Raw genomic sequence first — 46,608 nt, forward strand, 5'->3', positions numbered from 1 at the left:
GTTTGCTGTAAAAGTGAAAATGGACTTCTAACAGCATATTCGTGTTGTGAAATGAGAAGGGCGACCATGCGTCGCCCTTTTTTGTGGAAAATGGGAAGAGAGTTCGCTAGACCGCGACTTTTAAATACCCCTGTTCAATAGCCAGATGCACCAGCTCGGTATTAGTGTGGATCTGCAGTTTGCTTTTAAGCTGGGTCAGGGTATTGGAGATAGTCTTGCTTGATACGTTCAGAGCATTGGCTAATTGCGTGCGATCCAACCCTTTGGCTATGCCAATAAACACATCAAACTCGCGCTGGGTCAGCTGATCGCACACGGCTTCATTTTCCTGCATTTGATGCGTTGCTAATTGAATAGCCAGGCTGTGTTCAATATAGCGTTTGCCAGCGCGCACGGTTTTAATCGCATCGATCATGGTATCGGGGCTGCTGCGTTTACTTAAATACCCCATAGCGCCGGTTTGCATGGCGCGCTGAACCACCGAAGGTTCGTCAAACATACTGAAGAAAATGATCTTCAGCTCTGGCCAGCGTTTGGTAATTCTGCCTGCTAAAGTCAGTCCGCTGGAGGCTTCCAGATTGATGTCCAGAATCACCAGATCAACTGACTGCTGGCCCAGAATTTTAAGCGCCTGCTGCGCATTTTCGGCTTCGTCTACCTGGGTTTCGGGTAACATCATGGTCAGTAGTGCGCAGTAACCTTGTCTTACAACGGCGTGGTCATCAACGAGCAATATGTGCATGGTTCTGCTCCGGTTCTTTGGTAACAGGGATGCTCAGACTGAGGCTGGTGCCCTTGTCCGATGAATCAATAAGTAAACGGCCATTGGCCAACTTTGCCCTTTCTTGCATGGACTCAAGGCCGAGGCCCCGGTGATTACTGTCGGGTGTAAAGCCTGTGCCGTTATCCCTGATTGTCATCAGTAAATTACTTGCATCCGTGTTCAAATGAATATCAACCTGGTCGGCCTGTGCGTGTTTGGCTATGTTGTTCAGCGCTTCCTGAACAATGCGATAGACCTGAGTATCTCGCTCCAGGTTGGCTTCAAAGGGCGCGCAGTCTTCCTGCCAGCTAACGTTAACCGGATGAATGTCCTGCCACGACTGCACAACCTGATGAATAGAGCGCACCAGACCGAGACGGTGTAAAAATACCGGGTAGAGCTGCGACGTCACCTCTTTCATGCCCTGATGTACCGCGTTGCACTGCTGCTGAATCTGTTCACACGCCTTGGCTACAAACTCCGGGTGTTCGCGCTGTTGAGAAAGCATGTAGGTTTGCACAGTGATGCCGGTAATCAACTGACCCAGATTATCGTGTAATTCCCTGGCCAGACTCTGGCGCTCCTGTTCCTGAATGGCAGCAACGCGTTTGCGCAATGTAACCACCTGATTTTCCTTGCGCTGCAGGCTTTGAGTCAGGGAGTTGTAATGATCGATAAGGGTTTGAATTTCGGCGATATCGGTGGCGTCACCGCTGTACTGGTAGTTTCCCGTGGTCATGGAATCTAAACCGTCGCATAGCTTAGCCAAGGGGCGTAAGCGCGAATTGACCGCGTAGCGCAAGCTGAACAAGGTAACCAACAGCGCAACAAAAAAGATACTGAGTACCTGAATAACCGTAGTTGCAATTTCGTCTAATTCGGCATCGGCGTTAGCGGCAATCCACAGCGTCTCTCCCGACAATGCGTGCTGAACGGCTTGTGGCGGCATGGGTGTAAAAATATGATTGAACGACCAAGACGATTCTTGCGCCGAGTGTGGCGTGGGTGGTTCGCTGAGCAATACTAGATCGCGATTACTTTGTAACAGCAGTTTGAGGGTTTCCAGTGAGATATCACTAGCAGCCAGCGTTTGCGCTTGCGAAAACGCCGCCCGCCCTTCTTTTTGCACGTCAGCGCGGGCCTGCATGAACATTACTACCGACAGGACAGAAAATACCCCGGTAAAGATCATCACTACGGTCAGTGTAATGCGGTTAGAGGCCAGCATGGATTAGTAAACCTGTATTCTTAACATTCCAATAACATTATATCCTGTTGCCCTGCGCTTGCGTGGTTGTTGGGGTAGTACTTTGGTCAGGAAGGAGGGGGTACTTTAGTCGTATCTTCAGAAAATTAGCGCGGGTATGAATCGGTAATTTCTACTCGCTTTACTCACAGTACGAAAGTGCTACAGCCAGAATTGAACAAAAGATCAACAATATTTTTACCATTTATTAATAAATAACAAAGGGTGGTGAAATGAAACGGTTACAAACAATATTGTTGTTCGGGACGCTGTTGGCCGGATGTAGCTCTCTGTCTGCCTGGGCAGGAAGCTGGCAGACCAATCAATCGGTAGGCAACTTTACCAAGGTACATGTATATACGCCGGATACGGTGTCACCCGTTGGTCAGGGGCGAGCCTTACTGGTGGTGTTGCACGGTTGCACACAGTCGGTTGATGCCTATCTTACCGCGAACCTGGAGCCCGCTGCAGACGCTTACGGCATGGTGATAGCAGTGCCGGACGCGCTGAACAAAGCGGGCTTTAGTTGTTGGTCCTACTGGCAGGGAACCAAATCGCGTAATGCCGGCGACTATGCGAATTTGCTGTCGTTGGTATCAGCCATGACGGCTGACACCAGCAAAGGGATTGACCCTGATCAGGTCTATATTGCCGGGCTGTCATCTGGTGCGGCTTTTGCCAACACCACGGCATGTCTGGCGCCGGATGTATTCGCGGGAGTGGGGGTAAGTGCTGGACCCAGCATCGGCACCAGTTCCAGCGGTGCCATTGGCAGCTGTGAATATGCTGATGTAGCGACCCGATGCCAGCAATACGCGGGTAGCTACAGTGGATCGCTGAACGATCAAATTGCTTCTATTGCACATGGTGACGCCGATACAACGGTGGATCAATGCTACAACCGACAAAATGCCGAAGGGATGGCCGGGGCTTACAATGTAACGGAACTGCCGGGTAGCAACGTGATTGGCTCAGGTAGCCGCACTATGCAGGAGTTTCTGTGGCAGGACGGTCGTGTATCAATGGTGTGGCTGAACGGTGTCGATCACGCCTGGTCTGGCGGCGCGGGCGCAAGCGGATCCTACATTAACGGTAATGGCTACAACTATGCTATGTACCTGGGTCAGTATTTTGCTGATAACAATCAGCGAGTTGATCGCAATCAGGCCCCGGTAGTCAGTAATGTGTCAGCCACAGATACCGGCGGGCAGTTGCAGATCAGTGGCAATGCTGTTGATACAGATGGCAGTGTCAGTGCGGTTGAGGTGCTGATTGAAGACAATGCGCAAAACAATTATCAGTACACCACGTCAACACTGGCAAACGGTGATTTTAGTTTAACCACGGCCAGTCTGCCGGATGCGCTGTATGTTGTCACGGTGAGTGCTACAGATGATGCTGGTGCAACATCTGACGGTGTATCGGTTACTGCCAGGGTGGGGCCGCCACCACCGCCGACAGCGCCAACACTGAGCAATGTAGTGTCTGACGTGTCTGCACAGTGCGTAACCGTTAGTGGAGAGGTGTTCGACGAAAACGAAGATCTGACAAGCGTAAGCGCGAGCTTTGCTACCGGCAGTGTTACAGCAAACATCAATGGCATCGCGTTTAATGCGCAGGCGTGCGAACAACCGGGTGGCGAGCAAACCATTATCATCACAGCCACGGATGCAAGCGGATTATCGGCAACGGCGTCTGTTACTGTTACTGTGGATGCCGGTGTTACCGCAACCCTTAGCGAACATATTAATGCCGGTCGGCTGGACTACACCAACTACGCGAATTGCTACCTTGAGTACAGTGACAGTGCGTTTAAGTTAAACGAGTCTCCGGTAAGCGGTCAGCTGTGTCAGTGGCAGGATGACGATGCTTCCTGTGTCGGGCCTCAGCAGGCGTGCAGTGCCGGTGGCGATAACGGGTCAGGGGGTGACGGTGGCTCTGGTGGTGATGGCGGTGATGGTGGCAGTGGCAATACTTGCGCGGAATACACGACTGCCAATTATTATCATAAAGTGGGCGGTCGGGCTTACAGTACCGGTAATTACTGGGCGCCGGATTACTTTGCTCAGGGCACTAACGCACCGATGAGCGGCTCCACATGGGGCAGCAATACCTTGCATTCCAGTGATGGCAGCAATTGGTCATTAGGCAGTTGCCCGTAATCTGAGCTCTTAGCTACTACAACAAAAACACAGGCCGAATTGGGCCTGTGTTTTTATTTTACAGCGTTAGTGGTCACTGTGATTATTTGCGGCGACGGATCAGCACCAAGCCTGCCAGCCCAATCAGGCCTGCTAACCCCCAGCTTCCTGCATGATATTCCACAACGACTTCAGAGGTGACGGGTTGATCAAAGTCGGCACTTTCAAGGCTTTGATAAGAGAGATCTGCGTCACTGTATGCATCAATGGTGGCCACATGTAAGTCAGAATCTGCGTCAATCAGCTCAATCAAAATGTCATAGTCACCTGTTGGATACCCTGTCTCCAGTTCACTTTCCAGTAACACCGAGTCGTCGCTGCTTTCACCGAACAAGGTAAAAACTGAGGTAACGTGAAACGGCTCGTAAAAGTCATTTTTGCCCAGGTACACAATGGCGTAAACCGGGGCCTGATAGTAGGCCGTGTCGGCATCAAACTCCAGACTGAAACCATAAAAATAACCATCGTAATCACGGTCGCCATATAGCGTTACCCAGGCGTCGTAGAACCAATAGTCAATGTGATCTGTGGTGCGTAGCATTTCGCCAGTCTTGCCCTGTAAACTGCTGACGTCGACCTTTCTCTTGTGCTTTGGTGTTGTGGTCAGTGACGTCTGTAGGTCGGGTTGGTTGAACTGTTCTTTAACGTTTACTGTTGGCGTGTCGGCATACGATACACTCGACACGCTCAACGACAGTGCTAATGAAGCCAGTAATACTTTAAGCTGTGACTGTATTTTCATGGTGCATCCCTCTGAGTCATCTTGTTTACATGTGTAGTGTGCGCAGAGTTAGATGAACAAAAACTGAAGTGAAACTTAAGGAAAGATGTATGAAAGCGATGCGAAAGCACGGGCTAGCGGGCTTGGTTTGTTTCATTTTATCTACATGTGCATGGTCAGGCTTGGCAGAAAACCTGACTATTCAGCCGCTCTCGGACACCGTGTTTATGCATCAGTCGTCACGCGAGGTCGAGGGCTTCGGTGATGTGACGGGTAATGGGCTTATTGTGGTTGATGGTGCGAAGGCGTATTTAATTGATACGCCTTGGGATCGGGCGGACATTCAGGTGATTCATAACTGGCTGGACGCCCGTGCGTTATCGCTGTCTGGTGTCGTTGCAACTCATTCCCATGATGATGCCGGAGGTAACCTGGATGTCTTTCACCAACAACAGATCCCGACCTGGGCGCACGCGGTTACCAGTCAATTGTTAGAAGAGAAAGGGGAGGCGCCTGCAACCCATGCTTTTACAGAGTCTGTTACGGTACTCCCCGAAACGGTTGAACTGTTTTATCCAGGGCCAGGGCATACATTCGATAACATTGTAGTGTGGTTACCCAAACAAAAATTGCTGTTTGGCGGGTGTTTTGTTCGCGCGCTGGAGACTGATTCGATGGGCTACACCGCCGAAGGTGACGTGCAGCAATGGGGCGAGTCTGTGCAGCGGGTGCTGGCTCGTTATCCGAATATTCAAGGGGTTGTGCCCGGTCATGGTAAAGCGGGTACGGTTGAAATGCTCATAAAAACGCAGCGAATGGCGAGACAGGCGGCGGCTGAACAATAAAGCCTGTCTTGCAGAAGTGCAGGATAGGCAAAACGTACGACCAATAACATTGTGATGCCCGAGCAGGCCAGATAAGCTGAGTCAATAATAACGAAATAAAAAAGCTGATTTTCCTGCCTGAATTCAATCTTTTATCAGCTTTAATGTGTGCTTCTTTAAGTGTTGTCTGCGATGCCGCCTTTGGTGGTGTCGTGTCGCGTCTTTCCCAAATGCATCAGGACCTCAACTAAGATGGAGTCACTATGCAACGCAGACACTTTATGAAACAGGCTTTGGGCGCGGGACTAGCCAGCTCGCTCCTGAGCTGCACCAGTCAACGGCAGCCGGCAAGTTATCACCCGCCCTCTTCTCCAGTGACATTGCCTGTAAGCCTGCCGCCACTTGCCAGAGTCGAAGCGCGAAGCGATCGCATTGTTGCTATGAATGTCTGTACCCGTCCATTTCGGGCCATGGGGCCGCGTACTGATGTCGAGTCGATGGGCAATAAAACCGTGATCCACAACTATGGTCATGGTGGCAGTGGTTGGTCGTTGTCCTGGGGCGCCGCGGCGCTGGCAGAGCAGCAAATTCGGGCTGAAGTTAATACGCCTGTGGCAATAGTGGGTTGCGGTGCGATCGGGTTAACCACCGCGATTGCGTGTCAGCGCGCCGGATATCAGGTAACAATTTACGCAAAGGAACGCCCTCCCTACGTGCGCTCTAGTTACGCAACAGGAATCTGGTCGCCGGATTCCCGCATTGTGACACTGGAACATGCCGCCGACTATGCTCAGACCTGGCAATGGATGGCGCGCTTGTCGTATTTGCGATTTCAAACTCTACTTGGCTTGGCGGGAACGCCGGTCGAATGGACCACCATGTTCCGGCTGGCCGATAAGCCTTTTGACGATAAAGGCGGGCATAATATTCCCGGCGAACCGGCTTATCCCAGGTTTCAGCATCAACTGCTCAGCGATCTCACGCCAAAAGCCAGAGATGTGCCGGAACACCTTAACCCCTTTGCCACACCACACGTTCGCCAGTTTCCGCTGCTGATGTTTAATATCAGCGCTTATTCGCAATATTTACTGGATGTGTTTACGCGAAATGGTGGGGTTATTGTTAACAGAACCCTTTTGCATCAGGATGATTTTAAGCAATTTGATGAATCCATTATTGTTAATTGCACGGGGTATGGCGCGAAAGCTTTATTGAATGACGAGACAATCACACCGGTACGAGGCCAAACCTGCAAGTTGATGCCACAACCCGAGTTGCAATACGGACTGCAATATTTTGACCGGCATACATCATTTTATCCTCGCCGTGACGGGATCCTGGTACAAGCTGGCGCAGAGGGCGACTTTAATAATCCACAGGCCAGTATAGATCCGGCTGAGTCAGTGGCTGCGGTAAATGCCATTGCCGATATCATGCAGTCGATGCGCCGAGTTTAGACTTGTATTACAACAAGCCCACCAACGAGCATGTTGTTGGGGCTTGTTTGTAGAACTGCTTTTTGGTGTTTAGTTTGAGGATTGCGCTGCGCGCGCTTTCTCTATGCGATCTTTGAGCATAGGGTGTGAGCTTAGAATTTTATCCATTTCACTCTCCGGAGGCAGAGAGCTGGCCAGCGATTCCAGCGCGTCAGCAAAGTCTTCTGGTGTAAGGCCGGCAGCGCTGGCATGACGAAGCGCAAAGTCATCGGCTTCCGTTTCCAGCTTTTGCGAAAACTGATTGTTGATGAGGGTATTACTGGCCCCCATAAACGTTTCGAAAACACCGCTGACGTCACCAAAAAAATACGTGATCACCATGGTGGTTGCGATGGTTTCGGCGATCAGTCTCATAGAGTGTTGCTCGCTGACATGGCCAATTTCATGCAACAAAATAGCCGAGAGCTGCTTTTCGTTCTGTTCCACCAACTCCACTAATTGGTCGGTAAACACAATCGTGCCATTGGGCAGGGCAAACGCATTGGCTCCCATGGTGTCGGTATATCGGAACTGGGTATTGAAACCAGGCTGATCCAACTGTACTGCTTGATATACGGTTGCAAAGCGCTGGGTTAAACGCTGACGTACATCTTCGTCCAGTCTGGAGGGCTCCAACACGGTGGTATCCAGTGCAGACAGCGTATGCCGGGAGGCCACGTCTTTTAATGTGTAGGGCACATAAGAGGCAAACGTAATCGCCATGGCCGGTATAACAAATTTAAAGATGGCCACTAACATCAAGGGCGCTAACACCACGCTGGCAATAGCCCATCTGGCACTGTTTTCCAACGAAGACAGTGACCAGCCCGTTTGCTTTTTCTCATCCGAGCGGCGGTCAAGCCAATGATGAAGGTTGTCATCGGCCTGCACAGTAATAAGGTCGCCATTGCTCAGTGCAATATCACGGGGCAGGTTACCAACACGACTGTCAGTTCTGAAGGTGCCTTTTTCAAACACACCCAATAAGGTGCGTTCCGGCACAGAGTGCAACGTAAAGTGACCGTCCTCCAACACCAGTTCAACGTGCTGATGCGCTGTTGAACCGGCGGTGTAGAGCTTACCTGTGTATATCATAACGGGGATTAACCCAGTGATACATCGAGGTCGAAGGCACTGGCGACTTCTTCTGCGGTGGCAGTGCCGGTTTGTTCTTTAGACGCAACAACCGTATCAATACCGTCGAGAATATTTACCTGGGTATGCGCAGCCAAATAGCTCAGCGTGCGGGTTTTGACCCATGGCAGCGCCAGTCCCAGACTGAAAATTAACGCCAGCATGTTAGTGAGTTTCAGCAGGATAAAGCTACCTACCGTGACATCGGACTCAAACGTAGCGACGTTAGCCAGGCGGGTATTTTCATACATGTGATTACGGATCATGCCTGAGTAAATTGCGCTTGCTAAGGTAAACACAAAGAAATACAGAATGAAGGTGCCTAACATAATCGAAACACTGCCGGTCGGGTCGTTAGCTGTCTCTGAGCCACTGAAAACGGCGGTTGCGCCAACAAGGCCAATACCGATTAAGAAAGTGACAAACGACACGACACCTGCGGCCAGACCGGCAATAAAATAGGTTCCACCACTTAATTCTGCGCTGAAGGCCTTATCGCCGTAGGTGGTGTTATTCAAAATGAATTCGTCCATCTTTTTCAATGCCCACGGCATGGCCAGATAAAGCGTGAAAAGAGTCAGGAACGGGAACAACAGAAACACCAGAAACGCTTCGCCATAACGGCCCGTAAAACCAAAACGAACATTGCGATAGCTGGTCATTTTCATTGCAAACTGCAAGCCTTTGCAGATTAACCACGGTGACAACACTGCTACAACAAGCATCATGACCAGGCCCACGACCGGGCTGGTGGATACCGCCAGAATATAACCGACGAGTAGAATGGCGCTGATAATGCGCCCTTTTAAAATCTGTAAGGGTTCTGCCAGATAAGCAAAACGGTGGCCGTCAATTTCAAGATTGCCATAAAGATAACGGTTGGTACGCACCTTTGCCCATGCAGAATAAATTCCGAGGGTAACAATGGTCAGCAGTAAATTCACAATCCAGATAGAAAAGAACTCTTTACCGGTCCCATGGAAGTTCACGGCAGATTTTCGTAGGAATGTACCTTCCGTTTCCGCTTGAGCCTCGTCAGACACATGCTCAGCGTGACTGGCAATTAATTCGTCGAGCTGTTGTGCTCTTTCCGGATATAAGGACACATCAATTGTGGCGCGAGCGTCGCACAATTCCTGGTATGAATAGGCTGAATAATCGGGTGTGGTATCCACGTGACCTCCTGTCGGCTTGACCGTCCTCGTGACGGCTTTTTATTAGTAATGTGTCCCCTGACTGTTCGTATGCAGCCAAAGGTGAATGATTCTTTTTTAACTGTTTTTGTAAGGGAAAGCAACAGGCCTGAAGGACAGGCCTGGGAAATGAATTATTCTTCTTCGCCTAACTCTTCTGCGTCGTCGCCGATGTAGTAAGTACCCCAGCCATCGTAGTGGACCTGGTGTTTGTCGGCGATTTTTAACAGCGAATCGATATCGGCATCTAATTCTTCTCGCTTTAAAAAGCGTTCAGCAATAATGTCGAAACAGAATACGGTGCCGCCGTCGTCAAGGTAGACTTCTTCGGCGTCAGTTACCTCAAAACCCGCCTTGAACGCATCAACCGCGGCCTTTTCCAGGCGGTCAAAATTATTGCACGCCATGTGGTGTTCGATAGTGTACTTCGCATCGGCTTCGCTGCCGTCGCTGATAAGCGCATCAATGGTTTCCTGGTTAAATTCATACCATTCTGCGCGTTCGTCAAATTGTGTCATTGTGCTTCTGCCTTCTCACGTATAGTTATAGTCTATCGTGATTTTTCCATTTCGGCGACTTCGGCATTTAACTCTTCGAACTTTTTTTCCATGCGTTCATGGTAATAGGCCATCCAGCCTTTGGGGGACCGGGAATCGTCGAGTGGCTCCGGTGCTTCTACGTCAACCAGCACCACGCCATTGTTCCAGCGGTTCCAGCGAATTTTGTTGTGCATATTGCTGGCCGTTACCAGCATCAGTGGCGTGTTGGTTCCCTTCGCTAATCGAAACGCGCCAACCTTGAAAGGCAGAATGCCCCGGCCGTATGAACGTGTTCCTTCCGGGAAAAACCATATCGACAGATTCTTCTCAGTAATTTTTTTAGCGGTCAGCGTTAGTGTATCCATGGCTTTACTGGTGTTCTTGCGGTCGATGAGTATATTGCCGCTAAGCCAGTATATTTGGCCAAACACCGGAATCCACTTCAAACTCTTTTTACCAATGGTAACCACGCCGGGAATGGCCGCTTTGCAAATGGTAATAATGTCATAGGTGTTCTGGTGATTCGCGATCATGACATACGACAAATCGGTATCCAGATTTTCAGGGTAACGAACCACCACTTTCAGCCCGAAAATGCGTGACATCATGCTGTACCACTGGCCGGCGATATACACATTGTCACGGTGGAAAGGACGGATAACGCACCGCAACAAGACTACAATATTGATAAACAGAAAGGCGACCACTAACAGCAACGCCCGGATAATTGCTAACACTTAAACACCTATTGAAAAATTTGCGCCGGATTATAACGGCTTAGGTTGCATCATCATCTCCGATCAGTCAGTCTCAGCTCAACAAAAGCCACTGTTGTTATTGGGGACTCGTGCTATGCTTGATCAGAGTAACTATTGTAGCGACTATCGCACTGTATCGTAACGCCGCCAGACCTTTATACGCCCAAATGGTGATAAACGGGTTTGAATGGCTGAGTGAGTTGTTTTTACCATGCAAACTTTTATACCTGAAGAACTAGAACCCGAAATTCTGTCTGACCTGATTGAAGAGATCAATGAGCTGTACGAAGCCAGTGAGCAAACACTTATTGAGCTCGAGTTGAAGCCGGAAGACAATGAATTACAGCGTGCATTGTTTCGTTCCGTGCATACCATCAAAGGGGATCTGGGGCTGGTAAACTTCTCGCCTATTATTCCTTTACTGCAGCACGTAGAAGATTTGCTGGATTTTCTGCGTAAAGGGCAGGTGGACTACACCAGTATCATGAGCGATCTGGTGTTGCTGACCATGGATCGCGTGAAACAGTTTGTGGAAAGCGTCATTGCCGAAGGGCAGGCGCAATACGATGATGTGTTGTATCAACAACTGATCATGGCCATCAAGCGTATTACGCCAGACAACAAAGCGCAGCATGACAAGCTGTTAGGCGAGGCAGTGCTATTGCTTAATCCTGACCTTGATCAACCGGCTTACGGAGAAGATGAAGGTGAGCAAAGCGCTGAAGCAACCGCTGCGCCTGCGCCACAAAAAGCCACATTAGGTAAAACCGGGATCCCCAAAGATCTCAGCGCGGAAAAGCGCATGGATATCTTGTTTTTCCGCGAGATGATGCAAACCATTGAGCACCGCTCCAACTACTGGGCCGGTCGAGGCGATCGCATTGCGAAACTGGCGCTATATGTTAATGATGTCGCCGGTAATCCCATTGAAGAAGATCAACTCGCTGTCGCCTGTTATGTGCATGATTTTGGTATGGCGTTTATGCCGCTGAAATTACTGCACAAGAATGACCCCTACACCGACAATGAATTTAATTTGATGCGCTCGCACGTGTATAAAAGCTCGCGCTTGCTGGAGCATTTGGACCAGTGGGACATGGCTCGCAAAATTGTCATGCAGCACCATGAGCGGGTCGATGGCTCTGGCTATCCGCTGGGGTTAAAAGAAGATGATATCTGTGATGGCGCAAAACTACTGGCGATTCTGGATACCTTTGATGCGATGACGCACTCCCGTGCCCGTGCTGATAAACAAGCGATATCCAAGAAAAAAGCGGTGATTGAACTCAACCGACAGGCCGATGGCAAATTTAGCCAAACCTGGCTCCAGTATTTTAACAGGGCGATGGCCAAGGTACTGACCCGCTAGACTTGTAAGTTTATTCTGTGGAAACGAAAAAGAGGAAGCCTGGCTTCCTCTTTTTCGTTTGGCTTTGGTGTGTTACGCGTCGACACCCAGTTCTTTTAACTTGCGAGTGAGGGTGTTGCGCCCCCAACCCAGGCGTTTCGCCGCTTCTTGTTTGTGACCATGGGTGTGGTGTAATGCGCGCTCCAACATGATCTTCTCAAAGGTCAACATGGCGTCATTGAGGATATTGTGCTGACCTTCTTTGAGCTGACGATCCACAAAGGTAGCCAGTAGCTCAGTCCAGTCCCCACTTTGACCACTGCTTTTCTCGGTAACACCGCCGCTGTGAATTTCTGGGGGCAGGTCTGCAGGCAGAACTTCCTGACCAGTTGCCATGACCGTTAACCAGCGACACACGTTTTCCAGCTGACGTACGTTGCCGGGCCAGGGGAGTTGTGTCATGACCTTTTCTGTTTCTTTACTCAGAATTTTGCATTCCACATCGAGCTCTTTGGAAGCGCGGCGAAGGAAGTGTCTGGCCAGTAACGGAATATCTTCACGACGTTCATTGAGTGACGGAATATGAATGCGAATAACGTTCAGACGGTGAAATAAATCTTCACGGAATTTGCCGTCGGCAACGCGCTTTTCCAGATTTTGGTGCGTCGCCGCGATGATTCGCACGTCGACCGTAACAGACTGGTGTCCGCCAACCCGATAGAACTGACCATCGGCAAGTACCCGTAATAACCGGGTTTGCACATCTAATGGCATATCACCGATTTCGTCGAGGAACAGGGTGCCGCCGTTAGCTTGTTCGAAGCGCCCCTGACGTGCAGCCTGGGCACCGGTAAACGCACCTTTTTCGTGGCCGAATAGCTCGGATTCAACCAGATCGGCAGGGATCGCCGCCATGTTCAAGGCTATAAATGGGTTAGCTGCTCTGGGACTATGGCGATGCAGCGCATGGGCCACCAGTTCTTTACCCGTACCGGATTGGCCGTTGATCAGCACACTGATCGAAGAACGTGACAAACGTCCGATGGCGCGAAACACTTCCTGCATGGCAGGGGCTTCGCCAATAATTTCGGTGGCTGATTCGGCCTGAGGTACCTGGGTGGTTCGCGATTGCTCCCGCGCGTGAATTAACGCGCGTTCTACCAGTGTGACTGCTTCGTCTATATCAAACGGCTTCGGCAAATATTCGAATGCCCCGCTTTGATACGCGTTAACTGCACTGTCTAAGTCAGAATGCGCCGTCATAATAATTACGGGGATCATGGGGGCAATCTGGTGGACTTCATTGAGCAACGTCATGCCGTCCATTTGTGGCATGCGAATGTCAGATACGACGACTTCAGGATACTGGCCGGATTCCAGTTGTAACAATAGATCTTGGGGGTTCTCGAAACAGCAGCAGTCGATGTTGGCTACTTGTAATGCTTTTTGTAACACCCATCGAATAGAGCTATCGTCATCAACAATCCATACAGATTCAGTATTCATGATTACGACTCCTTCCTGTCGATCGGTAAAGATATAATAAATTCGGTGTGACCAGGACGGCTGTCGACTTCGATTTTTCCGTCGTGGTGATTAACCAGCGTTTGTGCAATGGACAAACCCAACCCTGAACCAGTGTCTTTACTGGTCACAAGTGGGTAAAACAGGGTGTCGCGGATGTCGGCAGGAATACCGGGTCCATTGTCGATAATTTTGATTTGCGCAGCCAGCGAATGGCGTTGGCCATGAATAGTTAGCTGACGTTCAATACGCGTCACCAGCCTGATATGCGGATTAGGTGTCTTCGAATCCCGAAGCGCCTGCACTGCGTTGCGAACAATATTGAGTACGGCTTGTTGCAGCATGTCAGGGTCGACTTTGACATCAGGGATACTGGGGTCGTAATCACGGGAGATCGCGATGGCCTGTGATGTGTCTGCTTTCATCAGACTACGGATCTTTTCCAGTGGACGGTGCAAGTTACACCACTCCAAGCGCGGTAGGGAATTCGGGCCCAGGAGTCTGTCTACCAGGTTGCGTAAACGGTCAGACTGCTCAATGATAAGCTGGGTGAATTCTTTTTCATCGGGTGATGACAGCGCTTTTTCCAGCAACTGCGCAGCGCCCCGAATACCGCCGAGTGGATTTTTGATTTCATGGGCGAGTCCGCGAATCAACTCACGCGCTGCAAAATGCTGGGCGTGCTGCTGATTTTCCCGTGAAATGCGTTTTTGCTGATCGATCTTTTTAACTTCGAACAACAGCCGGGGGCCATCGTCTGTGTTCAGATTCGTTACTGTTAAGTCGGCTGAAACGACGCGGTTGTCCCGAAAGTACAGTTTAACTTCGTTCTCGGTAAAGTCCTGACCACTGCGAAACGCGGCGCGTAGGCGTGCCTTATTGATGGTGTTGGGCACAAAGAAGTCGGCAATACTGTGACCGTATAGCTGTTTTGTACCGGTAGCAAAAAGTGCCTGACCGGCGTGGTTGGCGTAAACAATACGCAGGGAATTGTCGATAACCACAAGTACGGTGGTTACGCTATCCAGCAAATTGTTGGTATCAAACGGCGTGGCTTGCATGCCAGCTTTCTCCACTTGCACCATTATGGTGCTTCATTATTTCAGGCAAACTAAACCCGTGCAAGATATTCCCAATTAAAAGCTCGCTTGAACCTCATTGGTGCGCGTAATACGCGGGTTTGCTGTTAATTATTGTTAATAAGACGTGATGCCTGATGCAGGTAAAACGTTCGTGGAGTGGTAGATGCAAGAGTCTTGCCCGTATTGTCCTTATGGACAATATAAAATGAGTGTGCGCCACGGGGCAGATTATTCAGGGTAAACAAAGGCGTGGCTTGTTCGCTTTGCAGCTCGTCATTTAAGAAAAGCTGGTACTTGTCGCCTTGTTGCGTGTTGGTGACGCGCGCTGCAATTTGAAGGTTACCCGCATTGTTGCGCACGGTAGCCTGGTCTTCGGGTTGTAATATGGTTATTTCTGAAGGCTGGCGCTGGCGCTGGCGCTTAGCAGACGGGTTTGTCCTGGCTGTCGGTGTGGCGACGGGAGCCGGAGGGCTGACCATACGGTTATCAGGGCCGAGGGTAACGGGCTGACTATCCGGTTGTGGCGTATCGGTATAGGTCACCGAGCCGTCTTTATTGACAACTTTGTAGATCTGCTGGGCGGTGGCTAAGTGGCTGACGCCGCTTGCAATAACCGCACTCAATAGTATTAGTAAAATACGCATGCAGTTGATTGTAGGTGAATTCACATAAAAAAAAAGCCCGCAGTTGCGGGCTTTGGTATTTTATCTGATACGGTGCTTACACACTGTAGTACATGTCGAACTCAACTGGGTGAGTAGACATGTTCAGTTTAGTGACTTCTTCAGACTTCAGCTCGATGTAGGCATCGATCATATCGTCAGACATTACGCCACCTGCAGTCAGGAACTCACGGTCGTTGTCCAGTGCTTCCAGTGCTTGCTCCAGTGAGCTTGCAACAGTTGGGATTTCTGCTGCTTCTTCAGCTGGCAGGTCGTACAAGTCTTTATCCGCTGCATCACCAGGGTGGATCTTGTTCTTAATACCGTCAAGACCCGCCATCAGCATGGCAGTGAAGCCCAGGTATGGGTTTGCAGTTGGGTCAGGGAAACGTACTTCGATACGACGTGCTTTGTCGCTGGTTACGTAAGGAATACGGATTGAAGCTGAGCGGTTACGTGCAGAGTATGCCAGCATTACCGGTGCTTCGAAGCCAGGAACCAAACGCTTGTAAGAGTTAGTAGAAGCGTTAGTGAAAGCATTGATTGCACGCGCGTGCTTAATGATACCACCAATGTAGAACAGTGCTTCTTCAGACAGACCAGCGTACTTGTCACCTGCGAAGATGTTCTTGCCATCTTTGGCGATTGATTGGTGACAGTGCATACCAGAACCGTTGTCACCTACCAGAGGCTTAGGCATGAAAGTAGCAGACAAACCGTAAGAATGCGCAACGTTGTGGATTACATACTTATAGATTTGGATTTCGTCAGCTTTCTTAACCATAGTGTTGAACTGACAAGCGATTTCGTTCTGACCCGCAGTTGCCACTTCGTGGTGGTGCGCTTCAACAACCAGACCCATTTCTTCCATTACCAGACACATAGCGGCACGGATGTCGTGTGCTGAATCTACTGGTGGAACCGGGAAGTAACCGCCTTTAACGCCTGGACGGTGACCCATGTTGCCGTCTGCGAACTCAGAACCTGAGTTCCATGCGGCTTCTGAAGAGTCGATTTTGAACATAGAGCCTGACATATCAGTGTGGTACTTGATATCGTCAAACAGGAAGAATTCTGGCTCTGGGCCAAATAATACAGTGTCACCGATACCAGTAGACTTCAGGTACTCTTCTGCGCGGCGAGCGATTGAACGCGGGTCACGGTCATAACCTTCCATAGTAGAAGGCTCAACGATGTCACAGCGGATGATAACCTGAGTTTCTTCTGCGAATGGGTCAACCACGGCGCTTTCCGCATCTGGCATTAGAATCATGTCTGATTCGTTGATGCCTTTCCAACCGGCGATTGAAGAACCGTCAAACATTTTGCCTTCTTCAAAGAAGTCTTCGTCGATCAGGCCCGCAGGAATAGAAACGTGCTGTTCTTTACCTTTAGTGTCAGTGAAGCGAAGGTCTACAAATTTTGCTTCGCTAGATTTGATTAATTCTAATGCCGATTCAATTGACATCGTGTCCTCCAGGTTATTTTAAATGTGTGAACCAATACTGGGTTCGCAGGTGAGAAATCCCTAAGCGATAATCATGCCATTTGCTTGAGCAAGGCTGGACACCGCGTAAATTCGATCTGTCGTCACGATCTTAAACATTGTTTTGCACCATTATGGTGATTTTATGGTTTATTTTGGTGCAATTGGTGGCCGGCATACACATCAATGTGACCACGCTCCTCATTCTTTCACCCGGCGTGAGAATTAGCAATAGATGAATTTTATTTGAAACTGAAAAAAACATGCGCAAAGCACACGGTTTTTCTGTACAATCCGCGCTCATTTTTATTATTTACAGTGTGTAATAGCCGGTGTGTGCTGCAAGGCCATATGTTTGGCGGGCTGCACACCCTGCAGGTTGATTTTCAATGAATGTAACTGACATCAATAAGCTAAGAAATATCGCGATTATCGCGCACGTTGACCACGGTAAGACTACCCTGGTAGACAAACTGCTACAGCAGTCGGGCACCCTCGAAACCCGAGGCGAAGCGCAAGAACGCGTCATGGACTCTAACGATATCGAGAAAGAGCGTGGTATTACCATCCTGGCCAAAAACACGGCCATTAACTGGAACGACTACCGCATCAATATCGTTGACACCCCAGGACACGCCGATTTCGGCGGGGAAGTAGAACGTGTAATGTCGATGGCTGATTCTGTACTGCTGCTTGTTGATGCGCAGGAAGGTCCAATGCCACAGACGCGTTTCGTAACGCAAAAAGCCTTTGCTCAGGGTTTGAAGCCGATTGTTGTTATCAACAAAATCGACAAGCCTGGGGCACGTCCTGACTGGGTAATGGATCAGGTATTTGACCTGTTCGATAACCTGGGGGCGACCGACGACCAGTTAGACTTCCAGGTTGTTTACGCGTCTGCATTGAATGGCTGGGCGTCATTGGATGCTGACGAGCCAGCTGAAGATATGACCGCGTTGTTCCAGACTATCGTTGATCAGGTTTCTCCACCGGATGCGGATATCGATGGTGCTTTCCAGATGCAAATCTCGCAGCTGGACTACAACTCATACGTTGGTGTTATCGGTGTTGGTCGTGTTAAGCGCGGAAGTGTAAAGCCAAACCAGCAAGTGACTGTTGTTACCGCTGACGGCAAAACCCGTAACGGTAAAGTAGGTCTGGTATATGGTTACCTGGGTCTGGCACGTCACGAAGTCGAAATGGCAACGGCGGGCGACATTATCGCGATTACCGGTTTAGGTGAACTGAAAATCTCTGACACTATCTGTGACGTGAATACCGTTGAAGCATTGCCGCCACTGAGCGTTGATGAACCAACGGTAACGATGACCTTCCAGGTAAACACCTCACCGTTTGCCGGCAAAGAAGGTAAATACGTGACTTCACGTAACATCCTTGAGCGTTTACAGGACGAACTGGTTCACAACGTTGCACTGCGCGTTGAAGAAACCAGTGACCCGGATAAATTCCGCGTATCAGGTCGTGGTGAACTACACCTGGGTATCCTGATTGAAAACATGCGTCGTGAAGGCTATGAAATTGCCGTATCACGCCCGGAAGTAATCCTGAAGGAAGAAGACGGCCAGTTAATGGAACCGTTTGAAACCCTGACAATTGACTGTGAAGAACAGCACCAGGGTTCAATTATGGAGCAACTGGGTCTGCGTAAAGCTGAAATGACCGATATGTCTCCGGATGGTAAAGGCCGTATTCGTATGGACTTTATGATCCCAAGCCGCGGCTTAATCGGTTTCCAGACCGAATTTATGACGCTGACTTCAGGTTCAGGTTTGCTATATCACTCATTCGACCATTATGGTCCGCACAAAGGCGGTACAATTGGTAAGCGTAAGAATGGTGTACTTATTGCCAACGCGCCGGGTAAAGCACTGACTAACGCCCTGTTCAACCTGCAGGAGCGTGGACGTTTGTTCATTGGTCACGGTGTTGAAGTTTACGAAGGTATGGTTATTGGTATCCACAGCCGTGATAACGACCTGACGGTTAACGCACTGAAAGGTAAACAGTTAACTAACGTTCGTGCGTCTGGTACTGACGAAGCGCAAACCCTGGTGCCACCTATCAAGATGTCACTTGAGCAAGCACTTGAGTTCATCGATGACGACGAACTGGTAGAAGTGACCCCAGAGAGCATTCGTATTCGTAAGAAGTTACTTACTGAAAACGACCGTAAGCGCGCGTCTCGCAGCAAGTAGTCATTACGTCGGGTACATCTCAGTTTTTGTGATGTTCGCCGCGAATTATTCGATTTAGTTATATATGCAAAGGCCGGTTGCTATCGCAACCGGCCTTTTTCTATTACTATTAGGAACATAGTAGCTTGTGTGGTGTGGTCATCGGGCGTTTGAGCAAAATCGGTGATCCCGTTTTATAATAGTAGGACACGCACAGATAAGGCTTTCAGGCTGGTCATGTGTTAACGCCCTTCTTACTCGTTTAATTTAGATGGTTTGGTTTCAATCCTATGTCTACGTTTACCATTGCCGTTATTGATGATGATGAAGTATCGCTGGAACTCATCGCTCACATCATTGAATCGGAGCTGGATGCACAAGTTATCAGTTTTGCACGCAGTGCATTCGCAAAAGAATTCTTAATGCATCAAAACGACACATCGCTGGATATGATAATCAGTGATATGGTGATGCCGGAATACGATGGCTTGTCTTTACTGCGCGCGTGTCGCGAGAAGGGGCTCAGCGTCCCGTTTATTTTTATGACAGCTTATGCAACGCGTCAGACCGAAATGCTGGCCAAACAACTGGGAGCCGTCGCTTACCTGGTGAAGCCAATCAGACGCGAAAAACTAATAAGCCTGTTAACCGAACAACTGACAAAGTAATGTCGCAATCGAACTAAAAGGTAGTCGCAGTGAGTACGTTTGATCACACGCCTGACCGCAGCAATCAGTGGTCGTTTAAATGGCAAAAATATGCAGGCAAAGACATTTTGCCTTGTTGGGTAGCAGACACAGAGTTTCGCTGTGCGCCGCCTATTCTGGACGCGTTACACGCACTGACAGAGCACGGTGTGATGGGATACACACTGCCAGCCCAGCATCAGCCCGCCAACGATGCCATTGTGCGCTGGTTACGTGACAAGCACGACTGGGCAATTGAGTCAGACTGGATTGTGTGGACACCGGGTGTTGTTCCGGCTTTCAACGTCGCCATAAAAGCATATTGTGAAGACGGCGACAAAGTGTTGGTGCAAACGCCAAACTATCCACCATTGTTAGCTGCGCCCGCGTTAAATAACACGCAACGCGTTGATATTCCCACCGTGCTGCAAGATGGGCGCTGGACGCTGGATCTGGACGCGCTGGCGAAAGAAGCGGCGGATCCGCGCTGCAAGCTGATGATCCTGTGCAATCCGATGAATCCCGTTGGTTCTGTGATGACTCAGCAAGAAGTCGACGCTATTGCGGCCATTTGTGAACAACACAACGTCAAGTTATGCTCCGACGAAATTCACTGTGACCTTATACTCAATGAGCAGGTAAAACACATTCCTGCCGGGCGGGTTGCCGCATTGCAAGATCGCAGTATTACCTTAATGGCCGCCAGTAAAACCTTTAACGTTGCGGGTTTAGGGACCTCATTTGCGATTATCCCTGATGCCTCGTTACGTCGTAAGTTTACCCAAGCCGCCGCTGGCATCGTGCCCTGGGCAAATATTATGGGGTTGGAAGCGACTCGCGCCGCCTTCACTGAAGGTGATGAGTGGCTGGCAGAGCAAATCGCGTATTTGCGTGAAAACCGTGATTACCTGGTTTCTCGTATAAACGACATCGACGGTTTGTCTGTGGTATCTGCAGACGCCACCTTCCTGGCGTGGATCGATGGCAGTGGACTGGGTGTCGCAGACGTACAGCAATGGTGTGAATCCAAAGGTGTTGGTCCGTCGCCGGGCAAAGACTTTGGTGCCCCCCAGTTCTTCCGCATTAACTTCGGCTGCAGCCGCGCGATGTTAACGGAGATCCTGGACCGGTTAAGCAAATAGCTTCTGGTACGTCAGTCCGACGATCAGAGCAACCACGCTAGCTCCCAACACATTGGCCGTCAAGCGATTGCGAAGCGCGCCAAGTTGGGGGTGAGTATTCATCATATAAAGCAGCAACAGCGCAACAACCGGCAGTAAAATACCGTTCGCCGCCTGGGCTAATAAAATCGCATACAATGGCTTGGTGCCGGTTAAGGTCGCCACGACGCCTGCCACTAACACAATTCCCCAGACTGCGCGAAACCATACGCTGGTAAGATCCGTCGGTTTGTTCAGTGCGCCGCACACCGCATAAGCAGCCGCAAGTGGTGCAGTAATTGCGCTGGTGAGACCGGCTGCAAACATGCCCATTGCAAAGAAGACTTCCGCGTAAGGTCCTAACAGCGGAGCGAGTTGCGCCGCCAGGTTGCCGGCGTTCAGTGCATCGGCCTGACCAAAGAAAGTCTGCATGGCGGTGGCCATGATCACCAGCGTAATTAACCCGCCCAGGCCAATAGCGATACCAGATTGGCGACGGTACTCACTGGCTGGTTGGCTGTGTTCCTGCTGTTGTCGCGCTATCAGACTGGCGTGTAAAAACAGGTTATAAGGCACAATCGTTGTGCCTATCAGTGCCAGAATTGTCGTCAGACTCTCAGTATTGATTACCGGATCGGTAATTTGGCTTAACATACCCGACCAATCAGGTTCGGACACTGCAAATGTAACAACAAACACCAGCGCCATGATTGCCACTAATGCGACCAGCACGTTTTCAATAAGCTGATATTTACCGCGCCACAGCAGAATGGCTGCGAGGCCACCCATGACCCCACCCCAGGGGCCGATGCCCAGCGCAACAATATTATTCAGGCCCAGCGCCGCGCCAGTGAGATTGCCGGATTCATAGGCCGCATTGCCAACACCGATAGCCCCAACGACCAGCAACACTAAGGGATATTTAATCCAGGGCAGTCTGAACTGATGATGCAGGGCCTCGCTCATGCCTTTGCCGGTAGCAAAGCCTAAACGAACGGCCATATCCTGCAGCACTATGGTCGCAAGCACAGAGAACACTAATGCCCAAACCAAATGGAAGCCAAACTGCGCGCCGGCCAGACTGGCAGTGGTGACAGTACCGGGACCAATAAAGGCCGCGGCAATAATGTATCCGGATTTGGTTCGGGATTGGCTCATGCTACACTCGTTATTATTGTTTTAAGCTGGACACATCACAGGCAGGTATCGCGGATATCGCGACGCTTATCTTCCTGTGCTGTTTTAGCTATTAAACCATGCCTGCTAACCAGTGAACAGATGCAAGCGAAGGGAACAGACCATGCCACAGGCAATCAGTATTTTTGAACACCCGGCATTAAAGCACATGCTCGCATCGCGCCCCTATGCGGAGGGGGTGATCTTTGCCGTTGCTTCCTCGCCTGAAATTCCCATGCCTGAAGAATGGATGCCCTGGGTGATTGAACAGTCTGGTTCGCATAGCATTAGCAAAGATCAGGCAGACGACATGGCAGATGGGCTAATGAAAGTGCTGCGCGATGCACTTGATGCAATGCGCAAACAACAGGTGCTGCTGCCAGTGTATTGTACCTGGTCTGAAAATGACGCTGAGCGAGCCGGATTATGTGAATGGTTAAAAGGATTACTGACCGGACATCAACAACTGGAGAAAGTCTGGCAACGTGCGTGGCATGAGGGAGGCGAACAAGGCTCAGATTTACCTGGGTTAGCAGAACGGTTGACGCGCTGTCTGAAGTTGTTTTCTACATTGGCCGAACCAGAGCAAGCCATTGCCAATGCGCCTGACGCACAGCGCAAGGTTTTAGCCGACGGGCTGCCCAAGCTAGCGGCCAGTTTACCGGCTATGCTGCAAGAATATGTTGCGATCAGTGGTGAATTAGCCGGACATTTACCCAATCAATTCGAAACGTTTAAATCTGAGTAGGGAAAAGCCAGGCAGTATGTTTAACGCTGCCGCTGCCTGAACTGAAGGTGTTCCTTCGCACTGGTTACATAATTGTCCAGCGCTTGCTTAGCTTCGTCGTACGCCATTTGTAATTCTTCTGAGGCGGGATCGGCACGCAGGGCTTCAAAAGCGATATCCGTTTTGTGTAACAGCTCTTTGAGTAGCTGGTTATTCACGTCCATGTATTGTCCTTGTTAAGCACCCTGACATCCATTTAGGGGCGGGAAAACATCAAAAAATGAAGAATCAGATAAATTTAACGACCGCCAGTAACACGATAGCGAGCAATACCAACACCGGCGCTTCATTCAAAATACGGAAAAAACGGGCTGAGTGCGTTACTTTATCTGCGGCAAATTGTTTTACCAGGTGCCATAAATAAAAATGGTATCCGTAAATAAGCGTAACTAATACAATTTTTATATGCAACCAGGTTGATGCAGCAAACCATGCATATCCATAAGTGTAGATAAGGGCTACCCCAAAAAGCAAAGTAAATACGGCGAATGGGGTAACAAATAACCATAATCGACGTTCCATGACCTTAAAGGTGTCTTTCACGATCTGATTGTCAGCTTCCGCGTGATAAACAAACAAGCGCGGCAGGTAAAAAATACCGGCAAACCAGGCAACCATAAAGAAGATGTGAAGGCCTTTTAGCCACAGGATTGTCATTGTGTATACCTTTATTAAAACTGAGCGCGCTGCAGAAAGCTCTGCAGCCGGTTCCAGGTGATCACACCTGTGATGGTCGAAGGGTTGTCGTCGTATATATATACGGCACCTGAGCGGGCACTGTTAAGCTGCTCGTAGACTTCAGCCAGGGTTGCCTGTGACGACATGCCCGTCATGGTTTGATAGCTAATGGGGTGTGCATGCTGGCTTAAGCTAACATCATAGTGGACCCAGGCGTATTTAAGATCCAGTTCAAACTTACTTTGCTGAATAACTAACTGGGTAGGCGAGTCCGCCAGGAATTTCTGCAACGCTTCTTCCGGGGCATCGTAGAACAGCTTGAAGTCTGTTTCCATGGCAGCTTGCACGCCGGTCTTTTCCAGTGCCTCGCGAATAGAGGTAATGGCATAGGGCAGCTTCTGAAAATCCAGTTGCTGAATAAAGATAGAGCGGTTGCCAAGGAACTGCGTAGCGGTGACGTAGGCCGGGACGATCACCAAAATCGCCGGCAAAATAATTTCAGGTCGATAGGACAGCTCCATTACGGCAACCAATGCAGCAAGCGGGGCGTGCAATACAGCGGTGAGCATGCCCGCAATGCCCAGTAGCGCAAAGCTGCTGGTGAAGTCTTCGCGGGGTAACCAGTGTGAAACAGGTATTAACAAAAACGCCCCTGCCAGCATACCAATTACCATAACCGGGCCGATAATCCCGCCGGGGATACCCAGGCCAATAGCACAGGTGGCAAGCACAAACTTCATTAGCAGAATGGTGAGGACCAGCAAGGCTTCCGGATTTTGTGAAAACAGCGCATTCACATCCTCAAAATTTGCTCCCAGCGACTCAGGTAATAATGCACCGCCTATTGCTGTGATAAGCGAAGCGAGCAACAAGCGCCACACCATCGAAACCCGACGAAATGCGGTCATGACCGTCATTAACGTGTGGTTAAATAAGGTAGCTAGTACCCCCAACAAACAACCAAAAACAATCAGGTACAAATACACCCACTGGCTAAACGAGGAGAACGAGAAATACGCCAGTTCATTGCCTTCGCCAAACACAATGCGGGTGATCACCGAGCCGCAGGCAGCAGAGAGCATTACGGGCACAAAAATGTGTATCTTGTATTCCCGTAATACGACTTCCATCACAAAAATAACCGCGGCTAAAGGCGTGTTGAACGACGCAGAAATACCCGCGGCGATGCCACATCCGGCAAGGGTACGGATACTGTTTTGCGGTAGTCGCAAGGTTTGACCAAACAAGCTGCTTCCTGCAGCACCCAAATGCACCGAAGGCCCTTCGCGACCGACCACAAAGCCCCCGGCGAGTGCCAACATGCCGCCAAAAAACTGGTTTACTGTGGTGCGCCACGGAATATGGCCATAGTGCTTCTTTACCCGGTGAATAACGAACGGGATACCCAGGCGGTAGTGTTTAAAGCCGGTAAAAAAGGCGATGATAAGGATCAGCACCGCGGCGGCAATGGGCAGGATGATCCACGCAAGTGTGTCACTTAATTCGAAGCGACTGAGTAACGCTAACCCGGTGGTTTGTGTCCATTCAATGCCTAATCGGAACAGCACGATTAGCAGCGCTGATGTGACACCAGCAATGATCCCCAGTAAGCACAATTGTACTGAAGTGCGGGGGTGAGCTAATTCGTGTCGAAGAGACTGCAGTCGCATAATACCGGGCATGCACAAGGGAATGGTTAAATACTACCACAAGCGCTTAATATTCAAAGTATTGAGTAGTTGTACAGGCCTATTACTGCGGTAAAGATATTTGAATAATGCAGGTAAAACGGGCAAAGTGCATGGCATTGTTCTGAAGTTAACTAGGTCCGGGTGAAGTCTGGCTATGCATGTATCTGATATTCCTAAGCGGTTAGGCCATACCCGCACGGTCATTTTGCTTGGTTTGAGCCTGATCGCTATGGTGGTGTTTGGCTTTGTGCTGGCGAATGTCGACCGTTCTCGTTTGACCGACGCACTGGCCAGTGCAAACAACTCCGTGACCACGCTTCGGGCCGAAAATGCACAGCTGAAAACCTCGCAAAACCAGTTACGTGTGGAACTGGAACTGACCACCATGCACGCCGAACAGTTAAAAACCGAACTGGTTAGCCTGCAGGAAAAAGTGTTTTCTCTGCAGCAGGACAAAGCGTTTTATCAGCATGTGATGGCACCGGAAACCAGTCAGGATGGCTTTTTCATCGACGGGCTCGAGATCACAGCGTCTGCAGGCAACAACTACTTCAAAGGCTCGATGGTATTACTTCAGCAGCGCGCGGTTAATGCCGTAGTGAAAGGCACCTTGCAGTTGGAAATCACCGGCAGCCAGAACGGCAAACACACCGTGTTACAGTCGTCAAAAGACGCGTTTCTGCCAGAAGGCGACATTGCTTTCGGTTTCAAATATTTTCAGGCAGTGACCTTCTACTTGCAGCTACCGGACGGCTTTGTGCCAGAGACGCTGCGCTTTCATACTTCGGTGTACCAGTACAACCGCAAACGCGGTGACTACGAGCGCGAATACAACTGGCAGGACGTACTGACTGCAACGCCTTAGGATACAACGTGAATCAACAGGGACCTGATTACCAGAGCTACAGTCTGGAAGAACTCGAAGACGCGTTATCCCAACTTGATCGGGAACGTTTTCCTGAGCGTTTTGTTGAGCTTCAGGAGTGGCTCGTCAAACGTCGCGATGAGCAGCCGGAATCAGAAAAGGCCATCGACGATACTTACTATGGCGAAGCGTTAGAACCCGTGCCAGAAGAAAACAAGTTCTGGGTTTGGTTCTGGCAAGGGCTGTTAATTGGTGTGCTAGTGCTGGATATGCTGGTTATTTTCAGACAGGGCTACATTCCTGCTGCCTGGTGGGGAGAGTGGGTATTTACTCAGGTATTGGTTTATACCATTGCCCTGTCGGGCGCTTTTTACGCTTTTGTCTCAAAAGACAATTTTTTTAGCCGGAATTTGAAGCGGCGTAGTCGTAGCTGGAAGTTCACACTGGCGTTTGTGCCATTATTATTTGCCATGTTCCTGTTCCCTTTTATCAACTATGTTATTCCTGCGGCCGGGCATGAGTTTGCAATCTACAACCGTTATGAGTACACAACCAGCTATAAGCTGAAAACACGTAGAAAAGGCTGCCATTATCGTGCAGACCTCGACGCTGCAGAGGGGTTAACATCATCGACAATCTGCATCACTAAGCGTGATTACGATTCAATGGCACCAAGCGGAAAGATCGAAGTGGCCGGGCACCGCAGTATGTGGGGGCTTACCGTGACTGCTTACCGGGAGGTACCTTAGCCATTACATCCAGCCAGGTTTGTCTCGCTCGATTTCCGCCAGAGATTGGTCAGCAAGGGCGTAAGCGACCTCCTCAGCTAAGTAAGGCATAGTCAGTTTGCCGCTTGCCAGAATTAAATCCAGGCTGACCAGACGGCGTTTTTTCATAAATATGTTGGTTCGCAGTGCCACTTGCTGCAGTTTACTCCGCGGAAAACACCAGTAATCCACGCCAAACGCACCTTTACGCAAATAGATATAGTTGTCGTCATGGGCTAATCCCCATCGTTTCCAGCAGGCTCTGGCGACCACGCTGGCGCAGCCAACAAACGCGAGTGTAAGCAGCACACCGTAAGCCCCGAGAATACCGATGGTCAGCGAACCAACACCCAGTGTGAGCGGCAACACAACAATAAACATCAGGCGCCAGAAGTAACGCACATGCGCCCCCGTATACTGAATATGCCGGGCGTGTTGCTGAGCAAATACGTCGTCTGCCAGGGATTCTGCCTCTGCAACGGTTACGGAAGGCACCAGCAGTTTGTTAGTTGCTTTCGCTTCCGGTTGATACTGCGTGCCTGTCACGTTTTGTTCAAAATACAGGTTTACGCGTTTTAACAACCTGTCTAACCAATCCTGTTGCATGCGGAACACCTGAATTCGGGAGTGTTTCATGCTGACTTCCTGGCGATTGATCAGACCGCTTCGGCGTATGTATTTGTCTTCCCGTTTCGACAAGGTATAACCGTAATACATCAAAATACTGCCACCTACCGATAGCAGCGCCATAATAACCAACAGGCCAAAGGCCACCATTGCCGTCATCACGCCCACATACCAAAACGTGACGGCTTCACTACCAAACCATTGTTCTATGTGAGGACGCAGGGCGGTCATTTGTTCAATGACCCAGTTAGTCCCTTGTTCATAGAAAGGCGCTGCCGCCCCCAGCAGGATCCATATCCGGTTGTTGGTAATGCCGTGCAGCACCAGGTCTTTTATACTGCGGCGATTGATTACGCGGTCCGCAATGTCCGATTCTGGCATTCCTGCTTGTGTGTCTGACGCGTCCTGCGCCTGAGTTTGCAGAACCTTGCGGGCTTGCAAAATGGTGTGCTTGACTGCTTCGGCATAGTCTCTCGTTACACCGGCAAATCGTGCTTCCTGTTTTGCTGAACCAGCGGTATCCAGAGTGACAACCAGCATGTCATTGAAGCGAAAATAAAAGGGCTGGTCGAATTTTACGTTTTGAATTCGCTCAAAGGGCAGGTCAGTGTAGGTCCTATCAAACACTCCGGAGCGAATGGCTATCCCCGTTTTCGATACGGTGAATTGGAAAAACCAATATTTCAGCACGCCCGATACCACAAATGTGACGCCCAGTCCCAGCATTAAAAGCGGCATTAATTCTTCCGGGATATTGTTATGTGCCCCCAACAGTAATGCGGGTACAGCATAAAATGCCAGATTCACGGAGTGCTTTAATTGCTCAAACAGAAAATGCAGAACAGACCATTTGGACGCGCGTTGCCATCCCTCGGTCATGCTGGCAGAGGCGCTCACTGACTCACTCATGCTTCGTCCTGAGTTAAGTCTGAGTGATTCAGTACAAACTGGCGGATGGTCTCAGCTGTGTCTGCGGGGAGTCCCGGAATGGCCAGGGTGTGCAGACTACCACCAGCAGAATACACTTTCAGCGTGGCCAGGCCGGCCATACGCTCAAACGGGCCTCGCTGAATGTCGATATGCTGGATACGCAATATCGGCTGACAAATAACGTCTTTAAACAACAGGCCCTTGAACAATACGAGATCCTGTTCCCGTATTGAATAACGAATCAAAGGGTCGGCAAAAAAATGATACAGAAACAGCCAGCTACCAATGAACAACACGCCGCCTATACAGAGCGACACAATAAAAGGGGCAGGTGGCAGCAACGCAAACCAGGGTTGAATTAACACCAGCGCCTGAATCGCTGCAACGCCGCCAAATATGCCACTCGTCAGCCACAAGTTCAGACGGCGGTAGGCGGGTGAAATGGGCTCTGAGGTCACTGTCGTTAAACTGGGGAGTTCTGAGACAGGGATAACATTGTTGGAGAATTCTGAGGCTTGCATGTGTCGATCCTTAACGTTCTTTCATCACTATATCACCGAATAAATACAACGCAGGGAAAATTCATCAGTAAATTGTTACGGGCTTTTTCTGGTGACGTCTGTATAAAAAGCACAGCCTGCTGCATTATCTTTACAAACGACACTTTGTTGCGTGCGCGTGATGATTTCCAGAGTAATTCGTCAGGCTGTATTATTAGACTAAGGGTTAAGAAATTTGTTTATGTGGTTTTCTAACACGAAGAGGTTATTCATGAGATTGTTAAGCGTATTACTATTAATGTGGAGCATGACTGCTGCAGCACACACCCATTTGACGGCGTCAGTGCCGGCAGATAATGCCATGTTAATGAAAGCTCCTGAGGCGCTGTCGTTAACCTACTCTGCAGAAGTGATCATGTTGAATGTAACGGTGACCGACAGCAAAGGAAAAAAGGTGCCTTTTGGTTTCAAACCGGTGACCAAAGCCACCAGTGAGTTTAACTGGACGCTGCCGACGCTGAAACCCGATACTTACGTTGTAAACTGGACAATCGTAGGTAAAGACGGTCACAAGGTTCAAAAAGAATACAGCTTCATGGTGCATTGATAGTGATTGTTGATACGCTGTTCTGGCCCGCTACGCTGGTATTAAGCAAGTGGGTTGTGTATGTCTCAATGATCGTAGTGCTGGGCAGTTTTTACTGGCAGCATGCGGTTGGAGGCACTTTCACGCAGCGTATCGTCTTGACCCGAAGGGGACTGGGCTATGCGGCTTTCGCTGGCCTCGTTGCAGTGGCGGTTCACTTCTTTTCCCAGGTAGGTATGCTTGCAGACGACGGTCTGCAAGGGGCGTTGTCCTCCTTCATGATTCAAATCGTCTGGTCAACCGGCGCGGGTGATGCCACTTGCTGGCGCGCAGCGGGGTTTGTACTGGCCTTATTGGCCTTGTGTATTCCAAAGCAACTATCGGTCGCAAAATCGGCTGAAGTTCTGTTACATGTAGCAGCTACCGCGGCCCTGGTAGGGGCATTTTTGTTTACCGGACACACCGCCGATATGTCGCCTATTTTCGGCGCATTACTTACCACACACGTGTTGATTGCCGTATGGTGGTTTGGGGCCCTGCTCCCAATGCGTAAGGCCTGCCGTACCGATTCCGTAGAGGTCTTGCTGCCCTGGTTAGTTCGCTTTGGAGAGCAGGCCAGCGTACTGGTTTCAGTACTGGTTTTCGTAGGTGCCATCCTCGCTTACTTCATAGTAGGCTCATTGCACAACTTGCTTTTTACCGGTTACGGTTGGTTACTCATGGCAAAGATTCTGACGTTTTGCGTTATTCTGTTACTGGCCGCGCGTCACAAATTATCATTGGTACCCAGTATGCAATCTTCCCGCAACACCCAACAGTTTGTTGCCTCGCTCAATATCGAAATCATAGTTGCCGCTGCGTTGCTGTTAGTAACCGCAGTATTAACCAGCTTAGTGGGCGTCTGATTCCAGGTTGGATCGCTTTTTGCGAAACCTTGTTCATAGCCGGCTAAGTGCGGGGATTTGCCTGTGCTGCCCGGTATGAATTACCACAAGTCTGAATATTTTACCGGCACGGTTTAAGGAGGCGCTGTGAAAAAAGCAAGGTTATATCGAATGGTCACTGAACAGCATATCTGTCCATTTGGATTACGCTCTAAGGATTTACTGGAGCGCCAGGGGTATGAGGTTGAAGACAAATGGCTCACCAGTCGTGAGGAAACCGATGCATTTAAAAGCAAACATGATGTGAGCACCACACCGCAAACGTTCATTGAAGGTGAGAGGGTAGGCGGGTACGACGACCTTCGCGCCTATTTCGGCAAGAAGCCGGCAGGGCCGCAAGGCACAAGTTATCAGCCCGTCATTGCGATTTTCAGTGTGTCGTTGTTGCTTGCCCTGATCTATCAGCAATCATTAACAGCCGGTTTCTCGGTGCTCGCTACATTGATGTTGTTTATTGGATTTGCCATGACATTGTTGGCGGTACAGAAGCTACAAAACCTGTATACCTTTACAAACAGTTTTATCACCTACGATTTACTGGCCATGCGCAATCTTCGATACGGGTATGCTTATCCCTTCCTGGAGCTGTATGCCGGTTTGGGTATGTTAAGCGGTATTTCTCCCTGGTTGGTTGCGCCTGTCTCTGTCTTTATCGGTAGTATTGGTGCGGCGTCGGTATTTAAAGCCGTTTATGTCGATAAACGAGAACTGAAATGCGCCTGTGTCGGTGGTGACAGCAACGTACCCCTGGGCTTCGTTTCGCTCAGCGAGAACCTGTTTATGGTTGCAGGTGGGCTTCTGATGCTGGTTGGTACGACACATTCAATGTGATTTAAACCGGGGTTGTGAACCCCGGTATATTGTTGAGCCTTAACTGATCACTTGCTTGTCTGTTTTGTCACAGAAAGTACGGCAGATCCCAGTGGCGGTAACGACAATGCGACTGAGGCTTGCTGGTCTGTATAGATTGATGTCAGTGTGCGACCTGTTAGCAGGTCAGTCAGTTCCAGTGGTGAATTAACCGCCCAGCTTTGCTGCAACGGTGGTGGTAAAACGATATTGAGGCTGACCGTATTCTCTGCATCAAAGTTACTCACAACGATGAGCTTGTCATCGCCTTGCCAGCGGGCAAAAGCCAGTTGTTTTTCGCTGTAGTCACTTTCACCGCTCAGGCTTGATTGATGCAGGCTGACATAGTCGCCCGTTGCAGCAGGATGTGTTGCCGCAATGTGCATTACGGTCTCGTAATAATGTCTCAATGCTTTCTCTGCGTCGGTAAGCTGCCCGCCGTCAAACTTGCCATTGTTCATCCAGCGTTGATGCGCTGGTACACCGGCATAGTCGAAAATGGTGGTGCGGGTAGGGTCGCCAAATCCCATGTCTTCGCTGCCATCTTCTCCTACTTCCTGCCCGAAGTAGAGCATCATAGGGGAAGCGCTCATTAGCGCGGAAACGACCAACGCCGGTTTGCCTTTTTCGGCATCACCCGCAAAGCCGGGGCTGGCTATGCGTTGTTCGTCGTGGTTTTCCAGAAAGTGGAGTAGCTGCGGCGCAATATCCTGGTATTGTTGTTGGATAGTAACCAGTTCATTGGTGGCGCCAGTGCCCTGCATAATGCGTTTTAGCGTGTCGTAAAAATCCACTTTGTCGTACAGCGAGTCCATCAGCCCCAACTGCAGGTAATCGCGATAGAGATGCGGCTGGTATACCTCAGCCAGTAAAAACGCATCAGGACGACGAACTTTAATGTGGCTGTTCAGGTAAGACCAAAATGCCACGGGTACCATTTCAGCCATATCGTAGCGAAATCCGTCTACACCCTTATCTAGCCAGTACTGGGTGATATCTTTGAATTTTACCCAGGAGTCAGGCACGTCTTTGTCTTGCCAAAACGCAACATGCTGGCTGGCGGCTTTGCCTCGCAGCGCGTCTGGCAAAGCCGGAAAGTCAAAGGTACCATCGGGACGCACGCCATAGTTTATCTTAACGGTTTCATACCAGTCGTTGACGTCAGGCTTCGCCGCTCGCGCGCCATTTCCTGTCCATTTGGCTGGGTTTTCGTCGAACTTGCCGTCGGCCAGCGCATGAGGCTCTCCACCAAGTGGTGTCAGGTTTTCAGGTATATCAGGTACTTCAAACGCCTGCCCCGGTACATAATAGAAATTATTGTCTTTTTGATATGCAACGTCGGTATTGTCATCTAAACCAAAACTGGTTTCCGGGAAGGTCAGTGAGGCATAACGACGTGCAACATGATTCGGTACAATATCTATGATGACGCGCATTCCTTTTGCATGAGTGCGCTCTACTAACGCTTCAAATTCTGCCAGCCGCTGGGCGGGATCGTCTGCCAGATCGGGATTAACATTGTAATAATCACGCACCGCGTAGGGCGAACCGGCACGGCCTTTAACCACGTCGGGATCATCAACGGGAATGCCGTATGCAGAATAGTCGGTAACTGAGGCGTGGTGAACGATACCGGTATACCACACATGGGTAACCCCCATGGATTTCAAAGCGGACAGCGCATTGTCATTAATATCACTAAACTTACCAACGCCATTTTCCTCCAGTGTTCCCCAGGGTTTATTGGTGGTATTTTTATTGCCAAATAACCGCGTAAACATTTGGTATACGATGGGTTTTCCGTTGGGGTGGCTGACGCTCATCTCTTGCTCCGGGGCCGGCTTGATGACCACCTTATCGGACGGTTGCTGGCACGACAACAGCAAAGGAGCAATTAACGCAAGCGCAGTCGCTTTCACTGCACGACGCTGGAGGGATGTATTCATTGATATGTACGCCATTTAACTCTAGTGGCCTGAGCATAGCGGCTATTGCCTATAGGTTAAATATGCATACGTATTCACTCTGTTACGTTCAGGAATACATAATAAGTGTAAGTTACTAAAAAAAGGTTCTATTTTCCGTTATTTTCGAACATACTCGGTGAATAGTTATCCATTTTCATTTGAGTAGTGTTATGCCTCGTAGTTCTTCGCAAGCTGGATTTACCCTGATTGAATTGATTATTGTTATTGTGATCCTGGGCATACTTTCTGTGACTGCTGCCCCCAGGTTTATCGATTTTCAGGATGACGCGCAGGCATCGACCGTACAGGGTACCGGCGCAGCGTTTGCTTCGGCCATTAAGTTAGCACATTTGAAGTGGGCATCGACCGGCAACTCCGGCCCAGTAGACAACCTTGATCTCTACGGCAACGGCAATAACCTCATGGACATGAATGCCAATGGCTGGCCAGCCCAAAGCTATCTTCCGTTTGAAGCCAATCCAACATTAGACAATGATTCTGACTGTATCTCTGTATGGGGAGCCGTGCTTGGGGATGGTTCACCAACCGTGGCGTCAGATACTTCACAGGACTATCAGGCTACATACAGTGCTAATACCTGTACCTATCTGCTGGTAGCCGAGCCTAATTTCTCCATTTTCTATGACTCGAATACTGGTGAAGTCACAATCGACTCCACGCTTTAATAAAACAACCGGACAAGCTTTATCAGTTTGTCCGGTTGAAGTGAGTTACTCGTATTGATACGTCAGACTAACATTACTATATGCTGAATAGCCTCTGACACCGATAAACCAATCTCCGGTGTCAGGCTGCTGTATAGAACAGACTTCATTATTTCCGTATCGATAAGGCCGGCATTCCCATCGATTGGTATCTGGCTGGCTGCCGAAATTCAGATACAGATCGGCGTCGCCTGAACCGCCGGATAAGGTCACCGTTAAGCTGGCTACACCGTCTGGAATAGCAACATCAAAATATTGCCAACTGCCTCTGTTGCCGCTTAAATCCGTGAATGTTTCGGTGCCTGATGGCGTCGGTTGTTCTGGCGTTACTGGTGCTTCTGGTTCTTCGGGCGGCGTTTCTGCGGGAGGCATTGTGCAGCCTTCCTGCGCCAGATATTGCATTGCGCTGTTTACCTGAATCAAGCCGTGACCGTAGTAATTGTCTTTGCCCGGTGCGCCGAGATCTTTGGCTGTATTTGCCAAAACGTCTCTGATCTCACCAGCAGAGCAGTGCGGGTAAAAGCTCCACACCAACGCCATTGCACCAGCAACGTGGGGTGAGGCCATCGATGTCCCGCTTAATGATGCATACCGGCCGTTGGGATAGGTAGAGATAACGGATGAGCCGGGTGCTGATAACTCAACCTGCTCGTTGAATTGAGAGTAGTCTGCGATGGTTTCGGTCTGGTCCAGCGCACCGACAGACACAACAGCGTCGTAAGAGGCCGGGTAGGACTTTGTTGCGTTGCCATCGTTACCGGCAGCTGCAACCAGAATCATGCCCTCTTCAACAAACGATGACATTGCATTAGCCTCTGCTTGAGACGAACCGCTACCCCCTAAACTCATATTTACCACATTGGCACCAGCCTGTTGGCACTGGTCTATGCCGTCAATCAAATCTGAAGCAAAGGTCCATTGGCCCAGATCGTTGAAGATTTTAACAATATGCAGGCTGACACCCGGATATACGCCAATAACACCCTGATTGTTGTCTAACGCGGCGATAGTGCCTGCAACATGGGTACCATGGCCGTTGCCGTCACGAGACCAACTGCCCACTGCGAAGTTGTTGGCTTCGCCCGACAACCCTTGATTCTCGTCGGGCAGATCCGGATGATTGACGTCGTAGCCAGAATCGATAACACAAACCTTTCGGGCTTGTGTATCCGCCTGGTGCACTTGGTCAGACTGTGTCATTGCAATGCCATATGGAGCAGACTGGGCTTTTAGATAGCGTTTAACATCGCGTTCAATATCCAACACCAGCGGGTTAGCTAGCAGAGTGTTGAGTCCCTGTTTATCCAGTGTCATGACAATCAGTTGATGTGAGACGAGGATCTTTTCAACTTTACCGTGGCTTAAAGCAGATAGCTGTGTTGCAACAGCAGACAGGTTCGAAGCATCTACGGCAGGGTTAAGCCTGACAATATATCGTTGTTGTGTGTCATTCGCGGTGAAGGGCAGGTTCACTGCTGACAGGTTATCGGAAGTGATTGTGTCAAGGCCTGCACTCATAGCAGAAAATGAGGTGGCTAACGCACAGCAAGCTGCGATTTTACTTAAATTCCAAGTCAACATGGCAATACCTTTTATTTTATTGTTAGTCGAAGCTGGAGGGCAGGATGCGATGAATACAGAGGCAGAGTTCGTCTATACCAATGTCATCGCATCGTGAACGTTCCTTCATAGAGGTCTGATCAGTTTTGCCCTCACAAACAGACTGCGCAAATAGGCTTGATTTACCTATAGGGAGTTACCCCCAGATATTGCTGAAGTGCCGGTATGTGGAAACCGATATTACTTTTGGACAATAGTTGATGTAATTACTCAGGTATTAGATAATAGGCCCATGTTATTACCGGCGTACCGGTTTTTTATTTGAGGTATTTATGTCCGTTGAAATGGCACTTCCGATTGAGTTCTCGGACGCAGCAGCCAGCAAAGTCAGAGAGCTGGTGGAAGAAGAAGAAAATCCGAATCTGAAACTACGCGTTTATGTTACGGGTGGTGGCTGCTCCGGTTTTCAGTACGGCTTCACGTTCGATGAAAAAGTAAATGACGGTGACACCACCATCGACAAAAACGACGTGACCCTGGTTGTCGACCCTATGAGTCTGCAGTACCTTGTTGGCGGCGTAGTTGATTATGTTGATGGTCTGGAAGGCTCTCGGTTCCTGGTTCAGAACCCGAATGCCACCACAACCTGTGGCTGTGGCGCCAGCTTCAGCGTTTAAGCACATTTTTGCGGGGACTTGTCGCCCCGCACCTCCCTCTGCATTGCCAATCTTCGTTTGTTCGTATTAGTCTGAGTGCTCGTTTTCTTCTAACGGGATCAGATTATGAAATTGTACGGCTCTACGACATCACCTTATGTGCGTCGCATTCGCTTATGGCTCAACGACACAGACTACGAGTTTGTGAATATGGATATTTTCGCCGGCCCGGGACGCGCGCTATTGAAAGAAAAGAACCCCGCGTTAAAAGTACCGGCGCTGGAAGATGGCGAGCAAATGGTTTTCGATTCGCGGGTGATATTCCGCTATTTGCAAACAAAGTCGAACGCAGCGCCATTGACCTGGGAACAGGAAAACTTGTTAACGCTCATCGATGCCGCAAATGACTCGTTTGTACAACTGATGATGCTCAAGCGTTCTGGCGTAGAACAGGACCGCGAGTTGTTGTTTTTCAGACTTCAACTGGAGCGCATTGAAACGGCATTAACCACACTGAATACTCACGCAGAACAAGGCGATTTCAGCCAATGGGATTACCCGACAATTTGTTTGTTCTGTTTAATCGACTGGGTGAGTTTCCGTGAATTATGGGATTTCGCTGCTTATCCGGCACTACAGGCATTGTGGAAGACGTATCAGGACGACAGCATCATTAAAGCCACCGATCCGCGGATTTAGTCGAACGTTATTCGCCGATAAGTAAACATTTGTTGCCTGTTTGTTAAAATTATATGAATTTAATTCTTTAATTTTGTATTTGTTTCGAATTATATTCAGTTAATGCTAAATATAACGAACAGGTATTCAAATGACACAATCACATTCTGCGCCGGCGTTGTCGGCGGCCAGTAGAACCCTATCGCCAAGACGACACACCACCGAAGCCCAATCTGTTCCAGAGCTGGTTAATGAACAATTAGCGCACTTTGGTATTAAGCCTGATAGTGCTTATGGTAAAGCGCTGGCTGACACGGCAACACATTTATATGCCGCTCACGACAGTGTGCAGCAGCTGTGGCAGGTGACCCGGGAAACGCTTGATGGCCTGGATAAAGCCGACAAGCTGGCGTACTTCAACGCTAAAAAGTTTTTGTCATTCCAAATTGCCAAAGTCCTGGATACCTTGCAAAACCCGTTTCGCCAAACCTGGCAGAGTCTGAACCAGGACTCACAGCAACATTATCCACTGTTCGACAATGTGCCTGCATTATTCTCGGCGACGCCGGCAGTAGTGAAAACCGCAACCTATGTTTACGCCTGTACAGAGTGGGTTGAAGAGGCATTTGAAGGCAAAGAAGCGACGCATCAAATCTACAGCCGCCTGATGAACCCAACGAATATTTCGCTGGCGAATGCTATTGTGGATTTGGAAGCAGGTCCGAATGCACAGGAATATCTGGCCTGGAACTTTAACTCTGGTATGGCAGCCATTGATGCGATGTTGTCGAATGTACTGTCGCATGGCGATGTACTGATTGTGTCGCGTAACGTGTATGGCGGTGTGTTCCAGTTACTGCATGACTACTTCGCCCGTGAAAACCGCATGGCAATCACATTGGCCTGGTTTGACGGCTATTCTGAAAGTGAGTTTGAAGCGCACCTTGAAAGCGTGAAAACGCAATATGCCGATAAACTGGCTGCGGGCGCGAAGCTGCACGTGTACATTGAATCACCGTGTAATCCGCATGGCCTGGTGTTGGATGTGCCTGCAATTTGCCGACGTGCACACGCCGAAAATGCGCTGGTGATGCTGGACTCTACGCTGGCTACGCCGGTATTACACAAACCATTGCAGCACGCCGACAAAGCCAGTCGTCCGGATTATGTTATGCATAGCTACACCAAAGATATATGCGGCACCGGTACTACAACTGCAGGTGTGGTGATTGGTGAAACACACCGCATGTTCCAGCCAAAAGGGCATTCAACCCAGGGCGTCGATTGGTCGCAAACCCTGTTTTGGGACGTGTATTACATCAAAGGCTCGTTCCTCGATTCAGAGAAAGCCTTCGACGTGTTAACTGGCATGAAAACACTGAACCACCGCATGTTAAGCAAAGTCATTAACACGCAGGTATTCACGCGCTTTTTATCGTCGCACCCCAACGTAAAGGTGAACAGCCATGCGTTACCTGAGCACCCGAATGCCGGACTGCGCGAAAAAATGCATCAGCACGGCTGGCCGTGCGCCTTGTTCACAGCGGAGCTGGATATACCCGCACTGAATCGCGTAGAGTTCGCCCGATTCTTTGATGCGCTGGAACCTGCATTTGGCCACCAAATCAGCATTGGGCAAACCAATACGCTGATTTTATGCCCGGCCCTGACATCGCATTCTGAGTTGAGTCGCGAGGAACAGGAAAAAGCGGGGATTCGGTTAACCACGATGCGAATTGCCATGGGTAGCGATAACGTTAGGCAGCTAATTGCGCATTTTGTGCTGGCATTGAAGCACGCAATCGACCCGATTGTGCCGGGATTCAGTGAGCAGTTTATGTCTGCCGATGAGCTGGATACCTTCTACTTCAATACCGTTGAAACCGTGCACCGTCAACAGGCAGGCTCGCAGCCGAGTCTGGTTGAGTTGTTGAGTTAAGTCAGCTGATTTACACGAAAAAGGCGCAAACTGGTGCGCCTTTTTCGTTTTTTTAGTGGTGGTTAGTTATTCGGATTTATATGCCGGATAATCTGAGTATCCCTCAGCGCCGCCGCCATACCAACGGCTCATATCATCACTGGGGGCCAGCGGATAATCGTTGGCGAAGCGCTCTGGTAAATCCGGGTTAGTGATCCAAGGACGACCAAACGCGATCATGTCTGCATCACCGTCAGCAATACGCTGTTCAGCCGTTGCCTGATCGTAACCACAGTTTCCAATCAGCAAACCGTCGAATACCGCGCGGAATTCTGCCAACGTCATGGGTTCACCGCGCTCATGGAAGCCAAAAGCTAGTCCGTCCATTACGTGCAGGTAGCCCAATTTAAGGGCATTAAGCTGCTTGGCTACGTACAAAAAGGTCTCGCGGAAATCATCGGCACCCATGTCATTAAACACGCCGTTTGGCGACAACCGCACTCCGATTTTCTCGGCGGGCCAGACATCTAAAACAGCGTTCAAAACTTCACCTAGGAAACGGTAGCGATTTTCTACGCTGCCACCGTACTCATCGTCGCGCTGATTACTGCGGCTGTCGAGGAACTGGTTCAGCAGATAGCCGTTGGCGGCATGCACTTCAATACCATCAAAGCCGGCTTCTTTAGCATTAATCGCAGCCTGTTTATAGTCGGCTACCGTGCGGGTAATGTCGTCTTTTGTCATGGCGCGAGGCACTTCAAATGGCTTTTTGCCATTGGGCGTATGTATACCGCCGTCGTCATTTATGGCAATTGCCGATGCCGACAGAGGCAGTTCACCGTTGTGGAAGTCGCTGTGCGACGCGCGGCCGGTGTGCCACATTTGCAACACGATTTTGCCGTCAGCTTTATGAACACGCTCGTTGATGGCTTTCCAGCCCTGCACCATCTCGTCGGTGTAGATCCCGGGAGCACCAACCCAACCATTGGCTTCCGAAGATATCCCGGTTGCTTCAGTGATCAGCAGACCGCCTGAGGCACGCTGCGTGTAGTAATCACCCATAATACTAATTGGCACACGACTCTCGCCTGCGCGACCTCGGGTTAGTGGAGCCAGTACCATGCGGTTTTTGAGCGTGTTGCCTGCCCACTCAATGGGCTTAAATAAGTGTTTGTCTGTCATTAGTCATCCTTTGTTGTTGTGATCGCATTAACGCGCGGGTATTTCAATGCCAATACGCACTGGAAAGTGATGCGATCATGTGATGACTAAGATGTAGGTATGACCCTGCCATTTTCCAAATAGCATTGGGTTATAGGTCATAGCTGATTGGAACTATGGGGTTATAAAACCCATGAACTATTCGGGAAAATGGGGTAGGGAAGTACTGCTGATATGGTCGTAAATCAGCGTAGTTTCTACGTGCGTTACAGCATCACGCTCGGTGATTTGGTTGAAAATGAAGTCGCGTAAATGCAGCGCGTCCGGTACGCAAACATGCAGTAAAAAGTCATTTTCGCCGCCCATGTGAAACACGCTTAAGACTTCTTTTTCTGCCACCAGTTGTTGCTGAAATTGAGCAACGGTGTCGCGGCTGTGAGATGACAAACGCACCGCCACCATAGCCTGAATATGTCCACCCAGCGCCGCGAAATTCAATAAGCTGCGTGCTCCGCGTATCACCTGTTCGTGTTGTAGGCGTTTTATTCGCTCGAGGCAGGAGGACGGTGCCATATTGACCGCTTCCGCAATGGCTTTATTGGTCATACACGGGTCTTCGTAAAGACACGCCAGAATGGCAATATCAACATGATCGAGTTTTCGCATCACAGTTCCTTCTTTCATTCGCGGGGTTAACTCGCAGGGGTAAAAGTACCCAATACCGCCTCTCGCGACGCGCCTGTTACGGCAGGTACGTTCCCTGGTACGTTATTGAGGTGTGCCCAGGCCAGCCAGGCAAACGCAACACCTTCCACCCATTGAGGGTGAATACCCAGTGCCTGAGTGCTGTCTACGGAAATGCCGGGCAGCAAGGATTGCAGAGTGTTCATCAGTACCTGATTGAACGCACCACCGCCGCACACATAACACGCTGTAGTGTCAGTCACATCCAATAACGCATTGGCAATAGTTTGTGCGGTGAGCGCAAGCAGTGTCGCTTGCACGTCTTGAGGCGGAACATCCGGGAAGTTGACTAACTGTTGCGTTAACCAAGGTAAGTTAAAGTACTCACGGCCTGTGCTTTTGGGGCCTGTCACCGCAAAGTACGGGTCGGCCAGCATGCTGTTGAGAAGCGGCTTGTGTACGGTACCGCTAGCTGCCCAATTACCATTTTCATCGTAGGCTTTGCCACGGTGTTGTAGGCACCAGGCATCCATAAGTACGTTGCCCGGGCCAGTATCAAAGCCGCGAATACCACCAGAGTTACCGCCTGGTAGTACGGTGATATTGGCGAAGCCGCCTATGTTTACCACGACTCGGGTGCTGTCGGGTTTACTGAACTGCGCGTGATGATAAGCGGGCACTAACGGTGCGCCCTGACCGCCCAATGCTATATCTTTTCGTCTGAAATCAGACACCACGTCGATACCGGTTAATACCGCAAGGGTATTGGGATCACCGGTTTGTAGTGTAAAACCCGGCGCATCATCGGCAAGACCCGGAACCTTAACCGGATAATGACGAACGGTTTGGCCGTGGGAGCCTATCGCCAAAATATCAGACGGCGTGAGGTTTTGTTCGGCCAGTAATCCATTAACAGTCTGTGCGAATACACGCGCAACCGCGCGGTCGACACTGCCGCAGATATTCAGTTCGTTGTTGCCGGTTTGGCAAAGTTCATGAAGCTGTTGTAGCAGAGCGTCAGGATAGGGTTGCTGATAAGCGGCAACAGGGCGAATGTGATCGGCAGTAATGTCGACCAGCACGGCGTCAACGCCATCCATACTGGTTCCCGACATGGCACCAATCACATACGCCATGGGCGTTATTTCATAGCCAGCATGATGCGGCGCGACGCGTTTAACTGGTCCATACGCAGCGCAGCGATTTGCATAAAGGCATCACGTTCGCTTTCTGCTATAGGGCGCGCTTTGGGTAGCGATACCGTTCGCGGATTACGGTGCACACCGTCGACTAAGAATTCGTAGTGAACGTGCGGACCAGACGCCAGACCGGTGCTACCCAGATAACCAATGGTTTGGCCTTGCTTAACGGTGTCGCCTTTTTTCACCGCGCGTTTGCTAAAGTGCAAATACTTGGTGGTATAGGACTCGCCGTGCTGGATAAACACGTGGTGGCCGTTGTATTTGTCGTAAGCCGCTTTAATTACCTTACCATCACCGGCTGCCATAACTGGCGTGCCAACAGCGGCAACGTAGTCGGTGCCCCGGTGCGCTTTCCAGCGTTTTTGTACCGGGTGGAAACGGGCCTTACTGAAGTTCGAGCTGACATACTTAAAGTTAATAGGGGCACGCAGGAAGCTCTTACGCATGCTGCGGCCTTCCGGCGTGTAGTAGTTGCCATCTTCGTGTTGAATAGCCTGGAACTGCTCGCCCTGGTTCACAAACTCAGCAGCAACAATGTCGCCGTAACCTACAAATTCACCGTCTATGTAACGTTCTTCAAATATCACATTGAAGGTATCGCCGCTGCGAATTTCCATGGCAAAGTCGATATCCCAGCCAAAAATACCCGCCAGGTGCATGATTTGGTTGTCGGTTAAACCTGCGGCAACGCCGGCGTTCCAAAAGCTTGAATTAATTTCGCCCTGGGCAAAGTTGTAACGTACTTCAACCGGTTTGGTATCAATGGTTGATGTTAGCGAGCCATCTGCCTCTGGGGTAATGAATAGCGTATCGGTGGCCGACAGCGCGTAGCGCAAACCGAAAAACTGATTGTCGCGCACATCCAGATCCAGTTGATCCCCGGGTAACAGCGTGACCAGCGTTTTCGCTTGTTCACCTGCGTGGCTAACTGCGTAGGTATCCTGTGGACTTAATCCGGCGCGTTTAAATATTTTAGCCAGCGTGTCACCGCGCTTAACCTTAAAGGTCTGCCAGATGTTTTCGTCAATGTCGTCCTCTTCGATTTGCTGGGACATGACATGCATCGACAGGGGATAACGCACACCAGTCTCAAGCACCAGAGATTCGGTGTGACGAGACGCTTCTACGTGCTCTGAGGGTAATAAAATCAGTAAACCAACGAATGCGCTGGCGGCAATCAGGCCCAGCCGGTGAGGCCGTGGCAATTGCTTAAACAGATTAGTCATTAGTTTTGGGTTAATTCTCTTCATCATAACAGCCTGAGAATAGCGGTTTACAAGGGGATATGCTAGGGGCTAATAGCAAATTTATTCGCAATTCTTTAGCAATTTTCCGGCCGGAATGCGACGAATTTTGCAAAGATCTGGTGGAGATCCGAGATAAAGGGTTTTAATAGCCCGTTTGCCCGCGTAAAATGCCCGCCCAGAATGAAGTTAGATGGAAATCATGAAATGAGCGACTGGCAAGCTGCACTGGCCGAGATCAAGCGCGGGACCGATGAGATCCTGCCGGAAGAAGAGTTAATTACCAAACTGAAAACCGGTAAGCCGTTAACCATTAAAGCGGGCTTTGATCCGACAGCACCGGATTTGCACCTTGGTCACACCGTGCTCATCAATAAATTGCGCACCTTTCAGCAATTAGGGCACAAGGTTGTGTTCCTGATTGGCGACTTTACCGGCTTGATTGGTGACCCAACAGGCAAAAATGCTACGCGTAAGCCGCTGACCAAAGAGCAGGTACTGGCCAATGCCAAGACCTATCAGGAGCAGGTATTTAAAATCCTCGATCCGGAAAAAACAGAGATCCGTTTCAACTCAGAATGGTTCGATGAATTTGGCGCTGCAGGCATGATTAAGCTGGCTGCCAGTCAGACAGTCGCGCGTATGCTGGAACGTGACGACTTTAAAAAGCGCTACGGCAGCGGACAGCCTATCGCGATCCACGAGTTCCTGTATCCGTTAGTTCAGGGCTGGGATTCTGTAGCACTGAAAGCCGACGTTGAATTAGGTGGTACCGATCAGCGCTTCAACCTGCTGATGGGCCGTGAGCTGCAAAAAGAGCAGGGCCAGTCTCAACAGGCCGTACTGATGATGCCGTTGCTGGAAGGTTTAGACGGCGTGCAGAAGATGTCTAAATCGCTGAATAACTACATTGGGATCACCGATGAACCTAATGAAATGTTCGGCAAGATCATGTCTATCTCAGATGAACTGATGTGGCGTTACTATGATCTGCTGAGCTTTAAGCCGTTGGAAGAGATAGCAGCGTTGAAACAGCAAATGGCGGATGGCGCCAATCCGCGTGATATTAAGATCACGCTCGCGAAAGAAATCATTGCACGTTTCCATTCAGATGAAGCGGCCGAAGGCGCACATCAGGACTTTATTCAGCGTTTCCAGAAAAACGCCATTCCTAACGATATGCCAGAAGTCACAGTGAGTCTGGTTGACGGCGAAATTGCGATCGGTAATTTGCTGAAGGAAGCCGGCTTAGTGGGCTCAACGTCTGATGCTATGCGCATGATCAAGCAAGGTGCGGTGAAAATCGACGGCGACAAAGTGGAAGACACTCGCTTGACGATCACTGAACCTTCAGAGCGTGTGTATCAGGTAGGTAAGCGTAAGTTTGCCCGCGTAACGGTACAGTAAGTCTCTTAATCTTGTAGAAAAGCGTGTTATCGGTGTGCCGGTAACACGCTTTTTTGTATGTGGAACGTAGAACAAAAAGCGCTAGAATTTCAGCAGCATTTCAGCGGCGACACACTCGCAGGTATCGGGGCATACCGGGCAGTCGTAACCTTCATATAATGCCGCCTCGCGCCATTTATTCGGATGCTCTTTGATTAACTCGCCGCCATTTTTACTGAAGTAGCGGAACGCGCTGTTTCCCGGACTGGCCAGCCAGATGTGGGCTAATCCTGCTTTCGCTCCTTGTTCCGCCGCGCTTTGTTTAGCCAGATTCAACAAGGTTGTACCAATGCCAAAGCCTTGCATAGCAGGATCAACGGTATTGCACTTGAAGTAACATACATTGGCGGGCTCAACACCCCACAATGCGGGTGAACACCACTTATCAATAGCCCATTTCCCCGGGGCGAAGGTTAAGCGAAAGCCCACTATTTCATTGTTGAACCAGGCTACATGACCACTGTTGACCCCGTTGAGTAAACCCAGCTCATAATACGTGCGTAGGTTTTCTTCATTCAGGTACCCGTCGCCTTGTACTCGGTTACCCAGCGCAATAATGGCGTCGAAGTGCTCGGGCAAGAGCGGCCCGTAGGTCACTGACTCAGGATTTTTTGCCAAGGTCCAACCCCTGTAAATGCACGTCCAGCGCGTCAAGAGATATGCGGATTTCGCGCACAGACTGCCACAAGCTATATAGCAAACACACCAGGCTAGCAGCGAACAGCCAGTTGCCCACTAGCTGATACGACAAATAAATAGCCAGCATCGACAGTACGCACAGGAAGAAGCTGAATACGCCGGCTTCCTGCATGCGTTTAATGTAGTGGATGCGTTTGCGCAAGTTCAGTATTTGCGCCTGGGTATTTTCGTTGCTGTTGTCGTTGTCAAAATGGCGTATCAGGGAAGCCAGTGTTAAAAACCGGTTCGTGTAAGCCAGTAACAACAACGAAATCGCCGGAAACAGCATAGCCGGCGTTGCAATATCAATGGTCATAGGATCGAGTTAAAGCTGGGGTTAAATATGAGCTGTAATGATGCCGCGAATTACGCTCGCTGTCTACGGCGGTGCAGCCCTACCGCTGCTTAATTTACGGTTTTGAATAAGCTTGCCAGGCCTGCATGTCACCCGACAAGTGATACAGTTTACGGAACCCAAGGTCGTGCAACTGATCCATTGCGATCCTGGCGCGACGGCCCGAGCGGCAATATATCAGCAGAGGTGTGTCCGTTTTACCCAGTGTGGCAAGGTGGTTAGTCAGCAGTGGATGAGGGACATTCAGGGCATTCGGGATATGGGCTTGGGCGAATTCTTCAGGGGTGCGCACATCCAGAATTACGCCGTCAAAGCCTTGCTCAACCAGTTCCGCCACGCTGACTGGCGTAATATAAGCAGGGGTATCGTCGGCGATAGCGTGCCAGACAAACAGGCTCAAACACAGACCAGTTGCGAATCGTTGTATTAATCTCATAACCCCTCCGTTGCAATTATCGCTGCTAATTTATGGTTTTCTCACGTACGGAATCAATACGTTCACACAGCTCGCCGATCGCAGGCACAATGCGAAGCGAAAAACGGTGTAATGCGTTGGCATTGGCGCGGATCAGCGGTGCCTGAATGAGTGCTCCATGGCTTTGCCAGAACGCCGTCAACGCTTCTTCAGACTGGTCACTGGCGGCCACTAACAATTCAGGCTGGCGCGCAACAACCTGGCGAACGGTAACCTGAGGATAATCAATAGGGGAGTCGTTAAATATATGCTCAGCCCGACACAGCGACAAGGCCTGATTAGCCCATGCATCGGCACCTATAGTCATAAGTGGTTGTTGCCACATGTAATAGAATACCGACACCGGCTGACTATGCGCATACAGGCTTTGAATGCTTTGCAATTGAGCACGGTATTGCTGAGTAAGCTGACGCGCCAGTTCGGCCTTGTCCAGTTTGGCTGCGAGCGCAGATAGCTCTGTAG

45 protein-coding genes are annotated in these 46,608 nt (G+C 49.9%); 18 read left to right on the plus strand and 27 right to left on the minus strand.

Going from position 1 to position 46,608, the window contains the following annotated elements:
• Positions 1-106: 106 nt before the first annotated feature.
• Together AC4MRN_RS02040 and AC4MRN_RS02045 are read right to left on the minus strand one after the other, a co-directional pair.
• A complete protein-coding gene (locus tag AC4MRN_RS02040) occupies positions 107-742 on the minus strand; it encodes a response regulator (protein WP_073323624.1) in 636 nt (211 codons plus the stop codon).
• Positions 723-1,991, minus strand: coding sequence for a sensor histidine kinase (locus tag AC4MRN_RS02045; RefSeq protein ID WP_491202351.1), 1,269 nt, complete (start codon positions 1,989-1,991; stop codon positions 723-725). The genes AC4MRN_RS02040 and AC4MRN_RS02045 overlap by 20 nt, the downstream gene beginning before the upstream one ends.
• A 251-nt stretch (positions 1,992-2,242) precedes the next feature.
• On the opposite strand from AC4MRN_RS02045, the gene AC4MRN_RS02050 reads away from it, so the two are divergent.
• Positions 2,243-4,171 carry an extracellular catalytic domain type 1 short-chain-length polyhydroxyalkanoate depolymerase gene (locus tag AC4MRN_RS02050; protein WP_491202352.1) on the plus strand — a complete coding sequence of 643 codons (1,929 nt, stop codon included), beginning with the start codon at positions 2,243-2,245 and terminating at the stop codon, positions 4,169-4,171.
• Positions 4,172-4,253: 82 nt separating this feature from the next.
• Here AC4MRN_RS02050 and AC4MRN_RS02055 read toward each other — a convergent pair whose 3' ends face one another.
• Positions 4,254-4,952, minus strand: coding sequence for a choice-of-anchor H family protein (locus tag AC4MRN_RS02055; protein WP_073323618.1), 699 nt, complete (start codon positions 4,950-4,952; stop codon positions 4,254-4,256).
• Positions 4,953-5,041: 89 nt separating this feature from the next.
• Here AC4MRN_RS02055 and bla point away from each other — a divergent pair, with 89 nt between their 5' ends.
• Together bla and AC4MRN_RS02065 are read left to right on the plus strand one after the other, a co-directional pair.
• Complete coding sequence (gene bla / locus AC4MRN_RS02060; protein WP_491202353.1) at positions 5,042-5,776, plus strand: subclass B1 metallo-beta-lactamase; 735 nt, start codon at positions 5,042-5,044, stop codon at positions 5,774-5,776.
• Between the two features lie 242 nt (positions 5,777-6,018).
• The gene (locus AC4MRN_RS02065) at positions 6,019-7,212 is read left to right on the plus strand and encodes an FAD-dependent oxidoreductase (protein WP_491202354.1); all 1,194 of its coding nucleotides are present in this window, start codon (positions 6,019-6,021) and stop codon (positions 7,210-7,212) included.
• 69 nt (positions 7,213-7,281) lie between these two features.
• Here the strand turns inward: AC4MRN_RS02065 and AC4MRN_RS02070 are convergent, their stop codons facing one another.
• The 4 genes from AC4MRN_RS02070 to AC4MRN_RS02085 form a co-directional block, all read right to left on the minus strand.
• The gene (locus AC4MRN_RS02070; protein ID WP_155013889.1) at positions 7,282-8,325 is read right to left on the minus strand and encodes a M48 family metallopeptidase; all 1,044 of its coding nucleotides are present in this window, start codon (positions 8,323-8,325) and stop codon (positions 7,282-7,284) included.
• 8 nt (positions 8,326-8,333) lie between these two features.
• On the minus strand, positions 8,334-9,539 hold the full coding sequence (locus AC4MRN_RS02075) for a YjgN family protein (RefSeq protein ID WP_491202355.1): 1,206 nt from the start codon (positions 9,537-9,539) through the stop codon (positions 8,334-8,336).
• Between the two features lie 152 nt (positions 9,540-9,691).
• Entirely contained in the window at positions 9,692-10,075 is a 384-nt protein-coding gene (gene rraB, locus AC4MRN_RS02080) for a ribonuclease E inhibitor RraB (RefSeq protein ID WP_073323610.1), read from the minus strand.
• Between the two features lie 32 nt (positions 10,076-10,107).
• Positions 10,108-10,833, minus strand: a complete 726-nt coding sequence (locus AC4MRN_RS02085; RefSeq protein ID WP_073323608.1) for a 1-acylglycerol-3-phosphate O-acyltransferase — start codon at positions 10,831-10,833, stop codon at positions 10,108-10,110.
• Between the two features lie 232 nt (positions 10,834-11,065).
• On the opposite strand from AC4MRN_RS02085, the gene AC4MRN_RS02090 reads away from it, so the two are divergent.
• Positions 11,066-12,223 (plus strand): HD domain-containing phosphohydrolase, encoded by a 1,158-nt coding sequence (locus AC4MRN_RS02090; RefSeq protein ID WP_073323606.1) that lies wholly within the window; start codon positions 11,066-11,068, stop codon positions 12,221-12,223.
• Positions 12,224-12,295: 72 nt separating this feature from the next.
• Here AC4MRN_RS02090 and glnG read toward each other — a convergent pair whose 3' ends face one another.
• The 4 genes from glnG to glnA form a co-directional block, all read right to left on the minus strand.
• Positions 12,296-13,708, minus strand: a complete 1,413-nt coding sequence (gene glnG / locus AC4MRN_RS02095; RefSeq protein WP_073323604.1) for a nitrogen regulation protein NR(I) — start codon at positions 13,706-13,708, stop codon at positions 12,296-12,298.
• Between the two features lie 2 nt (positions 13,709-13,710).
• The gene (gene glnL / locus AC4MRN_RS02100; RefSeq protein ID WP_073323915.1) at positions 13,711-14,787 is read right to left on the minus strand and encodes a nitrogen regulation protein NR(II); all 1,077 of its coding nucleotides are present in this window, start codon (positions 14,785-14,787) and stop codon (positions 13,711-13,713) included.
• 125 nt (positions 14,788-14,912) lie between these two features.
• Complete coding sequence (locus AC4MRN_RS02105; protein WP_491202356.1) at positions 14,913-15,452, minus strand: DUF4124 domain-containing protein; 540 nt, start codon at positions 15,450-15,452, stop codon at positions 14,913-14,915.
• Positions 15,453-15,528: 76 nt separating this feature from the next.
• Entirely contained in the window at positions 15,529-16,938 is a 1,410-nt protein-coding gene (gene glnA, locus AC4MRN_RS02110; protein ID WP_073323600.1) for a glutamate--ammonia ligase, read from the minus strand.
• A 407-nt stretch (positions 16,939-17,345) separates the two neighbouring features.
• Between glnA and typA the strand changes: the two genes are divergently transcribed.
• The 3 genes from typA to AC4MRN_RS02125 all read left to right on the plus strand — a co-directional run bounded on the left by typA (position 17,346) and on the right by AC4MRN_RS02125 (position 20,979).
• The gene (typA, locus tag AC4MRN_RS02115) at positions 17,346-19,172 is read left to right on the plus strand and encodes a translational GTPase TypA (RefSeq protein ID WP_073323598.1); all 1,827 of its coding nucleotides are present in this window, start codon (positions 17,346-17,348) and stop codon (positions 19,170-19,172) included.
• Positions 19,173-19,441: 269 nt separating this feature from the next.
• On the plus strand, positions 19,442-19,819 hold the full coding sequence (locus AC4MRN_RS02120; RefSeq protein WP_073323596.1) for a response regulator transcription factor: 378 nt from the start codon (positions 19,442-19,444) through the stop codon (positions 19,817-19,819).
• Between the two features lie 29 nt (positions 19,820-19,848).
• A complete protein-coding gene (locus AC4MRN_RS02125; RefSeq protein ID WP_491202357.1) occupies positions 19,849-20,979 on the plus strand; it encodes a MalY/PatB family protein in 1,131 nt (376 codons plus the stop codon).
• Here AC4MRN_RS02125 and AC4MRN_RS02130 read toward each other — a convergent pair.
• Positions 20,968-22,155, minus strand: a complete 1,188-nt coding sequence (locus AC4MRN_RS02130; RefSeq protein ID WP_491202358.1) for an Nramp family divalent metal transporter — start codon at positions 22,153-22,155, stop codon at positions 20,968-20,970. The two genes, AC4MRN_RS02125 and AC4MRN_RS02130, sit on opposite strands and share 12 nt — an antisense overlap.
• A 142-nt stretch (positions 22,156-22,297) precedes the next feature.
• Between AC4MRN_RS02130 and AC4MRN_RS02135 the strand changes: the two genes are divergently transcribed.
• Positions 22,298-22,921, plus strand: coding sequence for a UPF0149 family protein (locus tag AC4MRN_RS02135; RefSeq protein WP_155013897.1), 624 nt, complete (start codon positions 22,298-22,300; stop codon positions 22,919-22,921).
• A gap of 20 nt (positions 22,922-22,941) precedes the next feature.
• On the opposite strand, the gene AC4MRN_RS02140 is transcribed toward AC4MRN_RS02135, so the two are convergent.
• The 3 genes from AC4MRN_RS02140 to AC4MRN_RS02150 form a co-directional block, all read right to left on the minus strand.
• The gene (locus tag AC4MRN_RS02140) at positions 22,942-23,124 is read right to left on the minus strand and encodes a hypothetical protein (RefSeq protein WP_073323588.1); all 183 of its coding nucleotides are present in this window, start codon (positions 23,122-23,124) and stop codon (positions 22,942-22,944) included.
• A 64-nt stretch (positions 23,125-23,188) separates the two neighbouring features.
• On the minus strand, positions 23,189-23,617 hold the full coding sequence (locus AC4MRN_RS02145; protein ID WP_073323586.1) for a CopD family protein: 429 nt from the start codon (positions 23,615-23,617) through the stop codon (positions 23,189-23,191).
• Between the two features lie 14 nt (positions 23,618-23,631).
• Positions 23,632-25,308, minus strand: a complete 1,677-nt coding sequence (locus AC4MRN_RS02150; protein ID WP_073323913.1) for a chloride channel protein — start codon at positions 25,306-25,308, stop codon at positions 23,632-23,634.
• Between the two features lie 175 nt (positions 25,309-25,483).
• On the opposite strand from AC4MRN_RS02150, the gene AC4MRN_RS02155 reads away from it, so the two are divergent.
• Positions 25,484-26,194 carry a DUF6776 family protein gene (locus tag AC4MRN_RS02155; RefSeq protein ID WP_491202359.1) on the plus strand — a complete coding sequence of 237 codons (711 nt, stop codon included), beginning with the start codon at positions 25,484-25,486 and terminating at the stop codon, positions 26,192-26,194.
• 8 nt (positions 26,195-26,202) lie between these two features.
• On the plus strand, positions 26,203-26,943 hold the full coding sequence (locus tag AC4MRN_RS02160) for a hypothetical protein (protein WP_491202360.1): 741 nt from the start codon (positions 26,203-26,205) through the stop codon (positions 26,941-26,943).
• 3 nt (positions 26,944-26,946) lie between these two features.
• Here the strand turns inward: AC4MRN_RS02160 and AC4MRN_RS02165 are convergent, their stop codons facing one another.
• Positions 26,947-28,497: a PH domain-containing protein gene (locus tag AC4MRN_RS02165; RefSeq protein WP_491202361.1), complete on the minus strand. Its 1,551-nt coding sequence runs from the start codon at positions 28,495-28,497 to the stop codon at positions 26,947-26,949.
• On the minus strand, positions 28,494-29,039 hold the full coding sequence (locus AC4MRN_RS02170) for a PH domain-containing protein (RefSeq protein ID WP_491202362.1): 546 nt from the start codon (positions 29,037-29,039) through the stop codon (positions 28,494-28,496). The genes AC4MRN_RS02165 and AC4MRN_RS02170 overlap by 4 nt, the downstream gene beginning before the upstream one ends.
• A gap of 250 nt (positions 29,040-29,289) precedes the next feature.
• Here AC4MRN_RS02170 and AC4MRN_RS02175 point away from each other — a divergent pair, with 250 nt between their 5' ends.
• From AC4MRN_RS02175 to AC4MRN_RS02185, 3 genes are all read left to right on the plus strand, one after another.
• Positions 29,290-29,625 carry a copper resistance CopC family protein gene (locus AC4MRN_RS02175; protein WP_073323576.1) on the plus strand — a complete coding sequence of 112 codons (336 nt, stop codon included), beginning with the start codon at positions 29,290-29,292 and terminating at the stop codon, positions 29,623-29,625.
• A 2-nt stretch (positions 29,626-29,627) separates the two neighbouring features.
• A complete protein-coding gene (locus tag AC4MRN_RS02180) occupies positions 29,628-30,509 on the plus strand; it encodes a copper resistance D family protein (RefSeq protein WP_491202363.1) in 882 nt (293 codons plus the stop codon).
• Between the two features lie 150 nt (positions 30,510-30,659).
• A complete protein-coding gene (locus AC4MRN_RS02185; RefSeq protein ID WP_491202374.1) occupies positions 30,660-31,379 on the plus strand; it encodes a MauE/DoxX family redox-associated membrane protein in 720 nt (239 codons plus the stop codon).
• Between the two features lie 47 nt (positions 31,380-31,426).
• On the opposite strand, the gene AC4MRN_RS02190 is transcribed toward AC4MRN_RS02185, so the two are convergent.
• Entirely contained in the window at positions 31,427-33,343 is a 1,917-nt protein-coding gene (locus AC4MRN_RS02190; protein WP_491202364.1) for an alpha-amylase family glycosyl hydrolase, read from the minus strand.
• 191 nt (positions 33,344-33,534) lie between these two features.
• Here AC4MRN_RS02190 and AC4MRN_RS02195 point away from each other — a divergent pair, with 191 nt between their 5' ends.
• Positions 33,535-34,050: a prepilin-type N-terminal cleavage/methylation domain-containing protein gene (locus tag AC4MRN_RS02195; protein ID WP_370240819.1), complete on the plus strand. Its 516-nt coding sequence runs from the start codon at positions 33,535-33,537 to the stop codon at positions 34,048-34,050.
• Positions 34,051-34,095: 45 nt separating this feature from the next.
• Here the strand turns inward: AC4MRN_RS02195 and AC4MRN_RS02200 are convergent, their stop codons facing one another.
• The gene (locus tag AC4MRN_RS02200; protein WP_491202365.1) at positions 34,096-35,670 is read right to left on the minus strand and encodes a S8 family serine peptidase; all 1,575 of its coding nucleotides are present in this window, start codon (positions 35,668-35,670) and stop codon (positions 34,096-34,098) included.
• Between the two features lie 311 nt (positions 35,671-35,981).
• Here AC4MRN_RS02200 and erpA point away from each other — a divergent pair, with 311 nt between their 5' ends.
• From erpA to AC4MRN_RS02215, 3 genes are all read left to right on the plus strand, one after another.
• Positions 35,982-36,326, plus strand: a complete 345-nt coding sequence (gene erpA, locus AC4MRN_RS02205) for an iron-sulfur cluster insertion protein ErpA (protein WP_073323567.1) — start codon at positions 35,982-35,984, stop codon at positions 36,324-36,326.
• A gap of 105 nt (positions 36,327-36,431) precedes the next feature.
• Entirely contained in the window at positions 36,432-37,004 is a 573-nt protein-coding gene (locus tag AC4MRN_RS02210) for a glutathione S-transferase family protein (RefSeq protein WP_491202366.1), read from the plus strand.
• A 130-nt stretch (positions 37,005-37,134) separates the two neighbouring features.
• Positions 37,135-38,922: a trans-sulfuration enzyme family protein gene (locus AC4MRN_RS02215; RefSeq protein ID WP_491202367.1), complete on the plus strand. Its 1,788-nt coding sequence runs from the start codon at positions 37,135-37,137 to the stop codon at positions 38,920-38,922.
• A gap of 66 nt (positions 38,923-38,988) precedes the next feature.
• Here AC4MRN_RS02215 and AC4MRN_RS02220 read toward each other — a convergent pair whose 3' ends face one another.
• From AC4MRN_RS02220 to AC4MRN_RS02235, 4 genes are all read right to left on the minus strand, one after another.
• Complete coding sequence (locus AC4MRN_RS02220) at positions 38,989-40,083, minus strand: alkene reductase (protein WP_491202368.1); 1,095 nt, start codon at positions 40,081-40,083, stop codon at positions 38,989-38,991.
• A 177-nt stretch (positions 40,084-40,260) separates the two neighbouring features.
• The gene (locus tag AC4MRN_RS02225; protein WP_491202369.1) at positions 40,261-40,728 is read right to left on the minus strand and encodes an Lrp/AsnC family transcriptional regulator; all 468 of its coding nucleotides are present in this window, start codon (positions 40,726-40,728) and stop codon (positions 40,261-40,263) included.
• A gap of 26 nt (positions 40,729-40,754) precedes the next feature.
• Entirely contained in the window at positions 40,755-41,882 is a 1,128-nt protein-coding gene (locus tag AC4MRN_RS02230) for an anhydro-N-acetylmuramic acid kinase (protein WP_491202370.1), read from the minus strand.
• A 5-nt stretch (positions 41,883-41,887) separates the two neighbouring features.
• The gene (locus AC4MRN_RS02235) at positions 41,888-43,201 is read right to left on the minus strand and encodes a peptidoglycan DD-metalloendopeptidase family protein (RefSeq protein WP_155013912.1); all 1,314 of its coding nucleotides are present in this window, start codon (positions 43,199-43,201) and stop codon (positions 41,888-41,890) included.
• A gap of 198 nt (positions 43,202-43,399) precedes the next feature.
• Between AC4MRN_RS02235 and tyrS the strand changes: the two genes are divergently transcribed.
• Complete coding sequence (gene tyrS / locus AC4MRN_RS02240) at positions 43,400-44,599, plus strand: tyrosine--tRNA ligase (RefSeq protein ID WP_491202371.1); 1,200 nt, start codon at positions 43,400-43,402, stop codon at positions 44,597-44,599.
• Positions 44,600-44,680: 81 nt separating this feature from the next.
• Here tyrS and AC4MRN_RS02245 read toward each other — a convergent pair whose 3' ends face one another.
• The 4 genes from AC4MRN_RS02245 to AC4MRN_RS02260 all read right to left on the minus strand — a co-directional run.
• On the minus strand, positions 44,681-45,256 hold the full coding sequence (locus tag AC4MRN_RS02245; RefSeq protein ID WP_491202372.1) for a GNAT family N-acetyltransferase: 576 nt from the start codon (positions 45,254-45,256) through the stop codon (positions 44,681-44,683).
• Complete coding sequence (locus AC4MRN_RS02250; protein WP_073323547.1) at positions 45,240-45,632, minus strand: DUF2721 domain-containing protein; 393 nt, start codon at positions 45,630-45,632, stop codon at positions 45,240-45,242. Before AC4MRN_RS02250 ends, AC4MRN_RS02245 begins: the two co-directional genes overlap by 17 nt.
• A 94-nt stretch (positions 45,633-45,726) precedes the next feature.
• Positions 45,727-46,107 carry a rhodanese-like domain-containing protein gene (locus AC4MRN_RS02255; RefSeq protein WP_155013914.1) on the minus strand — a complete coding sequence of 127 codons (381 nt, stop codon included), beginning with the start codon at positions 46,105-46,107 and terminating at the stop codon, positions 45,727-45,729.
• Between the two features lie 25 nt (positions 46,108-46,132).
• Positions 46,133-46,608 (minus strand): TroA family protein (locus tag AC4MRN_RS02260; RefSeq protein WP_491202373.1); only part of this gene is annotated, 476 nt, incomplete at its 5' end.

The organism is Marisediminitalea sp., from assembly GCF_984433645.1.

Bases quoted from the DNA above. Each gene is read 5' to 3' on its own strand.
- AC4MRN_RS02040 (WP_073323624.1), bottom strand. From the start codon at position 742: ATGCACATATTGCTCGTTGATGACCACGCCGTTGTAAGACAAGGTTAC.
- AC4MRN_RS02045 (WP_491202351.1), bottom strand. From the start codon at position 1,991: ATGCTGGCCTCTAACCGCATTACACTGACCGTAGTGATGATCTTTACC.
- AC4MRN_RS02050 (WP_491202352.1), top strand. From the start codon at position 2,243: ATGAAACGGTTACAAACAATATTGTTGTTCGGGACGCTGTTGGCCGGA.
- AC4MRN_RS02055 (WP_073323618.1), bottom strand. From the start codon at position 4,952: ATGAAAATACAGTCACAGCTTAAAGTATTACTGGCTTCATTAGCACTG.
- bla (WP_491202353.1), top strand. From the start codon at position 5,042: ATGAAAGCGATGCGAAAGCACGGGCTAGCGGGCTTGGTTTGTTTCATT.
- AC4MRN_RS02065 (WP_491202354.1), top strand. From the start codon at position 6,019: ATGCAACGCAGACACTTTATGAAACAGGCTTTGGGCGCGGGACTAGCC.
- AC4MRN_RS02070 (WP_155013889.1), bottom strand. From the start codon at position 8,325: ATGATATACACAGGTAAGCTCTACACCGCCGGTTCAACAGCGCATCAG.
- rraB (WP_073323610.1), bottom strand. From the start codon at position 10,075: ATGACACAATTTGACGAACGCGCAGAATGGTATGAATTTAACCAGGAA.
- AC4MRN_RS02090 (WP_073323606.1), top strand. From the start codon at position 11,066: ATGCAAACTTTTATACCTGAAGAACTAGAACCCGAAATTCTGTCTGAC.
- glnG (WP_073323604.1), bottom strand. From the start codon at position 13,708: ATGAATACTGAATCTGTATGGATTGTTGATGACGATAGCTCTATTCGA.
- glnL (WP_073323915.1), bottom strand. From the start codon at position 14,787: ATGCAAGCCACGCCGTTTGATACCAACAATTTGCTGGATAGCGTAACC.
- AC4MRN_RS02105 (WP_491202356.1), bottom strand. From the start codon at position 15,452: ATGCGTATTTTACTAATACTATTGAGTGCGGTTATTGCAAGCGGCGTC.
- glnA (WP_073323600.1), bottom strand. From the start codon at position 16,938: ATGTCAATTGAATCGGCATTAGAATTAATCAAATCTAGCGAAGCAAAA.
- typA (WP_073323598.1), top strand. From the start codon at position 17,346: ATGAATGTAACTGACATCAATAAGCTAAGAAATATCGCGATTATCGCG.
- AC4MRN_RS02120 (WP_073323596.1), top strand. From the start codon at position 19,442: ATGTCTACGTTTACCATTGCCGTTATTGATGATGATGAAGTATCGCTG.
- AC4MRN_RS02130 (WP_491202358.1), bottom strand. From the start codon at position 22,155: ATGAGCCAATCCCGAACCAAATCCGGATACATTATTGCCGCGGCCTTT.
- AC4MRN_RS02135 (WP_155013897.1), top strand. From the start codon at position 22,298: ATGCCACAGGCAATCAGTATTTTTGAACACCCGGCATTAAAGCACATG.
- AC4MRN_RS02140 (WP_073323588.1), bottom strand. From the start codon at position 23,124: ATGGACGTGAATAACCAGCTACTCAAAGAGCTGTTACACAAAACGGAT.
- AC4MRN_RS02145 (WP_073323586.1), bottom strand. From the start codon at position 23,617: ATGACAATCCTGTGGCTAAAAGGCCTTCACATCTTCTTTATGGTTGCC.
- AC4MRN_RS02150 (WP_073323913.1), bottom strand. From the start codon at position 25,308: ATGCGACTGCAGTCTCTTCGACACGAATTAGCTCACCCCCGCACTTCA.
- AC4MRN_RS02155 (WP_491202359.1), top strand. From the start codon at position 25,484: ATGCATGTATCTGATATTCCTAAGCGGTTAGGCCATACCCGCACGGTC.
- AC4MRN_RS02165 (WP_491202361.1), bottom strand. From the start codon at position 28,497: ATGAGTGAGTCAGTGAGCGCCTCTGCCAGCATGACCGAGGGATGGCAA.
- AC4MRN_RS02170 (WP_491202362.1), bottom strand. From the start codon at position 29,039: ATGCAAGCCTCAGAATTCTCCAACAATGTTATCCCTGTCTCAGAACTC.
- AC4MRN_RS02175 (WP_073323576.1), top strand. From the start codon at position 29,290: ATGAGATTGTTAAGCGTATTACTATTAATGTGGAGCATGACTGCTGCA.
- AC4MRN_RS02185 (WP_491202374.1), top strand. From the start codon at position 30,660: ATGGTCACTGAACAGCATATCTGTCCATTTGGATTACGCTCTAAGGAT.
- AC4MRN_RS02190 (WP_491202364.1), bottom strand. From the start codon at position 33,343: ATGAATACATCCCTCCAGCGTCGTGCAGTGAAAGCGACTGCGCTTGCG.
- AC4MRN_RS02195 (WP_370240819.1), top strand. From the start codon at position 33,535: ATGCCTCGTAGTTCTTCGCAAGCTGGATTTACCCTGATTGAATTGATT.
- AC4MRN_RS02200 (WP_491202365.1), bottom strand. From the start codon at position 35,670: ATGTTGACTTGGAATTTAAGTAAAATCGCAGCTTGCTGTGCGTTAGCC.
- erpA (WP_073323567.1), top strand. From the start codon at position 35,982: ATGTCCGTTGAAATGGCACTTCCGATTGAGTTCTCGGACGCAGCAGCC.
- AC4MRN_RS02210 (WP_491202366.1), top strand. From the start codon at position 36,432: ATGAAATTGTACGGCTCTACGACATCACCTTATGTGCGTCGCATTCGC.
- AC4MRN_RS02215 (WP_491202367.1), top strand. From the start codon at position 37,135: ATGACACAATCACATTCTGCGCCGGCGTTGTCGGCGGCCAGTAGAACC.
- AC4MRN_RS02220 (WP_491202368.1), bottom strand. From the start codon at position 40,083: ATGACAGACAAACACTTATTTAAGCCCATTGAGTGGGCAGGCAACACG.
- AC4MRN_RS02225 (WP_491202369.1), bottom strand. From the start codon at position 40,728: ATGCGAAAACTCGATCATGTTGATATTGCCATTCTGGCGTGTCTTTAC.
- AC4MRN_RS02230 (WP_491202370.1), bottom strand. From the start codon at position 41,882: ATGGCGTATGTGATTGGTGCCATGTCGGGAACCAGTATGGATGGCGTT.
- AC4MRN_RS02235 (WP_155013912.1), bottom strand. From the start codon at position 43,201: ATGATGAAGAGAATTAACCCAAAACTAATGACTAATCTGTTTAAGCAA.
- tyrS (WP_491202371.1), top strand. From the start codon at position 43,400: ATGAGCGACTGGCAAGCTGCACTGGCCGAGATCAAGCGCGGGACCGAT.
- AC4MRN_RS02250 (WP_073323547.1), bottom strand. From the start codon at position 45,632: ATGACCATTGATATTGCAACGCCGGCTATGCTGTTTCCGGCGATTTCG.
- AC4MRN_RS02255 (WP_155013914.1), bottom strand. From the start codon at position 46,107: ATGAGATTAATACAACGATTCGCAACTGGTCTGTGTTTGAGCCTGTTT.